Annotated in this window: 48 protein-coding genes, 1 tRNA gene and 8 pseudogenes (1 of these 57 only partly in view); 13 read left to right on the top strand and 44 right to left on the bottom strand. The window is 72.7% G+C overall.

Translation table 11 applies throughout. The annotated features are described in order from the left end of the window. Positions 1-58: 58 nt before the first annotated feature. The 4 genes from UK82_RS06600 to UK82_RS06590 all read right to left on the bottom strand — a co-directional run bounded on the left by UK82_RS06600 (position 59) and on the right by UK82_RS06590 (position 1,846). Positions 59-277 carry an IS3 family transposase gene (locus UK82_RS06600; RefSeq protein WP_052681600.1) on the bottom strand — a complete coding sequence of 73 codons (219 nt, stop codon included), beginning with the start codon at positions 275-277 and terminating at the stop codon, positions 59-61. After that, the gene (locus UK82_RS31040) at positions 267-518 is read right to left on the bottom strand and encodes an IS3 family transposase (RefSeq protein ID WP_255354250.1); all 252 of its coding nucleotides are present in this window, start codon (positions 516-518) and stop codon (positions 267-269) included. The genes UK82_RS06600 and UK82_RS31040 overlap by 11 nt, the downstream gene beginning before the upstream one ends. A gap of 173 nt (positions 519-691) precedes the next feature. Further along, positions 692-982 carry a transposase gene (locus tag UK82_RS31035; protein WP_082122338.1) on the bottom strand — a complete coding sequence of 97 codons (291 nt, stop codon included), beginning with the start codon at positions 980-982 and terminating at the stop codon, positions 692-694. Between the two features lie 144 nt (positions 983-1,126). Then, entirely contained in the window at positions 1,127-1,846 is a 720-nt protein-coding gene (locus tag UK82_RS06590) for a DUF222 domain-containing protein (protein ID WP_313949789.1), read from the bottom strand. Positions 1,847-2,799: 953 nt separating this feature from the next. Between UK82_RS06590 and UK82_RS06585 the strand changes: the two genes are divergently transcribed. Continuing rightward, the gene (locus tag UK82_RS06585) at positions 2,800-4,110 is read left to right on the top strand and encodes an MFS transporter (protein WP_044883663.1); all 1,311 of its coding nucleotides are present in this window, start codon (positions 2,800-2,802) and stop codon (positions 4,108-4,110) included. 102 nt (positions 4,111-4,212) lie between these two features. On the opposite strand, the gene UK82_RS06580 is transcribed toward UK82_RS06585, so the two are convergent. Continuing rightward, positions 4,213-5,457 (bottom strand): hypothetical protein, encoded by a 1,245-nt coding sequence (locus tag UK82_RS06580; protein ID WP_152989816.1) that lies wholly within the window; start codon positions 5,455-5,457, stop codon positions 4,213-4,215. Between the two features lie 607 nt (positions 5,458-6,064). Here UK82_RS06580 and UK82_RS06575 point away from each other — a divergent pair. Beyond that, positions 6,065-6,760 carry a response regulator transcription factor gene (locus UK82_RS06575; protein ID WP_082121665.1) on the top strand — a complete coding sequence of 232 codons (696 nt, stop codon included), beginning with the start codon at positions 6,065-6,067 and terminating at the stop codon, positions 6,758-6,760. A 19-nt stretch (positions 6,761-6,779) separates the two neighbouring features. Here UK82_RS06575 and UK82_RS06570 read toward each other — a convergent pair whose 3' ends face one another. Further along, entirely contained in the window at positions 6,780-8,546 is a 1,767-nt protein-coding gene (locus tag UK82_RS06570; RefSeq protein ID WP_044883660.1) for a GAF domain-containing sensor histidine kinase, read from the bottom strand. A 563-nt stretch (positions 8,547-9,109) separates the two neighbouring features. On the opposite strand from UK82_RS06570, the gene UK82_RS06565 reads away from it, so the two are divergent. From UK82_RS06565 to UK82_RS06550, 4 genes are all read left to right on the top strand, one after another. Beyond that, the gene (locus UK82_RS06565; protein WP_044883659.1) at positions 9,110-9,712 is read left to right on the top strand and encodes a cysteine dioxygenase family protein; all 603 of its coding nucleotides are present in this window, start codon (positions 9,110-9,112) and stop codon (positions 9,710-9,712) included. Between the two features lie 26 nt (positions 9,713-9,738). Continuing rightward, positions 9,739-10,110 (top strand): rhodanese-like domain-containing protein, encoded by a 372-nt coding sequence (locus tag UK82_RS06560; RefSeq protein WP_044883703.1) that lies wholly within the window; start codon positions 9,739-9,741, stop codon positions 10,108-10,110. 788 nt (positions 10,111-10,898) lie between these two features. Beyond that, a complete protein-coding gene (locus tag UK82_RS06555) occupies positions 10,899-11,267 on the top strand; it encodes a WhiB family transcriptional regulator (protein ID WP_011603451.1) in 369 nt (122 codons plus the stop codon). Positions 11,268-11,495: 228 nt separating this feature from the next. Then, positions 11,496-12,038 (top strand): histidine phosphatase family protein, encoded by a 543-nt coding sequence (locus tag UK82_RS06550; RefSeq protein ID WP_044883658.1) that lies wholly within the window; start codon positions 11,496-11,498, stop codon positions 12,036-12,038. A 28-nt stretch (positions 12,039-12,066) separates the two neighbouring features. On the opposite strand, the gene UK82_RS06545 is transcribed toward UK82_RS06550, so the two are convergent. The 6 genes and pseudogenes from UK82_RS06545 to UK82_RS06525 all read right to left on the bottom strand — a co-directional run bounded on the left by UK82_RS06545 (position 12,067) and on the right by UK82_RS06525 (position 18,939). Next, complete coding sequence (locus UK82_RS06545) at positions 12,067-12,261, bottom strand: hypothetical protein (protein WP_370657157.1); 195 nt, start codon at positions 12,259-12,261, stop codon at positions 12,067-12,069. Between the two features lie 250 nt (positions 12,262-12,511). Continuing rightward, positions 12,512-13,103 (bottom strand): annotated as a pseudogene (locus UK82_RS36190) (trehalose-6-phosphate synthase); the annotation flags it as partial. A 1-nt stretch (position 13,104) separates the two neighbouring features. Then, positions 13,105-14,032, bottom strand: a 928-nt coding sequence (locus UK82_RS36185; RefSeq protein WP_236705574.1) for a trehalose-6-phosphate synthase, incomplete at its 3' end; no start/stop codon positions are given. Between the two features lie 271 nt (positions 14,033-14,303). Beyond that, positions 14,304-14,567: a hypothetical protein gene (locus UK82_RS06535; RefSeq protein ID WP_009739496.1), complete on the bottom strand. Its 264-nt coding sequence runs from the start codon at positions 14,565-14,567 to the stop codon at positions 14,304-14,306. A 6-nt stretch (positions 14,568-14,573) separates the two neighbouring features. Next, complete coding sequence (locus UK82_RS06530) at positions 14,574-15,767, bottom strand: hypothetical protein (RefSeq protein ID WP_236705573.1); 1,194 nt, start codon at positions 15,765-15,767, stop codon at positions 14,574-14,576. Positions 15,768-15,873: 106 nt separating this feature from the next. After that, positions 15,874-18,939 carry an FtsK/SpoIIIE domain-containing protein gene (locus UK82_RS06525; RefSeq protein ID WP_044883655.1) on the bottom strand — a complete coding sequence of 1,022 codons (3,066 nt, stop codon included), beginning with the start codon at positions 18,937-18,939 and terminating at the stop codon, positions 15,874-15,876. Positions 18,940-19,744: 805 nt separating this feature from the next. Between UK82_RS06525 and UK82_RS06520 the strand changes: the two genes are divergently transcribed. Continuing rightward, positions 19,745-20,260, top strand: a complete 516-nt coding sequence (locus UK82_RS06520; RefSeq protein ID WP_082121672.1) for a hypothetical protein — start codon at positions 19,745-19,747, stop codon at positions 20,258-20,260. 314 nt (positions 20,261-20,574) lie between these two features. On the opposite strand, the pseudogene UK82_RS06515 reads toward UK82_RS06520, so the two are convergent. From UK82_RS06515 to UK82_RS06460, 15 genes and pseudogenes are all read right to left on the bottom strand, one after another. Next, positions 20,575-20,987: pseudogene (locus UK82_RS06515) on the bottom strand (MerR family transcriptional regulator); the annotation flags it as partial. Between the two features lies 1 nt (position 20,988). Next, positions 20,989-21,126 (bottom strand): annotated as a pseudogene (locus tag UK82_RS36180) (MerR family transcriptional regulator); the annotation flags it as partial. An 872-nt stretch (positions 21,127-21,998) separates the two neighbouring features. After that, entirely contained in the window at positions 21,999-22,484 is a 486-nt protein-coding gene (locus tag UK82_RS06510) for a bifunctional nuclease family protein (protein ID WP_009739504.1), read from the bottom strand. 158 nt (positions 22,485-22,642) lie between these two features. Next, complete coding sequence (locus UK82_RS06505; RefSeq protein ID WP_044883654.1) at positions 22,643-23,416, bottom strand: MerR family transcriptional regulator; 774 nt, start codon at positions 23,414-23,416, stop codon at positions 22,643-22,645. A gap of 16 nt (positions 23,417-23,432) precedes the next feature. Then, the gene (locus UK82_RS06500; RefSeq protein WP_009739506.1) at positions 23,433-23,978 is read right to left on the bottom strand and encodes an FHA domain-containing protein; all 546 of its coding nucleotides are present in this window, start codon (positions 23,976-23,978) and stop codon (positions 23,433-23,435) included. A gap of 294 nt (positions 23,979-24,272) precedes the next feature. Further along, positions 24,273-24,320 (bottom strand): annotated as a pseudogene (locus UK82_RS41355) (hypothetical protein); the annotation flags it as partial. Between the two features lies 1 nt (position 24,321). Next, a partial coding sequence (gcvH, locus tag UK82_RS06495; protein ID WP_236705572.1) for a glycine cleavage system protein GcvH occupies positions 24,322-24,653 on the bottom strand: 332 nt, incomplete at its 3' end. 96 nt (positions 24,654-24,749) lie between these two features. Further along, complete coding sequence (locus UK82_RS36175; protein ID WP_236705571.1) at positions 24,750-25,916, bottom strand: DUF881 domain-containing protein; 1,167 nt, start codon at positions 25,914-25,916, stop codon at positions 24,750-24,752. 2 nt (positions 25,917-25,918) lie between these two features. Beyond that, positions 25,919-26,251 (bottom strand): DUF1290 domain-containing protein, encoded by a 333-nt coding sequence (locus UK82_RS06485; protein WP_044883652.1) that lies wholly within the window; start codon positions 26,249-26,251, stop codon positions 25,919-25,921. After that, positions 26,248-26,648, bottom strand: a pseudogene (locus tag UK82_RS36170) (DUF881 domain-containing protein); the annotation flags it as partial. The pseudogene UK82_RS36170 and the gene UK82_RS06485, both read right to left, overlap by 4 nt. Before the next feature lies 1 nt (position 26,649). Beyond that, a pseudogene (locus UK82_RS36165) lies at positions 26,650-27,123 on the bottom strand (hypothetical protein); the annotation flags it as partial. A 555-nt stretch (positions 27,124-27,678) separates the two neighbouring features. Then, positions 27,679-30,165 carry a mannose-1-phosphate guanyltransferase gene (locus UK82_RS06475; protein ID WP_044883651.1) on the bottom strand — a complete coding sequence of 829 codons (2,487 nt, stop codon included), beginning with the start codon at positions 30,163-30,165 and terminating at the stop codon, positions 27,679-27,681. Positions 30,166-30,183: 18 nt separating this feature from the next. Then, positions 30,184-30,873, bottom strand: coding sequence for a CDP-alcohol phosphatidyltransferase family protein (locus UK82_RS06470; protein ID WP_044883650.1), 690 nt, complete (start codon positions 30,871-30,873; stop codon positions 30,184-30,186). A 231-nt stretch (positions 30,874-31,104) separates the two neighbouring features. Continuing rightward, positions 31,105-32,193 carry an NlpC/P60 family protein gene (locus UK82_RS06465; protein WP_044883649.1) on the bottom strand — a complete coding sequence of 363 codons (1,089 nt, stop codon included), beginning with the start codon at positions 32,191-32,193 and terminating at the stop codon, positions 31,105-31,107. Between the two features lie 766 nt (positions 32,194-32,959). Continuing rightward, positions 32,960-33,946, bottom strand: a complete 987-nt coding sequence (locus tag UK82_RS06460) for a class F sortase (RefSeq protein ID WP_052680942.1) — start codon at positions 33,944-33,946, stop codon at positions 32,960-32,962. Between the two features lie 581 nt (positions 33,947-34,527). Between UK82_RS06460 and UK82_RS36155 the strand changes: the two genes are divergently transcribed. Continuing rightward, positions 34,528-34,964 (top strand): hypothetical protein (locus UK82_RS36155; protein WP_236705570.1); only part of this gene is annotated, 437 nt, incomplete at its 5' end. Positions 34,965-35,133: 169 nt separating this feature from the next. Next, a tRNA-Pro gene (locus tag UK82_RS06450) sits at positions 35,134-35,207 on the top strand. Positions 35,208-35,553: 346 nt separating this feature from the next. On the opposite strand, the gene pyrF is transcribed toward UK82_RS06450, so the two are convergent. The 6 genes from pyrF to UK82_RS06420 all read right to left on the bottom strand — a co-directional run bounded on the left by pyrF (position 35,554) and on the right by UK82_RS06420 (position 42,835). Further along, on the bottom strand, positions 35,554-36,450 hold the full coding sequence (pyrF, locus tag UK82_RS06445; RefSeq protein WP_044883696.1) for an orotidine-5'-phosphate decarboxylase: 897 nt from the start codon (positions 36,448-36,450) through the stop codon (positions 35,554-35,556). A gap of 609 nt (positions 36,451-37,059) precedes the next feature. After that, positions 37,060-37,884, bottom strand: coding sequence for an ABC transporter ATP-binding protein (locus UK82_RS06440; RefSeq protein WP_110431416.1), 825 nt, complete (start codon positions 37,882-37,884; stop codon positions 37,060-37,062). An 84-nt stretch (positions 37,885-37,968) separates the two neighbouring features. After that, positions 37,969-38,789, bottom strand: an 821-nt coding sequence (locus tag UK82_RS42395; RefSeq protein WP_396230472.1) for a FecCD family ABC transporter permease, incomplete at its 3' end; no start/stop codon positions are given. A gap of 134 nt (positions 38,790-38,923) precedes the next feature. Next, entirely contained in the window at positions 38,924-39,871 is a 948-nt protein-coding gene (locus UK82_RS06430) for an iron ABC transporter permease (RefSeq protein ID WP_157871700.1), read from the bottom strand. Between the two features lie 118 nt (positions 39,872-39,989). Next, positions 39,990-41,321: a phytanoyl-CoA dioxygenase family protein gene (locus UK82_RS06425; RefSeq protein WP_044883645.1), complete on the bottom strand. Its 1,332-nt coding sequence runs from the start codon at positions 41,319-41,321 to the stop codon at positions 39,990-39,992. Continuing rightward, complete coding sequence (locus tag UK82_RS06420) at positions 41,318-42,835, bottom strand: ABC transporter substrate-binding protein (RefSeq protein WP_128423259.1); 1,518 nt, start codon at positions 42,833-42,835, stop codon at positions 41,318-41,320. Before UK82_RS06420 ends, UK82_RS06425 begins: the two co-directional genes overlap by 4 nt. Before the next feature lie 778 nt (positions 42,836-43,613). Here UK82_RS06420 and UK82_RS06415 point away from each other — a divergent pair. Further along, on the top strand, positions 43,614-44,546 hold the full coding sequence (locus UK82_RS06415; protein ID WP_052680939.1) for an alpha/beta hydrolase: 933 nt from the start codon (positions 43,614-43,616) through the stop codon (positions 44,544-44,546). 69 nt (positions 44,547-44,615) lie between these two features. Here UK82_RS06415 and der read toward each other — a convergent pair whose 3' ends face one another. The 9 genes from der to UK82_RS06370 form a co-directional block, all read right to left on the bottom strand. Beyond that, complete coding sequence (gene der, locus UK82_RS06410) at positions 44,616-46,061, bottom strand: ribosome biogenesis GTPase Der (RefSeq protein WP_052680938.1); 1,446 nt, start codon at positions 46,059-46,061, stop codon at positions 44,616-44,618. Positions 46,062-46,110: 49 nt separating this feature from the next. After that, positions 46,111-46,887: a 1-acyl-sn-glycerol-3-phosphate acyltransferase gene (locus UK82_RS06405; RefSeq protein WP_044883642.1), complete on the bottom strand. Its 777-nt coding sequence runs from the start codon at positions 46,885-46,887 to the stop codon at positions 46,111-46,113. After that, positions 46,884-47,687, bottom strand: coding sequence for a (d)CMP kinase (gene cmk / locus UK82_RS06400; protein ID WP_044883641.1), 804 nt, complete (start codon positions 47,685-47,687; stop codon positions 46,884-46,886). The genes UK82_RS06405 and cmk overlap by 4 nt, the downstream gene beginning before the upstream one ends. A gap of 255 nt (positions 47,688-47,942) precedes the next feature. Next, the gene (locus UK82_RS06395; protein ID WP_044883640.1) at positions 47,943-49,055 is read right to left on the bottom strand and encodes a prephenate dehydrogenase; all 1,113 of its coding nucleotides are present in this window, start codon (positions 49,053-49,055) and stop codon (positions 47,943-47,945) included. A 378-nt stretch (positions 49,056-49,433) separates the two neighbouring features. After that, positions 49,434-50,192, bottom strand: coding sequence for a pseudouridine synthase (locus UK82_RS06390; protein WP_044883639.1), 759 nt, complete (start codon positions 50,190-50,192; stop codon positions 49,434-49,436). A 642-nt stretch (positions 50,193-50,834) separates the two neighbouring features. Next, positions 50,835-51,440 carry an SMC-Scp complex subunit ScpB gene (gene scpB, locus UK82_RS06385; protein WP_044883638.1) on the bottom strand — a complete coding sequence of 202 codons (606 nt, stop codon included), beginning with the start codon at positions 51,438-51,440 and terminating at the stop codon, positions 50,835-50,837. Further along, complete coding sequence (locus tag UK82_RS06380; RefSeq protein WP_044883637.1) at positions 51,437-52,327, bottom strand: ScpA family protein; 891 nt, start codon at positions 52,325-52,327, stop codon at positions 51,437-51,439. The genes scpB and UK82_RS06380 overlap by 4 nt, the downstream gene beginning before the upstream one ends. A gap of 40 nt (positions 52,328-52,367) precedes the next feature. Beyond that, the gene (locus tag UK82_RS06375) at positions 52,368-53,057 is read right to left on the bottom strand and encodes a Zn-dependent membrane protease (RefSeq protein ID WP_044883636.1); all 690 of its coding nucleotides are present in this window, start codon (positions 53,055-53,057) and stop codon (positions 52,368-52,370) included. A 39-nt stretch (positions 53,058-53,096) separates the two neighbouring features. Next, entirely contained in the window at positions 53,097-54,086 is a 990-nt protein-coding gene (locus UK82_RS06370; RefSeq protein ID WP_055406615.1) for a ParA family protein, read from the bottom strand. A 309-nt stretch (positions 54,087-54,395) separates the two neighbouring features. On the opposite strand from UK82_RS06370, the pseudogene UK82_RS06365 reads away from it, so the two are divergent. The 3 genes and pseudogenes from UK82_RS06365 to UK82_RS06360 form a co-directional block, all read left to right on the top strand. Beyond that, positions 54,396-55,440 (top strand): annotated as a pseudogene (locus UK82_RS06365) (S-(hydroxymethyl)mycothiol dehydrogenase); the annotation flags it as partial. A 1-nt stretch (position 55,441) separates the two neighbouring features. Next, positions 55,442-55,484: pseudogene (locus UK82_RS41350) on the top strand (hypothetical protein); the annotation flags it as partial. Positions 55,485-55,748: 264 nt separating this feature from the next. After that, positions 55,749-56,399 carry an MBL fold metallo-hydrolase gene (locus tag UK82_RS06360; protein WP_044883633.1) on the top strand — a complete coding sequence of 217 codons (651 nt, stop codon included), beginning with the start codon at positions 55,749-55,751 and terminating at the stop codon, positions 56,397-56,399. A gap of 7 nt (positions 56,400-56,406) precedes the next feature. Here the strand turns inward: UK82_RS06360 and UK82_RS06355 are convergent, their stop codons facing one another. Both UK82_RS06355 and UK82_RS06350 read right to left on the bottom strand, forming a co-directional pair. Further along, positions 56,407-56,712, bottom strand: a complete 306-nt coding sequence (locus UK82_RS06355) for a GlsB/YeaQ/YmgE family stress response membrane protein (protein WP_044883632.1) — start codon at positions 56,710-56,712, stop codon at positions 56,407-56,409. A 127-nt stretch (positions 56,713-56,839) separates the two neighbouring features. Continuing rightward, on the bottom strand, positions 56,840-57,671 hold the end of the coding sequence (locus UK82_RS06350) for a serine/threonine-protein kinase (protein WP_161849096.1). Its footprint extends 2,513 nt past the window's final position; only the last 832 of its 3,345 coding nucleotides appear in the window; its start codon lies beyond the right edge, outside the window; the stop codon is at positions 56,840-56,842.

The raw sequence follows: 57,671 nt of genomic DNA, 5'->3' as shown, positions 1-57,671 counted from the left end.
CAAAAACAGCAACGAAACGATCAAGCGTTAGTTGATCTTGTCGGTGCCGGTCCTTATCTTAGTGGCATTGGTAGTTACTCCCTCGATCGGTGTGGAAGATCGCGCCTGGGGTGAGCGGGATGGTGCGGGCCGCATTGATGATCGCCGCGGAAATCAGCGGGGTTCTGTAGTGGTCATCCATGGCATAACCGATGATTGCTTTGGTGTGGCAGTCGATGACCGTGGCGAGGTACAGCCATCCTTCCCAGGTCGGAATGTAGCTGATGTCACCGACCATTTTCACGCCGGGGGGCGGAGGCGGTGAAGTCACGGTTGACCAGGTCCGGGATCGGGCCGGTGAGGCCGGCGTCGGTGAGGGACTGCCGCCAGGGCCGGGGCTGGTAGGCGACCAGGTCCGCCTGGCGCATCAGAGATCGCACGAGTTCGACGCCGCAGGTCTCGCCCTGGCGGGCGAGGTGGGCGTGGACACGGCGGTGTCCGTAGGTTCCGTCGGAGCCCTCGAACACAGCTATGATCATCCGGGTGAGGTGGGCCCGGCGCCGGCTGGTCGCCGACGCCGGTCTCCCTCGCCATTCGTAGTATCCCGACCTGGATACCTCGAGCCAGCGACACATCGCGTCGATCCGATATTTTCGGGCGCCCGCCGGTGTGCGGGTGTCCTTCTCCACGTCGATGAACTCGTATTTCGAGCTTACCGATATTCCTGGGCGAAGAAGGAAGCCGCTTTTCCCAAGAATTCCGCCTTGAGGCGTAGTTCCCGGTTTTCCTTCTCAAGTTCCCGCAGCCGTGCCCGTTCCGGAACCGTGAGCGGCGGCTCGTCTCCGGCATGCTCCTTCCGGTAGGCCGCTACCCAGACACCGAGAGTGCCTTCCAGTATTCCGAGTTCGCGGGCGACCGTGGCGATCGGACGTGACGTCTCGATCACCGATTTCACTGCCTCTTCGCGGAACTCCGGGGAGAATTTCCTGCGACGTTCAGCCATGTGGCACACACTCCATTCCGTGTACAGTCTATTAGATCGACTGCCCGGAATTCTCGGGGCGCCTCACCGCGGTGCTGGTGGCCGGGGTGGGGCTGGTGGCCGGGAGGGCGGCGGTGTCGAGGGTGAGGGTGTGGGTCGGGGTCATCAGGCCGGGTGCGGGCCGGTCGAGGAACCGTCGGCCAGAGCCATCAACGCGTCGGCGTCCCCCCGGCGGTCCCGCGGCGCGGCCACGGACTCCCCCTCCGCCGGCGGCCCCTCCCCCTCGGCCTCACCCGACCCGCTCACCTCGCCAGGCTGGCCGGGCTGGCCGGGCTGGGCGGGTGGGGTGGGGGGTGTGGTGCGGTGCAGGCTGGCATGGGCGGCGTCCAACGCCGCGAGCAGCCGGACCCCGTCCTCGGCAGGCAGAACCGCGGTGAGATGCAACATCCCCTCGTCGTCGTACCGCCACCCCACCTTCCGCGCCGCCCGCCGCGCGGACCGATCACCACTCACCCCCCGATAGGCACGGACCACCCGTTCCAACTGCCCCGCCGTGCAGTACCGGGCATGGGTCAACCACACCTGCTCGGTCGAGGCCTGCGCAACCCGGCTGACCGCACGCACCTTCGCATACGACAACGTTCCCGCCGCGAACGCCGCCCGGATCGCCGGAAGCCCCTCCAACGCATGCGCGACCGCCAGATACTGCCGGGCCGTCCGCGACCCGATCCCGCACCGCCACGACAACCAGTGCGCACACGACCGCATCCCCACCCCCGACCAGCCCTCCCGCCGATCAAACGCTGCCAGCAACATCAACCAGCCACACGTCGCCGCCGCGAGCCGCCCCGCCCACCGGCAGATCGACACCTCCAACTCCGCCACCGAACCCCCCTCCACATCCCCCCGAACAGATCCCCCTCCCAGCCCGCAACCGGCCCGCGCACCGGCACCTCCCCGACAACCGCCTCCCCCCCGGCACCCGAATCCGCTCCGGCACCCGAGTCCGCTCCGGGAACCGCCTCTTCCCCAGAAACCGGATCCTTCTCGGGGACCAGGTCCGCAACCAGCGCGGATACAGCCGTCGGAGTTGCTACAGAACCCACCATCATGATCACCAGTCCAGGGGTGTCGAGGACCATCGGACACCGACACACTCCCACCCACCACCGACACTTTTCCGACCCCACCCATGCACCACCCGACATCAACCACACCCAGACCTGGCCTCAGCCCCACACTGAGCCGCCCACCCTGCGCCGCCCACTCCGAGCCGACCCACCCCAACCCGACCCACCCCGACCCACCCGACCCGACCCGACCAGCCTCGACCCGGCCGACCCGACCCCAGCCGTCACGGCGTTCCGCAAAACCGGAAGCCACATCCACCCCTGTCCGACGATCAGGAGGTTCCGCGGAACCAGCCCCGCCCCGACCGCAGCCCCGACCCCGACCCACGCCCCGACTCCGACAAGACAGCGCGGTCATCTCGTCCCCGCCGCCATCCCATCGCCCTGATCCGTCACCGGGGCCGCCGTGCCGCCCGCTGCGACCCCAGTACTGCTTCGGTGAGAGCGACCAGTCACTGCCTGCATCCCGACCATGCACAACTGGCACGGCCAACCCCCGGGCCCCAGCCGCCCGTCCTCGGCAGCCAGAGGCCAGCCACCATCGACCCGCCCCACCCTGCGCGCTGAAGATTGGCTCAGCCCGGCGCGACGCAGGAGTGGACGACGTGACCCGGACCGCTCATGACACGCTCCTGACCAGGGAAAATTCCGTTGGCGTCCGGCGGTGCGGTGCGGCACTCTTGACCTGTTATGACCGACCCGCCCCCGATGTACCCCGTCCCCGCCAGCGGTTCCGAGGCCCCCGCGCCCGGCGCGGTCGGAAGCGTCTACCGGCGGACCCTCGCAACCCCCGGCGCGACCCGGTTCATCGGGCCGGCGTTCGTGGGACGGCTGCCGATCGCGATGCACGCGCTCGGCACGGTGCTGTTCGTGCAGGACCGGTCCGGCTCGTACGCCGTGGGCGGGGCGGTCGCCGCCGCCGGTGCGCTCAGCGAGGCGGTGTGCGTGCCGCGGGTAGGCCGCGCCCTGGACCGTTTCGGCCAGGCCAGGGTGCTGCTCGCCGGGCTCGCCGGGCATCTGCTCGGGGTGGCGGCGCTGCTGGCGACGGTGTGGGCCGGCACCCCCCGGCCGCTGTGGTTCCTCGCCGCGATGGTCGCCGGCGGCTGCCTGCCACCCGTCGGGACCTGTGTACGGGCCCGATGGAGCGCACTGCTGGGTGGTGGCGCGCTGCTGCCCGCCGCGCTCGCGCTGGAGGCGGCGATCGACGAGCTGGTGTTCATCCTGGGGCCCACCCTGGTGACGGCGCTGGTCGCCCTCGTCGACCCCGCCGCCGGCCTGCTGGCCTCGGCGGTACTGCTCGGCGTCGGCGCCATGGGGCTCGCGCTGCAGCACGGCACCGATCCGGGGCCCCGGCCGGCGTCGGCCGCGCCACCGGAACGGATCATGCGGCGGCCGGACACCCGCACCCTGGTCGCGATCGTGTTTGCGATCGGGATCGGCTTCGGCGGGATCGATGTGGCCATGGTCGCCTTCGCCCGCGAGCAGGGCCTGGCGGCCATCGGCGGGCTGCTGCTGGGCATGTTCGCGGCCGGCTCGGGAATCTCCGGCCTGATCACCGGCGCCCGCACGCACGACCGCCCGCTCCGGGCCCGGCTGCTGCGCTCAATCGCGCTGTTGACGGTCGGCCTCGCACTCCCCCTGGCTGGGGTCGGCGTGGCCGCGATGATCCCGCTATCCGTCCTCGCCGGCGCCACGGTGGCCCCCACGATGATCGACGCGAACGCGATGATGGAGCGGATCGTCCCGCCACACGCCCGCACCGAGGGTTTCGCCTGGCTCACGATGGCGGTGGTCGGCGGCCTCGCCGTGGGTTCCCCGCTGGCCGGCCGCCTGATCGACACCGGGGGCGCACGGCTGGGCTACCTCGTGCCGGCGGGCGCGGGTCTGCTCGCCGGCCTGACGGCCCTGCTCGGGCGCCGGTACCTGCCGGACGTCGACGCCCGTGGCCCCGCCCCGGCCGGCGTCCAGCGCCCCGCCTCCGCAGTCGATACCACCGGCGCGGCCGCCCCCGCCGACTGACCGGCCCGGTCCACGGCTTCCGGCCCCCGGCCCCCGAGACGGGGCGCGCAGCGACCCGCTCGCCCGACAACCTCTCGCCGGGCGGCGGTTCGCTGAGGACACTCAGGAGGCGGTGTCGTCGCCCGCCTTGCCTGCGGTCCCCTCCCCGGTCTCGGCGTCAGCGGGGCCGATCGTCTCGGCAGTGGGAGCCGGCGCTCCGGACGCGGCCGGCGCAGCAGTCACGGCCGGAGCAGCAGTCACGGCCGGAGCAGCAGTCGCGGCGGCCGTGGCGACAACCTCGGCGGGTCGACGACGGAGCAGTCCGCGCCGGGCCCCGCAACGGGCCGCCTCGGCGTCACCGCGCCGTTTGCGGCCCTTGCGACCCGCCGCGGCGACCACGGTCGCGTCGTCGCTCGTGCCCTCCGCTGCCTTCTCCGTGGGATCGGCGGCCTCGGCCTTCTCAGCAGGCTCGGCCTTCTCAGCAGCCCCGGCCGCATCGACAGGCTCGGCCCCGTCTGCGGCCGCAGTCCCATCGGCAGCCGCAGTCCCATCGGCAGCCTCCGCTGCGCCGGTGGCCTGCGCTGCGTCGGCCGCCACAGTCCCGTCATCAGGCTCCGCCGCACCGGCGGGCTCGGCGGCACCGGCGTCGGCGGCCGTCTCGGCGGTGGGCGTCGAGGGCAGCACCTCGGTGGCACCGGTTTCCGTCGAGGTTGCCGGGATGGATCCCTCGATGCCGGCGGATCCCTCTATGCCGGCGGATCCCTCGGTGCCGGCGGCGTTGACGACGCTCTCGCCGGCCGCGTCTCTGCTCGTCGCCGAGCCAGCCTCCGGCTGGGCCGTGGTCGGCTCGGGCGGGGCCTCGGCCGACGGCGCGGCGACCGGCTCGACCGGCTCGGCCGCGGGCGGCGTGGCGACGACCGGGTGGGGCGTGACCGGGTCGGCGGCGGCCTTGCGACCCCTGGAGGTGGGGGCTGCGGCCGCAGCGGCCGGCGTCACGTCGAGGGCGACCGTCCGCCACCCCTCGAAGACCTCGGTGACGGTGTAGCCGTCGGCGCTCAGCGCGTCGCGGAAGCGGACGAGCTGCTGGTAGGACAGCGTCAGATCCGCTGCGGCGACGGCGGTCTCCGCGCGCTGCGCACCGTCCGGGCCGTCGGCCGGATCCGCGTCCGGGAACGTCGCGACCGTCGCCGACACCCGATAGGTGGTCGAGGCGGCGGGGTTCACCGTCCCGGTCACGGTCCACGACCGACTGGCGACCCGGCCGACGGGCGGCTCGAGTGGCGCGCTCTCGGTCTGAGCGGCCAGCAGCGTGACAATCTTCGCCCCGGCCGTCATGGGCACCGTGTCGTCACTCTTACCCCATCGCACGCGCGCACGTCCTTTCCTCACGAAGTCGGCATCGTCCGCACGCCCGTTCGGCAGCGCCGGCGTCCCCCGGCCCCGGGAACGGCCCGGCCAACAGGCCGTCGGCGTGGGCGAGACCCGCATTCTGACGGACAGACCGGATGCGCTCCGCATCGGGGTGTGTTCCGACACAGCGGCGACATATCGGCGCAAACTAGCGGGAGGTCGGACATGATTGACGCACGCCAAGGAGCGAACGATCGGTGCGGCGCAGACATCGGCACGGATCACCGCGTGCGCGGGGCCCGCCGCCCCGCCCCAGAAAGCGCCGGAGGCGTGGCGCGGATTTCCGCCGCGACAACCAGGTCATGATCACATACGGAAACTACACATAGCAGTTAAATGATTACCTAGCTGTTCCACGTCGGTGGCGACCTCACGGGCCACCCCGTTCGGGATGGCTCCGCAGACGGCGTTCCCGGCCCCCACCGAGGCGCCCGCGGCGCGGCTCGCCGCCCCGTCCGTTCCGCCAAGCCAGCCCGGGCGTTGGACCATGAGCGTTATATTCTGCTTGCCGCACGTGACATACAGCGACGGTCTTCTACGACAGCGAGGTCGGGCGGAGTCAACGGTGTCAGACGAAGTGGCGGTCGGGTCCGGTGTCGGTGACGCCGCGTCCCCACCGTCGACCACCGGAATCATCAGGGTGTTCCTTCTTGACGACCACGAGGTAGTACGGCGCGGGCTGCGGGATCTCCTCACCGAGGAACCCGACGTGGAGGTGGTCGGCGAGGCCGGCCGGGCCGACGAGGCGCTCGGCCAGATCATCGCGCTGCGACCGCAGGTCGCGGTGCTCGACGCGCGGCTGGAGGATGGCAGCGGCATCGAGGTCTGCCGCCAGGTGCGCTCGGCGGACCCCGGAATCGCCTGCCTCATCCTCACCTCCTTCGACGACGAGGAGGCGCTCTTCACCGCGATCATGGCCGGCGCCGCCGGCTACGTCCTCAAACAGATCCGGGGCACGGCTCTGGTGGACGCGGTTCGCCAGGTGGCCGCGGGCAAGTCCCTGCTCGACCCGGCGGTCACGCCGCGGGTGCTGGTACGTCTGCGGGAGGGGCCGGCCGAGGATGAGCGGCTCGCCGGTCTGACCGACCAGGAACGGCGCATCCTGCGGCTGATCGCGGAGGGGCTCACGAACCGTCAGATCGCCAGCCGGATGTTCCTCGCCGAGAAGACGGTGAAGAACTACGTGTCCAGCATGCTGGCCAAGCTCGGCCTGGAGAGCCGAACCCAGGCCGCCGTCTTCGCCACCCGCCTGAACACCTGACGCGGCTGGCCGCCGGGCGCTAGCGGGCGGTCGAGTGGTCCGCCGGCGAGTACGCGTGCAGCGCTCCCGGCGGGGTGATGAGCGGGACCAGCCAGGTCACGGTCGTGCCGATGCCGTTCTCGCCGGGGCCGAACCCCATTCGGCCGCCCAGATCCAGCGCCCGGCGGCGCAGATTCGCCAGCCCGCTGCTGCGGGAGGCCCCGCCGGGACCGCAGCCGTCGTCGCGGACCTCGACGAGGACGTCCACACTGGTCACCCGCAGCAGCACGTCGATGCGGGTGGCCCGGGCATGCCGGGCGATGTTGGACAGCGCCTCCCGCAGCGCGGCGAGCATGTGCGGGCGGATCGCCGCGGGCACCCGGCGGTCGATCGGCCCGTCCACCCGGATCGTGGGGCTGATGCCGAGCGCGCGCTCGGTCTGGGCGACGATCGACCGGATCTCGGTGCCCAGGTCGGCACCGTCGAGGTCGGCGACCGTCAGCGAGAAGATGGTCTGGCGGATGTCGGCGATGGTCTGGTCGAGCTCGTCGGCGGCGACGTGCAGCCGCCCCGCCGCCGGGCCGTCCAGGACGCGGGCGAGGCTCTGCATCTGCAGGCCCGTCGCGAACAGCCGCTGGATCACGACGTCGTGCAGGTCGCGGGCGATCCGATCGCGTTCCTCGAACACCGCGAGGCGCTCCCGGTCGCGGTGGATGCGGGCGAGTTCGAGCGACAGGGCCGCCTGACCGGCGAAGGCGGCGGCCATCTCCAGGTCGAGGCCGCTGAAGGTCTCGAACGGACCGCTCGTGCCGAGGACGAGGATGCCCAGCGCTCGGCCGCCCGCCATGAGCGGCACCACCATCCCGACCATGGCCGTCGCGTCGGGGGTCTCCGGGCCGAGCAACGGGCCGCCGGGCGCGCCGGCGCCGACGAGCACGGCCCGCCCGGTGCGCATCGCCTCGGTCATCCGCTCGTTGCCGGTGAAGACCCGGCCGCGCAGGTGCTCCTGCCCCGGCCCGTCCACCACCCCGACGACCAGACCGGCGGCGTCGGGGACGAGGATCGCCGCGAGGCGCGCGGCGGTCGCCTGCCGGGCGCGGCGCGCCACCAGCTCGAGAGCCTCCTCGGGATCGGCCACCGACAGCAGCGCCGTGGTGATCTCCGCGCTGGCGGACAGCCAGGCCTGGCGGCGCCGCGTCGCCTCGTACAGGCGGGCGTTCTCGATCGCGAAGCCGACCGCGGCGGCCAGGGCGCAGGCCAGGCTCTCGTCCTCCCGGCTGAACTCGCCGCCGCCCCGCTTGGCCCCGAGGAACAGGGTGCCGAACGCCTCTCCGCGCACCATGATCGGGACGTTGAGGAAGGTGTCGAAGCGGGGATGACCCGGGGGGAAACCGACGGCGGCCGGATGGCCCGCCACGTCGGCGACGCGCAGCGGGCGGGGATAGCGCAGGCTCTCGCCGATCAGACCGCGGCCCAGCGGCAGCCGGCCGATCGTCCCGGGCACGCCCTCGGCGAAACCGACGTGGATGAGCTCGGTGATCTCGCCGGCCTCGCCGATGACCCCGAGGGCGCCGTATTCGGCGTCGACGAGCTGGCTGGCGGCCTGCGCGATGCGGCGCAGCGTGACCGGCAGGCTCAGTTCGCGGGCGACGTCGACCACCGCGTCGAGCAGGCCCTGCATCCGCGACTGCATCGAGGCCACCTCGTCGACCTGCGCGGACAGGCGGGTGCGCAGCTCGTCGAGAGGCGAGGGATCGCCCGCGGCCGGCACCGCCCACGGGCGTCCATCGGAGGGCACAACAGTCATCGCGGGTGATTCCTCCTCGCTCCGCGCGGCTCCCAGCCGGGCCCCTCGGCGAAGAGCGGCCGCCCGAAGGTGGGATCACTCTGGCGTGCAGGATATCCACCGGGGCGATTGCGGGGAATACCCTCGGCGGCGGCCCGGGTCCCTTCCGCCGCCGGCGCCCGGGTCCGCCGCCTCCGCGCCGCCCGACGCGGCGCAACGTGGAGTGCGGACCGCAAGCAGAAGTACAGTGTGCTGCATGGCAGTGCTGCGTCCTCTCCTGCACCGCGACCGCGTGACGGACCTGGGTCGGGCCGTCAGCGCGGCGTGTACCGGGCGGGTCTGAGGCGCCTCGTCGTCGCCGGCGGATCGGCGCGCGTCCAGCCCCGTCCGCCGCCTTCCGGTCCCGCACCGCGCCGGGCCCGACCGAACGCCCCCACGCGCTCCTGCGAGCGCGCCCCGCCGCCCGGCTCGCCGCGGCCCTGCGGGGTGGACGGTCGCCCGCGCCGATCCCCGCCCCCGCCGGCCGCCCTTCTCCCGGCCGACGCGGTGGCACTCGTTCGCCTCCACCGCCCTGGGAGTTCCCCGTGCCTCTTCTGCACCCGGCGCTCGGCGCCGACCCGGCCCGTCACGCCGCGCCCTTCCTGCCGGCCCCCTTTCTGCCGGCCGCGTGCCTCAGCGACGAGCCGGGCATCATCGACCTGGCGACACTGCGGGACCTGACTGCGGCCTTCGCCGGCGTGCCGGAGATCTGGCGCCCGGTGATCCACCACCGTCCCGACCGTCGCTGGTACACGCGGCTGCTGCTTTCCGCGACGGTCGAGGTGTGGTTGATCGGGTGGTATCCGGGGCAGCAGACCGAGGTGCACGACCACGGGGGCGCGCTGGGGGCGATGACGGTCGCCGAGGGCCGCGTCGAGGAGGACCGGTACGATCGGAACTGGACGATCACGCGGGTCCGCCAGCACCTGACCGGCTCGTCTGTCGGGTTCGGCGCGGAGCACGTGCACCGGGTCGCCAACCGCGGGCAGGAGGTCGCCACGACCATCCACGCGTACTCCCCGCCGGAGCTGCCGATGCGCTTCGCGCCGACGCAGGACGGCGCCGACGTGCGCGCGGCGGCGGTCCCGGCACCGGCGCTCGCGACCCCGGCCGGGCGGGACGTCGCGGCCGTGGGCGCCGCGCGGTGACCGCCGGCGGGAGCAGGATCGACGCGATGCTCGCCGCGGCCCGCTCCCGCCTGCGGCGCCTCGAGCCCGCCGAGGCGGCGCAGGCGTTGGCCGAGGGCTCGGGCAGCGTCCTCGTCGACATCCGGCCCGCCGCCCAACGGGCCGCGGAGGGGGAGATCCCCGACGCCGTGGTCGTCGAACGCAACGTGCTCGAATGGCGCTTTGACCCGACCAGCGACGCCCGGTTGCCGATCGCGACCGGCGACGACCTTCAGATCATCGTGATCTGCTCCGAGGGCTACACCTCCAGCCTCGCCGCCGACGCGCTGCGCCAGCTCGGCCTGCGGCGGGCCACCGACGTAATCGGCGGATACCACGCCTGGGCCGCCGCGGGCCTGCCGATCCGCGGCGGTGCGTGACCGGTCCGACGCCGATCGCCCCACTCGGCGGTACGCCACCGGAACTTTCCGCGTACCCCGAACCCCACCTGCGGCGCTTGCATCAGCAAAGGCGTCGAATGTGGTTCTGCGCACATTTCACGGCCGAATCCGGCCCGGTGACGCCCCCCGGACGGGGTTCCCCCGTTCGTCACCTGCTCGCAACGCGGCCGCGCGCGGCGCCGGGTGGGCGATCGTAGTCCTCTCCGTGAGGGCTTCGGTGTCCCGTGTCGGCCACTGGACAGCGATCTCCTGGGTGCCCGTTTCCGCTGCCCACCAGCAATTCTCCCCTGACGAGCAGCCTCGTCCCGCACCCGGCCGCCACTGCCATCAAGATCATCAAGGTTGGCTCGCGCCGTTGCGGATCACCCGCACAGCGTCCCGGCGCGCGCCCTGACGGCCCGCGGAAGCACTCCGGACGTCCGCGTTCCGGAACCCTTGCTATCCGGTCGAGAGGCGTCTACGTTCCTCGGTTAACGAGACGAGACGGGATCGTTTCCGAGTGGAGCCCACCCCCGGTATGCCAGGCGAATGGCACCGTCGGTGGATTCCTCCCGGAACCCCAGGGGGCCTCTCGCCGCAACAAGGTTGACCTGCCTGTCTGGGGTGTCGCGCTACGCCGGATTTGGCGGTCTGCAAAAGCATGTGTCCGCCTTTGCAACGTCAGCAGGAGACGGTATGCCCAGTCAGCTCAGCGTGCTATCTGCCAGAAGCTCCGCCGCACCCAGCTTCCTGTTCGCCGCGTGCCACTGCGTCTGCGGTGATGCCCGATGAGCGCCGGGGTACCTGTTCTTCCCGGTCGTGACCTGCCGCCGCAGCCGTTCGGCGCCGGCTGGCCCGCCTACTGGCGCCAGGACGCGGCCTGCCGCGACGGCGATCCGGACGCGTTCTTCCCGCCGGACGGCCGTAACACCAAGGCCCGCGCCGCCGCCGAGACCCGCGCCCGCAAGATCTGCTCGGACTGCCCGGTGCAGCGTCCCTGCCTGGCCACCGCGATCTTCCGGCAGGAGGAGCACGGCGTGTGGGGTGGGCTGACCTCGGACGAGCGCGCCACCGTCGTTCCCCGCGGCCGCCTGAGCGCTGACGACGCGCTGGTGTTCGCCGACCGCCTGCTGCTGTCGGCCTCGGTCGCGAGCTGACCTCCAGTACCTGCAGACCCCCCTGGTACTGCTGACCCCCTGGCACTACAACCGCCCCAGAGACGGTACGGCGAACGGCCCGACCCCCACGCGGGGCCGGGCCGTTCGCCGTCAAGTTCCCCGGCTGGTACATTTCCGCATTCCAGAACAGCTCGACACGGCCATGCACGGGAATGCGGGTGAAGTCATGTTCTCCACGCGCGGTATCAGATCACTCGGCGGTGTCGAGTGAGGCCGCCCCGCCGGCTGCTGCTGCTGCGTCACGCCAAGTCCGACTGGGCCGACGGTTCCATCCCGGACATCGACCGGCCGCTGTCCGACGCCGGGCGCCGCGGATGCCGGCTCATCGCCCGCCATCTCGCCGACAACGGGCTGGCCCCGGACCTCATCCTGTGCTCGGCCGCCCTGCGGACCAGACAGACCGTCGAGGGCATCGCCGAGGCGCTGCCGGCGAGCGTGCCGGTGCTGGTCGAGGACCGCCTCTACCTGGCGGAGGCGCAGGCCCTGCTGGAACGGCTGCACGAGGTCGACGACGGGGTGCCGAGCGTCCTGCTCGTGGCACACAACCCCGGCATCCACACGCTCGCCGTGGCCCTGCTCGCCCCCGACGAACGCTTCCGGATCCCCACCTTCCCGACCGCCGCGCTCGCGGTCGAGGACCTTGCCGTGTCGCGGTGGGCCGAGCTCGGCCAGGATTCGACCCGGCTCGTCTCCTACGTCACTCCCCGCGCGCTGCGTGCGGCAGCCGACCCCCCGGCCGCCTCGAGCTGAGCGCGGGGCGCCGCCCGACTCGCCAGGCTCAGTACGCCTGCTCCATGATCCGGGAGGCCAGGGCGACGATGCCGCCGCCGACCAGCAGCACGGCGGTGACGATCCACAGCGGCACCGAGGCGAAGATGAGCGCGAAACTCCCGATCACGAAGCCCGCGATCAGCAGTAGCACCGCCAGCCACGAACCCGTGTTGGCCTTGTGGTGACCGGTCTCACTCGCCACGTCCACTCCTGTCCCTCTCATCCCACCGCCTGCCGGCAGCGGGATGCGCCTCGTTCCCGCTGCGAGACTACCTGCGAACACCGATGGCGGATGCCCGGGGCCGATGTGCGTTCGCCCCTTCTTCCGACCCGTCCGCGCAGGCAGGTCGGCAGGGTGGTACCCGGACCGCACCGGGCCCTTCGGCCCGCCGTCCGGGGTCCGGTCGGCTCCGTCCGGGCTCCGTCCGGGCTCCATCCGGGTTCCTCCGGGCTCAGATGAATCCGGCGATCCGGCGCAGATCGACGAGCTGGTCGTCGAGCCAGCGCCGGACGTCATGGGTGCGGACCTGTTCGGCGGCGGCGGCGAGCCGGCGGTGGCGCTCCTCCATCGGCATCGTCAGCGCCGTGTACAGGGCGTCGGCCATCTGCTGGACGTCGAACGGCTGGAGGGTCACCGCGAACTCGCCGAGCTCCTCATGGGCGCCGGCCATCTCGGACAGGGCCAGCACACCGCCGCGACGGTTGACGACCGCCACCTCCTTCGCGACGAGGTTCATCCCGTCGGCGATCGCGTTGACGATCAGCACATCGCAGATCGAGTAGGCCGCCACGGCCAGCGGGAAGTCCTCCACCATCCGCAGGTCGATCGGCTGGCGGCCCTCCTTGGTGTGCCGGGCGTTGATCTCGGCGACGACGGCGCCGATGAGCGCGATGTAGTCGGCGTACTCCGGGACGTCGGTGCGGCTGGGCTGCAGCAGGGCGAGGAAGCTGACCTTGCCGACCAGCTCGGGATGCTGGTCGAGCAGCGTGCCGAAGGCGAGGAAGCCCCGCACGACGTTCTTGCTCGGGTCGGTGCGGTCGACANGCAGGATGAGCTGACGATCGTCGTCGAGGAAGATGTAGCGCAGCATCGCGATGTGCGCCGCGACCTCCTCCGACGCCTGGGTGGCGTCGAGCGCGGCCGCGTCGACCGAGATCGGGTAGTAGCGGGCGCGGACCACCCGGTCCCCGACCGTGACGGTGAGCTGCTCCAGGTCGACGGGCAGGCCGAGGAGTTCCTGGGCGCACAGGACGAAGTTGCGGGCGTAGCGGCGGGTGTGGAAGCCGACGACATCGCTGCCGAGCAGCCCGCGCAGCAGCCGCTCGCGGATGTCGCCGGGCAGAATGCGCCACTCGTCCGGGCCCGGCCAGGGGATGTGCACGAAGTGGGTGAGCACGACGTCGGGGCACTGCTCGCGCACCCAGTCGGCGACCAGGTAGAAGTGGTAGTCCTGCAGCAGGACGAGGGCCTTGCCCCCGCGGGCACGCACCTCGTCGACGACCGCGTCGGCGTAGGCGCGGTTGACCGCCGCGTAGCCGTTCTCGAAGGCGTCGTGCTCGGCCCGGGTCAGCACCGGCGCGAGCGACCGGCCGTAGAGGCCGTGCTGGATGAACCAGAGGATCGGGTTGGACCACACGCTGTAGAAGTCGGCGTAGGCGGTCGGGTCGGTGACGACGAGGCGGACCCGGATCGCCGGGCCGTCCGGCTCGCCGTCCACCACGTGGGGCTGGGGAGCGGTCTGGACGAGGATGGAGCTGCCCGCGCTCTCCGCCGCGACGGCGGCGTCCTCCTCGCCGGCGGCGCCACAGACCCAGACGGCGTCGTCGAGGTGTTCGGCGAGTCCGGACAGGGCCGACACGAGGCCCCCCGCGCCCCGGTTCACGGTGCGACCGGAGGCATCCCGGTCGAAGCTGACAGGACCGCGGTTGGACAGGAGTACGAGAGGCAGGTCGAGGGGGATGAAGTCCGACACGGCGGATGCAGCCTCCTGGTCACGGGCGGTACTCGGCGTCCGGTGCCGCTGATCGCTCGGGCGCCCGGGCGCACGGGGACAATCCGGACTGTAGTGAGCCCCGCTTTCGGATGCACCGCGTTGCAGGGCGCCTGAAGCGTTGTTACCCAGACCTTCATCTGGTCACTGTTGCCACCGGCGCGATATCCGTCCGTGACCCGCACTCCCCCCTATTGTGGGGATTCGGCCGCCCCCCGCGACATCGGGTGTGCCGACGATCACGGCAGGTGGGCTACAGGCCGTCCCGGTAGTCCCGGACCTCCTGCACGGCCGAGCCCAGGGAGGCAAGCGACATCTGCAATGTGTCACGCGTCTCGACGAGCGCGCTCGTGAGCTGCTCGACGGCACGATGCTCGCTGCCGTCGGTCGCCGCGATCACCATCGCCTGCGCCTCTTCGATCATGCTCAGCGCGCCCTCGAGCTGGCCGGCCACCTCCTCGGTGCGCCGGAACGCCTCGTCGAGCTGCGCCTTGACGTCGGCGATCGTGCCTGACACCCGTCCTCATCCCTTCCTGGAACCGCCGGCCCGCGAGCCGGACGGCGGCGCCTGCTCGGTGCCCGAGCCGAGCCCGAGGCCGAACCGGGCCGCGGCCGCGAGCGCGAGCAGCGCGGCGGCCACGTCGACCGGCGCCATCGGTGCGAGCCGGAACGTGGCGAGCACCGCCACCGCGGCGGCGCCCGCTCCCAGCATGCCTGCCCGGAACACGGCCATCACCCCACCATCGGAGCCGGCCGCCACGGCCACCAACGCCGCCGCGAGCACCGCCGCACCGATGATGCAGGGCAGCCCGGGCGCCTCGGTGAACGCCCGCAACACCCCCACGACCACGAGGCTGAGCAGGCAGGCGAGCGCGGTCATCAGCCCGGCGGAGGCCGAACCGGCCGCCTTGGAGACCGCCCGCAGCTCCGCGGCCTTGCTCATCGCCTCCAGGCAGAGGTCGTAGGCCTGGCGGGGGGCGGTGCGCGGATCGACCGGGGCAGCCGCCGTCGGCTGCCCGACGACGCCGAGCTCCCCGCGTCCCGACCGGCCCGCACGCCCCGACCCGCCCTGGCGGCCGGCAGCATGGCCGGCGTCCGACCCACCGCGCAGGTCCCGCCCGGAACTCGCCAGCGGCCGACCGGGCCGCCGCTGGGCCGGCGCGTCGGCGCCGCGGCGCGGGGCGGACTTCTTCGTGAGCGCGACCGCGGCGGCGGGCTCGGCGGCGGCCGGCCTGAGCTGATCGAGCTCGGTGAGCCCGTACTGGGCCAGCGGCTCGGCGACCTGCGCCCACACGCTCTCGACCCGGGCCCGGATGTCGGCGGCGGCCTCACGGTGCCGCCGCGCCTGCGCGCGGCCACCCTGGCGCCGCTGGTAGGCGTCCCGATCCGCGCGGGCGCGGGCGGCGTCGGAGGCGCCGAGCAGCCTCCGGTACTGCATCGCCGCCTTCAGCGGATCGTCGGGGCCGGGATCGGGATCGGCGCCCGCCGGACCGCCCGCCGGACCGCCCGGCTGACGTCCCAGCGCACCGGCGTAGGCGGCGGCCGCGCCACCGCCTGGTTCGCCCGGCACGACGACGCGATCCCCGGCGGGCGGCCCACCCGGAGCGGGGACGGCCGTGATCGCAGCCGCGTCCGGCGTCGCCGTCGCGCCCCGCTGCCACGACCCGGCGATAGACCAGGCCTCGGGGGTGTCCAACGACTCAGCTCCCGCCATCATCCCGCTCCGTCCTCCCCCGGGGCCGGCCGGCCGGGCGGGCCCCGCCTCGCGGCGGGTACCCACCCATCCGGCGCCGTCTGGATCTTCCTGCCCGATCGCCACCGCCCTACCCCCGCACCATCGGCGCGAACGGCACCACCGTGCGCGGCTCGGACTGGATGTGCCGGTCGAACAGCACCGCCCGGTTCGGCATCGTCCCGCCGGCCACCGGGCGATGGCCGGCCAGGGCGAACAGGTCGCTGCCGGGCACGCCCGCGGCCGCCCACGCCGCGATGTCGTCCCTGTTCACCGGCCCGAGGTCCTCCGCCATCCGGGACACCCCGCGCCACCAGCCGACCAGGTGGACACGGGTCGCCGGGCCGCGGCGGGTGACCGTGCGCAGATCGTCGAGGCCGGTCCGGCGCGACGCCGGATCACGCACCTCCAGGGCGGCCCGCCCGGCGTCCATCGCGAACACCACCACCAGCCGCAGGGGCGGTTCCGGGCCGCCGGCGCCGGCGAGCGCCGCCTCCTCCCGCGCCCGGGTCTCGTCCGCGGCGGCGGCGAGCACCGCGCGCAGCCCGGTGACGTCGGCGACCCGGACGGGGTGACCGGAGCGCCGCATCCGCTGGGCGAGGATCTCCGCCGCGCCGAGCGCGGTCGGCTCCGCGGCGACGATCTCCGCCACGAGGCCGCCGGCCGGTAGCTGGGCGGCGACGCTGGCCGCCGCCGCCTGCACCATGCCGACCGCCTCCCGGCGCAGCGGGCCGAGCACGGCGAGATGGCGCCCGGGCGAGGCGGCGAGGCGAATCCCGACCGCCGCCGGGGCGAGGTCGACGGGCACCCCGACCAGCGCGAGCGGGTCGCCGCCGGGCATCGCGACGGCAGGCATCGCGACGGCAGGCATCGCGGACCGGTCGGGAGCCACGGCGAGGGGCTCCGACTCGGCGGGTGCGTCCGCGCCGATCGGGGCCGGCGGTTCGTCCCCGATCGGCGCTGCGGCGGACTCGATCGCCGGCGGCGCCGGACGCCCGTCCAACGCGCGGTAGACCGGGTTGTCGTCGAGGATCGCCGGGGCGTGCCCGACGAAGACTCGCGGTCGGGGCGCCGACGGCAGGCTGCGCGCCGTGGCGGTCGCCAGCCGGTCCCGCAACTGGGCGATCACGACCGGGTCGGGGAAGGCGACCCGGACGAGCTCGTTGCCGGCCGGATGGCCGTTGCGCCGGTTCACGATCGCCTCGCCGACGCCGGACAGCGCGCCCGCGGCCTCGTTCGACGTGGACAGCAGGACCCGCGACTCCGAGATCGAGGTGCGCAGCGCCACCCTCAGCGCGAACTGGCCGAAGATCGACCCGCGCTTGCCGGCGGTGGAGTCGAGGGCGTCGATGCCGGACAGCGTCTGGCTGGCCAGCAGCAGGTGAACGCCGTAGGCGCGGCCCTGGCGGGCCAGGACCTCCAGGTGGGCGACGCCCTCGCGGGCGATGGCGTCCATCGGGGTGAGCATCACCTGGAACTCGTCCACGACGACGATGACCCGCGGCCAGGCGGAGCTGCGGTCGGCGGCCCGCAGACCGCGCAGGTCCCGCGCGCCGACGGCCCGCATCGCCACCGAGCGGCGGCGCATGTCCTCGCGGACCGCGCGCAGGACGGCGACGCCGAACTCACGGTCGCTCTCGATGCCGACGGTGTCGGCGTGCGGCAGGAAGAACGGGTCGGCGACCCCGGCGGCGAACTGGGCGAACTCCAGGCCCTCCTTGAAGTCCAGCAGGTGGAAGCGGACCTGGTCGGGGGCGTAGCGGGCGGCGATGCCGTAGACCATGTCGAGTAGCAGGGTCGACTTGCCGGCGCCGGCCTGACCGCCGACGAGGGCGTGGACGGTGTCGTCGTCGAAGGTGAGCCGCACCGGCCCGTCGGGGCCCTGAGCGACGGGCACGGTGATCCCGGCGGCGCTGTCGGACTCCCACAGGGCGCCGGGCAGCAGCTCGGCGATGCCGGGGGGGCGGGACGCCTCGCGGGCGGCCGCGTCGGCGACCTGTTTCGTGACGGCGGTGACGAGATCCGGCGGCGGCGGCGGGTCGAGCTGGACGGCCAGCAGGCCGGTCAGCGAGGTGCGCCAAAGGCCGGGCTGCGCGCCGCGCCAGTCCGGGCGATCGGCGAGCAGCTCGACGGCGGTGAACACCACCGAGTTCGGCAGCGCCTCGGCGACCGAGTCGGCCGCCTCGTCCAGACGGAGATCGTCGGAGTCGGGGTCGGGCGGGGTCACGTCGTCGAGCTCGTCTCCCCCGTCCAGGCCGCCCTGGTGGGGCTGCGGGACGAGCTGGACGATGGAGAGGACATGGACGCCGCAGGCGGGCCCCTGCGCGGCGACGGCCGCCAGCGACCGGGCACCCTCCTCGTACAGGCGCGGATCGCCGAGCAGCACCAGCAGCAGCCACGGTTCCGGCCGGCCGTGGCCGGCGTCCTCGCGTTCCCGTAGCGAGTCGAACCGGCCGGCGAGCCGCTCGACGGTGATCCGGCCCACCTCGGCGGACAGCTCGGCGAGGCGCTCCTCCAGCCGGGCCCGGGTGGTGATGGTGGCCGACGCGACGCCGGCGGCCCGCAGCGGCGCGAAGCCCGCGAGGCCGGCGCCGAGCTCGTGCGGGTCGTAGACGACGAGGTGGACCCGGCCGGCGGGCACCGCGGCCAGGATCCGGGTGAGCAGCCCGCGGACGAGATCGACCGCGGCGGCACGCCGCGCCGGGGTGGTCTCGATCCGCAGGTTGCGGCCATCGAGCAGCGGCACCGCCAGCGGCACCGTGCTGTGCGGCGTGCCTGGCTCATCCGGCGGGATGACGACCTGCCCGACCTGCCACAGGCCCGGGCGGAAGCGGCTGCGCACGCCACCCCCCGCGGCGGGGACGGCACCGAACGGGCCGTGCCGCCAGTCGGGGGCGGCCCAGGAGGCACCAGCGAAGCCACGGGCCCCGCTACGAGCGATCATCCGGGCCTGCGCCAGCTCGGCGTCGACGCCGTGCGACCCGGGCGCCGCGCCCGGCCGGCCCGGGGCGCTCGGCGCCGCCGTGGACGCGGTCGACGCTCCGCCACGTTCGAGCTCGGCCGCCTGCTCCTCCAGCCGGTCGGCGAGGGCCAGCGCCGCTCCCAGCGAGGACTGAATACCGGCCACGAGCGTGCGCGCCCGCCGGGTACCCGACATCGTCGACCTCCCCACACCATCTCCGCACCACACCGGGACCTCGGCACCACACCGAAGACCTCGGCACCACACCGGCACCTCGGCACCACACCGGCACCTCGGCACCGCACCGGGCGACCGCCGCCGCGTCGGGCACCCGGCGACGAAATTCCCCCGACGACCATGACACGTCCGAGGGAGCAAACATCCCAGAACCCGCCGACCGACCGAACCGGTGTACCCACCGGAGGGCCGCACGGGCGACGCCGTCACCGAGTGACATCGGATGCTGACCTTGGCCACGCTAACGACGGCCCGGCGCCGACGTGGCCGTTCGGACCCGGATCACACCCGCCGCCACCGCACGGACGACGCCGGGACCACCCCCGACAGCCTGCGCGGATCCGGCCGGCCGGCGGTCCACGCGCCGCGGCATGTGGGCCACCCGACACCGCGTCGAGGCGTCGAACCGGTTTCGGCGATCCATGACCATGACAGGGCCGCCGGGGCCCATGACGNGTGGGGCCCATGAGGGGATGACGCCCACGACGGGGTGAAAGGTGCGATGTTCGAGGCGATCCGGCAGGCAGTGCACGACCGGGACCGATATGCGGCACCGAGCGCGTGTTCAATGGCCGGGCGAGGGCAGCGTTCCCGGCGCGTCGTCGATGAGCCGGCCGGTGGGGGCGCGCAGCGTCGATGGCCACGCGGGAAGGGGATCCAGGTGACGGACGCGGCTGAAGCGGCGGGTATCGCCGGCACGGCCGACCGGACCGGCGGCACGGTGGGCGGCTCGCCGCCCGGCAGCCCGGCCGATCCCGCCGCGATGAGCGCCGGGGGTCGGGGGGGGCCGATGGTGCCGGAACAGCGGCCGCTCGCTGTCATCGACGTGGACGGGGTGGTGGCCGACGTCCGTCACCGGCTGCGGTTCCTGCGGGCCAGACCGGGCGACTGGGAGGCGTTCTTCGCCGCAGCGCCGGCGGACCCGCCGTTGGCCGAGGGGGTGGAGCTGGTCCACCGGCTCGCCCGCGACCACGAGGTGGTGTGGCTGACCGGCCGGCCCGAACGGTCGCGGGCGGCGACCTGGCGCTGGTTGGGCGAGCAGGGCCTGCCCCTGGGGGAGCTGCGGATGCGCCCCGACGACGACCGCCGCCCGGCCCGGGTGTTCAAGCGCGCCGAGCTGCGCCAGCTCGGCGCGCGACGGCAGGTCGCCGTCGTGGTCGACGACGACCCCGCCGTGGTGGACCTGCTGCGCGCCGACGGCTGGCCGGTGCTGCGGGCCGAGTGGCTCGCCTACGAGGCCACCCTGGGCAACGCCCAGGAGTCCGAGGGTCGCACCTGAACCTCGCGCCTGAACCTCAGGCCGCGGGCTCGCGCCCGACGTCGACCCTGAGCACCCGGGCTCGGCCCCTGCCAGACTCCGGCCAAGAAGCGGCGCCCCGGCCGGCCCTCGATGGCAATCCGCTAAGAACCCGCCGAAATACCGACAGAATCGGCGGCCCGGAAATCCCGGAAGCCATTCATCCAGGAAAACACGAATTCGGGCAGTGATCCGGGCCCGGAATCCTGCGGAGAACCGAGTCGCGGCGTTCCGGGGCGCTCTGCGGACCTGCGCGGCTCAGGCAGACCTGCGCGGCTCAGGCAGACCTGCGCGGCTCAGGCGCTGCTGCGCCGGGTGCGGCGGCTGGCGAGCTCGTCGCCCGGGTGGGTGGCGGGCGGCTGGCCGGGGCGCTCGCAGGGCAGCTCGGCGAGCTGGCCGCGCATGTCGCGCAGGGCCCGGCCGACCGCGATCGCGAACACCCCCTGGCCGCCGCGGACCAGATCGATCACCTGGTCGTCCGAGGTGCACTCATAGACGGTCGAGCCGTCGCTGATCAGGGTGAGCTGGGCCAGGTCGTCCACTCCCCGAGTGCGCAGGTGCTCCACGGCGACCCGGATGTTCTGCAGCGAGACGCCCGCTTCCAGCAGCTTGCGGACGACCCGTAGGACGAGGACGTCCCGGAAGGAGTACAGCCGCTGGCTGCCCGAACCGGACGCGCCGCGGACGCTGGGGACGACCAGGCCGGTCCNCGCCCAGTAATCGAGCTGGCGGTAGGTGATGCCCGCCGCGGCACATGCTGTCGGCCCGCGGTATCCGACGTCGTCCCCAGGAGCTTCGGGGATCTCGTCCGGAAAGAGCTGGCCCTGTTCGATCATCGTCGTACGCACTTCGCCGCCATGCCAGCCCCATCCTCCGGATCGATCCGGGTCGGTCCCGGCGGCCGGTCACCCGGTCCCGCCATCCCGGACACCCAGCCCGGTCGAGTCACTTCCACGGCCACGTCCGGATCGTCCCGACCGGACGCCACCGGACGCCACCGGCCTTCGCCCGCACACCGCCGGCCCGCGACCGCCGGCCCGTGGCTGCCGGCCGGCAGGGTCACGCCGACACCGGCAGGTCCACCGGTCGGTGCTGTCCGACCGGCACGAGACGCGCGCAGCCTACGCGCCCTGACCACCCGCGACGCGGGTCCACAGGTCCGGGCACGGCCCGCCGCCACCACCTCCCCGGCAAGGGTCAGAGCCGGAGCACGTTCGTCCGCTGACGCGTCCGCCACGGGCACGGGCGGCCACGAGCTCCGGGATCGGGTTCCTCCGACCGTAGGAGTGACGCGCGGTTCCTTCAATGATCTAAGCCGGCGTGTCTGTAGTCCAGCGGACATGGCCGGCCAGATCGGACAAAAAGGAATCGCATCGGAGCGGTCATGGCGGGACTCGTCCCACGGCGGGCCCGTCCGCCCTGAGAAGAGAGCCGCCGAAGCCCGCCAGGCCAGGGAAAGGGGCCCGCCGGCCGGGCCGGGCCGGACCACACCCGCTCCTGGGCGTGTGGGCCCGCGAACGGGGTGCGATGGGCCCGCGAACGGGGTGCGGCGCGCGCCCCCATCCCCACGACGGGGCACCCGGTTCGGGCCACGCGGGCCGCCGTGAACTCGCCGAAAGAGCAGGTAAAGGGCGTGCGGCCGAGCGGGCACCGCCGAGGACGACCGGTCGCGCGCCGACGCCGCCCCGCGACGGCTGGTCGCCGCGGGGCGGAGGCAGGCTCAGGAGCCGGGAGTGTTGAAGTCCTCGGGAGAGATCGTGTCCAGGAACTCCCGGAACTTCTCCAGCTCGCTCTCCTGTTCCTGCTCCTGCTCCTCGGGGACCGTGATCCCGGCCTCCGCCAGGACGGCCTCGACGCCGTAGACCGGCGCCCCCATCCGCATCGCCAGTGCGATCGCATCGGACGGACGGGCGGAGACCTCCACCCCGTTGCCGAACACGAGGGTGGCGAAGAAGACGCCGTCCTGCAGGTCCGTGATCGTCACCCGGGTCAGGTCCGTCTGCAGCGCCCGCAGCACGTCCCGCATCAGGTCATGGGTCATGGGTCGAGCCGTCGTGATGCCCTCCTGGGCGAAGGCGATCGCGGTCGCCTCGACGGCGCCGATCCAGATGGGCAGATACCGCTCACCGCCCACCTCCTTGAGCAGGACGATCGGCTGCTTCGACGGAAGCTCGACTCGCACGCCGACGATGTCCAGCCGATGCACCGATCTACCTCCTCGCGCAGGTGGGGCAGGGCGGGATGTTGTGACCGGAGCCAGAAAACCCCACAGGGGAGACAGTATCCCCGCATCCGCCCGGCGTCAGCGCGCCCACCGGTTCCGCTGCCCGGCAGGGCACTTCCGCCTCGGCCTCGACCACCCGGTCAGCTCGACCGACCGGCCGCCAGCCGGGACCGCAGCAGGGCCGCATGCAGCCGGACCAGCAAGGCCGCCAGCTCATCGGCGGTCTCCGCCTGCCGCCCGGCGTTGTCCGAGCCGCGCTGGCCCCGCAACGGGGCGGTGGCGGCCTCGATGAGACCAGCCTCACGATCGGCGACCGTTCGGGCGGCCCGCAGATGCCTGGCCTGGACGCCGTGCCCGGCGAGCAGCGCGACCGTGCGCGCGACGAGCAGGGCGTCGGAGTCGTAGTACCCGCCGCCCGCGATCGGGGCGACCAGGCCGTGCCGCTCCAGGTCCGCCAGTTCCTCCTCGTCGAGCCCCACGGCCGCCAGGAGCTCCCGGCGGGACATCCTGACCCTTTCCACCCCCAGGATGGCGTCCAGGCCGGTAGGAGCCGGATGCGGGGGCACCGCGCGGGGACCGGGTCGGTGTACCGGCGTCTCCTCGCGGTCGAGGGAGGCCAGCTCCTCCTTGATCACGCGAAGCGGGAGGAACCGCTCCCGCTGCGCGTGCAGGACGTAACGGAGCCGGGCCACGTCGTCGGCCGAGTACTTGCGGTAGTTCGCGCTCGTGCGAGCCGGCTCGACGAGTCCCTCCGCCTCCAGATAGCGGATCTTCGACAGCGTGATGTCGGCGAAGTCGGCCCGCAGCCGCTCCAGGACCTGGCCGATGTTGAGCACCTTCGCGCCCGAACCGGCCCGGTCCCGACCGGGCCCGTTCGGGCGCGGGGCCGGCGACGCCGCAGCGAAGCCGCTCACCGTGGGTCCCTCCCGCTCACCGCGCCGCTGACCCCCCGTAGCTCGCCCCGGTCAGGAACACCAGTCGGAACTTCCCGATCTGCACCTCGTCGCCGCTGGTCAGCTCGGCGGAGTCGATGCGCTCCCGGTTGAGGTACGTGCCGTTGAGGCTGCCGACGTCACGCACCGAGAAGCCCTTGGTGTAAGGCGAGCGGTGGAACTCCGCGTGCCGGCGCGAGACGGTGACGTCGTCGAGGAAGATGTCGCTTTCGGGATGGCGCCCGACGGTGGTCATGTCGGCGTCCAGCAGGAACCGGCTGCCGGCGTTCGGCCCGCGCTTGACGACCAGCAGCGCCGAACCCGGCGGCAGCGCGTCGACGGCGGCGACGGCGTCGCGCTCCGTCGACTCGTCGACGTGATCGCCCTCGATTCCGGAGAGCGCGGCGGCCAGATTCAACGTCGATGTCTGTTCGGCGGGCCGCTCCGGCGCCACGGGCTCACCCGGACGTACCAGAGGGGACCCGCACCGCGCGCAATACAGCGCGTCGGACGGGTTCTGCTGTCCGCACCTCGTGCAGAACACAGTCGCGTCCGCTTCCTGCCGGGACCCCGCGCGAGCGAGGTTCGCCAGCCGCCTCGGCCGCCGCCGGACAGGCGGCGGGAACGTCTCTACCAGCACTTGCGATGGTGGTAGCCAGACGTCCTCAGCCCACCCCCACCACCGGGATGATCACATGCCGACGGCTGGGCCGTCCACGACCGTGCCCCGGTGCACCCCGAGGCTAGTGCATCGGGGGCACGCTCGTGAAAAGGGTGCGACCCGTGTTGTTCGGCGTGGCGTCACCCACCGCCCGCCATCGGGACACAGCCAGTACCGTCAGTACTCCTTCACGTGCTCTGCGTACTCGCCGGCGTCCAGTAGGCCNTCGATGGAGTCCGTGTCCGTGAACGTGAACTCGACCAGCCAGCCATCCCCGTACGGATCAGAGTTGATCAGCTCGGGTGCGCTCACCAACGCCTCATTACAGGCGGTGATCTCACCGGCGGCCGGGGCGTAGATCTCCGAGACGCTCTTGGTCGACTCGACCTCGCCGAAGGGCTCCCCCGCCGCGGTGGTGGTGCCGACCTCGGGCAGCGTCACGAACACGATGTCGCCCAGCGCCTCCTGCGCGTAGGACGTGATGCCCACCCGGGCCGTGCTCCCGGTGAGCCGGATCCACTCGTGCTCACGGGTGTACTTCAGGTCGTCCGGGTACACCGGAGATCGCCTCCCCTTGATCCGCATCGCTCCGACCAGCGCCGGCGGGAGCCGTCGTTCCAACCCCGTCGCCAGGCAACCCGCGCGGCGGCGGAGCTATCCGGCCGGGCGAGCGTAGCGGGGGCTGGGAGCGGGTCGCAGCGCACGGATCTCGAGATGCCCGAGGGTCCGGACGCTGGCCTGCGCCCCGTCCCGCGCCGCTACCGTATCGAGCACCCCACCCGGGATCCGCAGCGCCTGGTCGAGGGTGTGGGCATCACCGACCACCCGAAGGACGTAGGGCGCAGCGACCGACCTCCCGTCCACGATCAGCCCGTGCCCCGGCTCGTCGGCGACGTAGGTCGACACGACCGCCCGCACGCCGGCGATCTCGATGGCCTCCGCGCCCGCGTCGCGCAGTTCCTGCAGCGCGTCGACGAGCACCGAGGCGTCGACCGCCCGGTGCGGGTCCCGGATGGTCAGCTCCAGCCCGGGCCCGTCGACCGGCACCGTCCCGGCGAGGATCGCCAGCTCGTCGGCCCGGGCGCGCTCGGCGTCCGCCCCGCCGCCCGACTCGGCGCCCCGCCCGCCGGCCGGCCCCGACGCCCCGCCCGGTGCCGGCGACGCCCCCGGCGATCCCGCCCCGGCTGTCCCGGCCGCCTCTCGGCGCAGGCGCCCCTCCTGCGACGCGAGCGCCCGGTTCTCGGCACCGATCGCGCCGAGGCTGGCAGCGAGCTCGTCCGGGCGGGCCGTGGCCAGGGAGAACGACGGGTCCGCCGAACGCGCCGCGACGACCCCGCCGAATCCGAGCGCGGCCAGCAGGACGAGGGTCACCGCCCGGCTCAGCCGCATCCTCGGCGGCCCCGATCCCGCCCCGGGCTGCGCGGGAGTCGTCGCCCCGGCCACGTCGCCGGTGCCTGGCTCACCCGCAACGGCCTGCGCGGCTCGGGCGACCGCACCGCCGACGGCTGGCTCCCCGTCACCCTCGACCTGCTGGACGCCATCCCCCCCGTCCTCAGCGGATTGCGGATGAGCGGGCTCCGGAACAGCGGGCTCCGCTACGGCGGCCTCCGGGACAGCGGGCTCCGCTACGGCGGCCTCCGGGACGGCGGGCTCCGGGACGGCGGGCTCCGGGGGGACGAGGGGCTCCGGGACGGCGGGTTGTGGGACGTCCGGCTCGCCAGCCGTCGACGGCGCCGGGTCCGTGCCAGCGCCGGCAACCGGCTCGGCCGGGGATTCGCCGGCGGGCTCGGGCCGGGAGGGCCGCGCCGCGCTCGCCGTCATCGTCAGAGCCTGATCAGCGCGCGGCGCAGGACCGTCGCGGTCGTGAAGATCCGGATGCCCAGCACGACGACGACCGCCGTCGACAGCGCACCGCCGAGGCCGATCAGGTCGCCGAGCAGCACGAGCAGGACGGCGATCACCACGTTGGAGGCGAACGAGACGATGAACTCACGGTCGTCGAACGTCCGCTCGACGAGCGACCGCGCGGCGCCGAGGGCAGCGTCGACCGCCGCCACGACCGCGACCGGCAGGTAGGGGTCCAACCAGTCCGGAGCGCTCGGTCCCAGCAGCAGTCCGGCCACCACACCCAGCACGAGGGCCAGCAGGGGAATCATGATCCGCTCCGTCGGGCATGACGCAGCACCGGTGACGGCGCCGCGGGCAGGGTCAGGGACGCGGCGATGGACGCCGTCAGTGAGGTCACGGGGGAACCGGGACGGTGGCGCAGCCGGTCGACCACCGCCGACTGTTCCACCCGCCGCACCAGCCGAAGCGGATCACCGACAGCCTCGACCGAGTACGGCGCAAGCACGGGAACGAAATTGATCAGCACGATGTCCCCCGCCGCCCGGATCGCACTGAGCGCCGTCAGCCGCACCCCGTTGATCGCGATCGCCTCGGCCCCGGAGATCCACAGCACGTTCACCAGGTCGGCGAGGTCGTGATCCTGGATGCGCCCCGGGGCGGGTGCGCCCGAGGCGGCCGTCGGCCCGGTCTGGTGCGGGCGGGGGGNACCGGACGCCGACACCCGGGGATCCGCGGCGCCGGAGCCGCCGGCCAGCCGGTCGTTGACGATGATCCGCACGCCGGGGCCCGTCACCGCGGCCGAACCCGTCATGGGACCGAGCGCCGCGACGTCCGCGACGGCGCGAGCCTGGTCGCGCTGGGCGCGGCGGCGCTGTTCGCGGGTCACCGCGAGCTGCGACCGCAGCCGCCCGACCCGGTCCTCGGTGCCCGTCAGGGCCGTGGAGCGCTCGCCGACCTGCGCGCGCAGGATCACCGCGAGCCGGTCTCGGGCGTCGGCGGTCACTGCGGCACGCCGCGCCCCGAGCGCGATCACACCACCGAGCACGGCCAACACCAGGGCCAGGGCCAGGGCTCGCCGCCACCCCCAGCACCCCGCCACCCGGCGCACGCGAGCCGACACGTCGCGAGCCGACACGTCGCGAGCCGGCACGTCGCGAGCCGGCACGTCGCGAGCCGGCACGTCGGTGGATCGCGGGAGTGGGCGATCGAGGAGTGCGGCGAGCTCGGCGGGCAGGGGCTCCAGTGCTCCGGGCAGGCCTCGGGCTGCGGACGTCCCGGGTCGGCCGGCGGGGCAATTCGCCCCTCGCCATGGCCATCCGGTCCGATCCCGCACATTCGGCATTCTGACCGACCGGGAGCTCACCGCCGCCGACCGCGGTGCCACCGCGCGCGCCGTGGCCGGCCGAGAAACCCGTCGACTCGCCGAGTCAGCCTCCAGTAACGGATCGATTACGCAGACGTGCCGAGGGCTGTGTACGATTTTCCAGCCGAAAACCGCGCACAGCCCTCGGCACCATTGCGTCGAATTACCCTGGGCAAGGGTACAGCAGCGCACCGTGCATGGCGGACGGGTGGGATGAGGCGCCGCCGGCACGCAGACGCGGACGGCCCGCGTGGGACGGCCGCGGGAGGCGGCCGCGTGGGAGTCGCGGGGATGGCGGGCACGGGACGACCCGCGGGAGGCGGCCGGTGTGGGAGCCGCGGGAGGCGGCCGGTGTGGAGCCGCGGGGCGGTTCTACGGTGCCTCGACCACTTCGGCCCAGTGGCGCAGGAGCTGGTGGGCCTCGTTCAGGTCGGCCCCCTCGGCCCACAGGTGCGTGACGGCCTCGCTGGGATCGGGCAGCACCAGCACCCAGGAGCCGTCGGGGGAGACGATGCGCACCCCGTCGGTGGTGTCGAGGGTCTGGTCGGCGTCCGGATCGACGGACTCCACGATGCGGCGCATGACCGTGCCCTTCGCCGCCCACGGGGTGGGCACGGAGCGGCGCAGGATGGCGATGGACGGGATCCGGGCGTCGATGGCGGACAGCGTCAGCCGGGTCCGCGCGACGAGGGTCAGCAGCTTCACGAACGCCGCGAGCCCGTCAATGGCGGGGGCGAACTCGCCGACGACGAAGCCGCCCCGGCCGTCGGCGGCAAAGACGACGCCCTCCTCGCGGGCGACGCGGGTCAGCGCCGCCGCCGACAGGGAGGTCCGGCGCACGGTCAGCCCGTGGAAGTGGGTCACCTGGTCGGCCACCCGGGTGGTGGTGACCGGCAGGGCGACCTCGGCGCCCCGGTTCTCGGCGGCCACGAGGTCGAGGAAGACCAGCAGCGCCCGGTCGTCGTCGATGAGGTCGCCGCGCTCGTCGACGATGGCGATGCGCTCGCCGACGTGGTCGAAGCGCACCCCGAAGGCCGCGCCGGAGCTGGCGACCAGGGCGCCGAGCCGGTCGGTCGCCCGCAGGTCGTCGGCGGCGCTGTGGGCCGGGATGATCTCGTCGACCCGCCCGTTGACGGTCAGCACGTCGACGCCGAGCCGGCCGAGCAGGGTGGGCAGCACGAGCGAGGCGGAGCCGCCGGAGGGATCAACGACGATCTTCAGGTCCGCCTCGGCGAGGCCGGCGGTGTCGACCCGGTCGAGCAGGTCCTGGATGTAGAGGTCCAGGGTGCGGGCGGGGAAGCGCAGGTCGCCGATCTCGCCGGGGAAGGCGCGGCGGAAGTCCTGCCGGGAGAAGACCCGGTCGAGCTTGCGCTGGGCGGCCGGGGACAGGTCGTCGCCGTCGGCGTCGAGGAAGAGGATGTCGATGCGTTCCGGGTCGCCGGGGGCGGTGCGCACCATGATCCCGCCGGCCGCGTTGGAGGAACGGACGTCGAACCGGGTGACCGGCATCGGCGACACCTCGAGGTCGCGGATGTTGATGGCCCCGGCGGTCAGCGCGCTGATGACGGCCCGCTTGAGGGCGCGGGCGGCCCGGGAACCGTCGCGCGCCGTGGTGACGGTGGCACCCTTCTTCAGGGTGGTGGCGTAGGCGCCGGCGATGCGGACGACGAGCTCGGGGGTGATCTCGGCGTTGATCAGCCCGGACACGCCGCGCGGGCCGAACAGGGAGCGCTGGCCGCGGGACTCCCAGATGACCGAGGTGTTGACGACCGCGCCGGCCTCGATCGTCTTGAACGGGTAGATCTTCACGTCGTGGGAGACGAACGCCTCCTCCCGCACGACGCACTCGTCGCCGATGACGGCGCCCTCCTCGATCCGGGCCGCCCGCAGCACGTCGGTGCTCTTGCCGATGACGCAGCCGCGCAGGTTGGTCTGCGGGCCGATCAGCGCGTTGTCCTGGACGATCGCCCGGTGCAGGAAGGCACCGCTCTTGACCAGGACGTTGCTGCCGAGCACGGTGAACTCCCGCAGCTCGGCGCCGGCCTCCACCTTGCTGTAGTCGCCGACGACGAGCGGGCCCTTGAGGATGGCGTCGGGATGGACCTCGGCGTCCTCGCCGACCCACACGCCGGGCGAGACCTCGAACCCGTCGATCTCCACGTCGACCTGCCGGTTGAGCACGTCGGCCTGGGCGCGCAGAAAGCTCGCGATGGTGCCGACGTCCTCCCAGTAGCCGGCCGCGACGTAGCCGAACACCGGCGCGCCGGCCTCGACGAGGCGGGGGAAGACGTCGCCGGACCAGTCGACCGCCTCGCCGGGCGGCACGTGCGCGAGGACCTCGGGTTCCATCACGTAGATCCCGGTGTTGACCGTGTCGGAGAAGACCTGCCCCCAGGTCGGCTTCTCCAGGAAACGCTGGATGCGCCCGTCCTCGCCGGTGATGACGATGCCGAACTCCAGCGGGTCGGGCACCGACTTGAGCGCCACGGTGACCAGGGCGCCCTGGCGACGGTGGAAGGCGACGAGGTCGGTGAGGTCGATGTCGGTCAGCGCGTCCCCGCTGATGACGAGGAACGCCTCGTCACGCAGGGCGTCCTCGGCGTTCTTCACGCTGCCGGCGGTGCCCAGCGGGGTCGTCTCCGTCGCGTACGACAGGTGCATGCCGAGCTCGTCGCCGGCGCCGAAGTAGGTGCGGATCATCGAGGCCAGGAACTGGACCGTCACGACCGTCTCATCGAAGCCGTGCCGCTTGAGCAGCCGCAGCACATGCTCCATGATCGGCCGGTTGACGACGGGCAGCAGCGGCTTGGGCAGGTTGGCGGTCAGGGGACGCAGCCGGGTGCCCTCGCCACCCGCCATGACGACGGCTCTCACCGCTTACCTCCCGCTCTCGCCGGCCCCGGGGTGGGCGCCGGTCGGGTCGTGGGCGCCGGTCGGGGGCTGGCCGCCGGTCCGGGTGTGGGCCCGGTAGCGCCGGGCGAGCTGGCCGGCCTGCACGAAGTAGAGCAGGCCGGACCACCAGTACAGGGCAGTACCCCAGATCGCGAACGCCCAGCCGAGCGGGCGGGCCGCGGTCGCCAGCCACGAGTCCCCGGCGGAGAGCAGCAACAACGGGAAGGCGTAGAGCAGGTTGAACGTCGCCGCCTTACCGAGGTAGTGCACGGGCAGGGCGACACCCACGCCGATGCGGCGCAGCAGCGGTGGCAGGGCGAGCAGCGCCACGTCCCGGGCCAGCAGCAGGACGGCGAGCCAGATCGGCACGATGTCGCGCACGGTCAGCGCGATGATCGTGGAGAGGATGTAGAGGCGGTCGGCGAGCGGGTCGAGCAGCACCCCGAGGCGGCTGGTCTGGTTGAGCGCGCGGGCGAGCTTGCCGTCGAGGTAGTCGCTGACCCCGGCGAACGCGAGGATCCCCAGCGCCGCGCCGTCCGCCTCCGGCCCGAGCACCAGCCAGAGAAACACCGGCACTCCGAGCAGCCGCAGCGCCGACAGCGCGTTGGGGATCGTCCACACCCGGTCCGGCGGCGCCGGCTCGGACGCCGTGGGCTGCGGGGTGGGCGCGGTCATGCGACGTCCCTCCTCCACCGGCGCTTCGACCGGCTCGGCGGCAGGTGCCGCGAGGTGCGGTGAGCGGCCGCCCACCGCGCCCGGTGCGCCCGCGGGTCCCGCCGCGGGCACGGCGCCGCCCGGGGCCGCCCGGTCGCGCGCGGGCGCCCGATCGGCAGTCCGGACAGGGCTGACGCTAGCGGATGGCCGTCGCCACCGGACCGTCGGACCCGGCGGCGCCGCCCGGCGCCGTCAGTGGATGCGGCCGACCTTGTAGGTGGAGCTGTAGATGGGACGCAGCGAGACGACGCCGCCGGTCTGCGGCGCGGCCCACATGTAGCCGTTCCCGGCGTAGATGCCGACATGGTAGATGTTGCCCGGGGTGCCGTAGAAGATCAGATCGCCGGGCTGCTTGCCGGACTGCGGCACCTTGGTCGAGACGTTGTACTGCCCCTGCGCGGTGCGCGGCAGGGACCGGCCGAGCTGCTTGAACACGTACTGGACCAGGCCCGAGCAGTCGAAGGAGTAGGGCCCCTCGGCGCCCCACACGTACGGCTTGCCCTTGTTCAGCGAGGCCAGGTAGACGGCCTTCTCGCCGATCGAGCTGCCCGGGATGACCGTGGGGATGGCCTGGTCGATGACCGACCCGGAGCCGGATCCACCGAGGCCGGCCGCGCCGCGCAACGGGCTGGTGATCGTCACGGTGGCGGCGCCGGCGAGAGAGGGCCGCAGCGCGTTCGATCCGTCGAAGACGGCGGTGATGGTCGTGGTGGACAGCAGCCGGGCGGTGATCTGGGCGGTCCCGTTGGCGTCGGTGTGCAGGCGCGTCGAAGTCTGCCACTGCGGCCCGTTCACGACCACGATGCGAACGTCCTGACCCGACAGGGGGGCGCCGCTGTCGGCCTCGGTGGCGCGCACCGTCAGCACGACGGGGGTGTTCGGCGCGACGGCCGACTTGTCCGCGGTGATGGAGACGTTGGTGAAGACCGGGTCGTGGTCGGCGATCGCGGTGGCCAGCGGCGCGAGGGTGCGCGCCCTGGTCAGGTCGCCGACGGCCCCGTGCCCGCCGACCATCGCGGCCTCGTGGATCGGCGTCGCGCCCGCGTCCAGGGAGGCCGCACCGTCGGTCCCGCCGGGCACGGTCGCGGCGAAGGCGGCCGTCGACGCGGCGAGCGTCCCGGTCGTGAACGCGGCGATGGTGGCGGCCCGCCGGGGCGGGGGGGTGGTACGGCGGCGGACCGCGCCGGAGCCTGAGGAGGTATGGGGCGCCGGCGGCCGCTGGCGGCTGCGGACGAACTGTTCCCAGTCCTCCGGCAGCCAGGCCATACCACGACGGGGCAAGGCGTGTCCTTCCCGTGCGCCTACGAGGTGAGCTGCCGGGATTCGGGCCGGGGAGCCCGGTGCCGGCCGCGCGGACCTATCGGCTCCACCCCTGGGAGCGGCGCCGCCTGCGGCAACCGCCTCCAGGACCATGGGTCCCCCGCGCCTGCCCCGACATACTCGGAGGGGTCGCCGAACCGGGGGCAGGACTAGGCGCATCGGTCCGACGGGTATCGCTGTTCGCATGGCACGTAACCAGCACCGCCTATTCCAGGCATCGATGAACGGCCGGAACAGAAGTGCTGTCGATGACCATAATGGACATACCAGCAGGGTCGGCAACCACCCCGAACCCAACGCTCGGACACGCCATCGGAAAGCGCCCGCCCCTCAGCAAGTCGTGCCCCCACGCTCACTTCTCGTGACGACGACCGGGTGGCGGCACCCCTCGACCCGCGCCTTCGTGACAGTCGGCTCGCCACACACAACCCTCCGCCTACCGTTCCGCGCCTCGAGTGACGCTGCGCAGGTGATCCAGCGAGCCACCCCGGGGCAGCCGGAATCGGGGTCCCCACCGGTTCCGCGAACCGCGGGAAAGGCGTCGTTCCGGGACCGGACGGGCGGCACGCCACCCCCTTGCCGGACGCCGTGCGCACAACGAAGGACGGACGTCGCCGCGCGCCGCGCGGCGCGCGGTGAAAAGCGGAACGGTCAGCCGCCGGATCGACCCGGGGGAATTCCCTGACCTACCCGCACAGCCACCACGGGGACGGCCGGCGCCGCCGGATCAGGGAATTCCCTGACCCACGCCCACACCCGCCGCGGGGACGGCCGGCGCCGCCGGGACCGCACCGCGGGTACCCGTCGGGACGGGTACCCCCGCCGCCGGCGGGGCGGCACCCGAACTCGCGCCCGGCGGCACCAACGTGCCAGCGCGCACCGTCGACGGGGGAACGGTCGAAGGGGGAACCGCGGCGGCGCGGGCGGGTGGAACGGCAGCCTGAGCAGGCGGGACGGCGGGCGCACCGGGAGCGGGACCGGCGAAGGTGTCCGCGTGCGCGTAGACCACGACGTTGTTGAGGTAGTGCTTGGTCTTGTGGTCGAAGGCGCCGCCGCAGGTGATCAGGCGCAGCTCCGGACGGGTTACCGGCCCGTAGACCCGCTGGCTCGGGAACGCCGCTTTCGACACGTCCTCCTTGCGGTCGACGATGAACGCCTGGGCGGCTCCGGTCCGCCCGGCGACCTCGATTCGGTCGCCGGGGACGAGCTGGGGCAGGCGGTAGAAGACCGCCGGCCCCGTGGTGGAGTCGTAGTGGCCGACGAGGACAGCCGGCCCGATGCCACCCGGCGCGGGACCGCGGTCGAACCAGCCGACGTCGCCCCACGCCTTCGGCACCGCGATCGAGCCGTCCGGGCTCAGACCGAGATGGGTGATCGGCGCGTCGATCCCGATCCGCCGGATACGCAGCCGGGCGGGATCGTTGATGACAATCACCGGCTGCTCGACCAGCACGGGCGGCAGGCCCGTCGTGGGGCCCGCGGGAGCCGGTGGGGGCGGCGGCGGGACGTCTGGCAGGTCGGCCACCACATCCGTCCCGGAACCGCCGCGGACGGCGTCGAGTGCCGGTTCCGCCAGGCGGAATCCGCTGCCGACAATGAGCACCAGGCCCACGAGGAGCAGCCCGCGCCACAGCAGGGGACGCCGCGCGGCGGCGGCGACGGGGACCGGTCCGATGGCAGGCTTCCGGTGGCCGTCGTTGGTCTCGCCTTCCACAGTCCCTCCCGCCCGGTCCGCGCGCCGCTGGCCGTCTACCGCTCGCGCCGCCGGTTCCGCCTGCACCCCGGCCACAACCCCTTCACTGACCGTTACTGTAGCGAGCAAGCCGACCACAATCGGTGATCCTGCATCGACAACCCGGAGGCCGGCCGCCGGCAGCGCCCGCCATCCCGGTCGAGGGCGGGACAGACCGTGAAATCCAGCCGGCCAGGCGGTTCTCGCGCCGGCCGGACCGGTCGCACCACGCCCGGCCCGCTTGACGCGCATCTCCACACGCAGTCGCTATGGTGTCACTCGCAGTGACATTTTGATCACCGTAAGTGAGAGAGGGGACCAGATGAAGAAGGGTATGGGCCGGAGCGCCGCCGTTCTCGCGATGTCGAGTACAGCGAGCGTCGCCCTCACCTTCGGGCCCGGCCTGGCCGCCGCCCACGCCGTCGACGACAGGAACAACAACAACCGTTGCGACGACAAGAAGGACGACGGTTGGGACATCTTCGGCGACAAGGGCGGCAAGGACGGCAAGGACGGCCGCGACCACAAAGACGGCATCGACAACAAGGACGGCATCGACAACNAGGACGGCGGTAACAGGCTCGACGGCGACAGGCTGGGCCGCGCCGACAACCTCGACGGCAACCGGGACAACGGCAACCGGGACGGCCTGGACGACGGCAAGGACGGCCGGGACCAGGACAAGGACGGCCGGGACCAGGGCAAGGACGGCCGGGACGGCGACTGGTTCAACTGGGATGACAAGGACAAGGACAAGAACCGCGACTGCCCGGTCGGCGTCGGCGCCGGCGTCGTCGCCGGCGTGGGTGTCGGCGGTGTCGGCGGTGTCGGCGGCGCGGGTGTCGGCGGCGTCGGCGGCGGCCCGGGCGGTGTGGCCGCCGGTGGCGGCGGCATGGCCGACCGCGGATCCTCGCCCCTGCTCCCGCTGGCCGGTGCCACCGTCGGCGCCCTGCTGATCGGCGCGGGGGTGGCTCGGCGGCGCGCCCAGGGCGCGGCCTGACCCTTCCCTGTCGCGGCCGACAGCCGCACGGACACCCTCGTGGGTGACGGCCTCGGCCTGGTCCCACGCGGGGCCCGCACACGAGGGTCGGGGGTCGGGGGTCGGGTCGACGCTGACGCGGCCCCCGGTCACCACACCGGGTCGCCGATACGGTAATGTTGCCGTTGTACGGGACGTGGCGCAGCTTGGTAGCGCACCAGACTGGGGGTCTGGGGGTCNCAGGTTCAAATCCTGTCGTCCCGACACGGGTGAGGGGTGAGGTGTGTCTGCGGAGAGCGCAGACCGGGGCCTCACCCTTTATTCATTGCTCGGCTTCGCCTCGCGGGGCTAGGGGGAGCTTCGCTCCACCCTCGCGCTCCCCCTCCCCTGGCGGGATCGGCCGCAGACGATGGTCGGTGGCTTTGGGGGGCGCTCTGCTTCGGCTGATTCTCGGGCCGGCATGTGCGGCAGCCTCGGGGCCGCTCCGTCCCACGGCGACACAAGGCCGCTGAACATCGCCGAAAACGACAGCCCGACCCCCAGCCTGCCAGGCGTGGCACCCTCCTGTAGTCGTCCTGCGTACGACAGGTTTGCGATCAAAGTGGCTGTTTCAGGTGCGGAGTGCGTCGCGAAGGTGCGCCGCGAGGGTCTGGGCGCTGTGTCGCAGACGCGATGGGTCCGGCCCGACGGCGAGCAGCGACCGGGACGCGGAGGCGAGAACGCGATCGGGACAATCGGCGAAGCACGCCGCGACTGTCGCGGGTGTGGCGCCCTGGGCGCCGACTCCCGGTGCGAGGAACAACCCGTTCATCGCGCGGAGATCGAAGTCCGTCGGAGGTCCGTGCGTGGGGCCGAACACCGATCCGATCGGGCCGACGCGGCCAGGCGCGAGGCGGTTGTTCTCGGCGGCGATGTTGGCGACCAGGTGCTGTTCGACCGTCACGGTGTCCGCGTGGCGGGCGCTCTGGAGGGCGCGGCCCTCAGCGTTGGATGACCGGGTGACGACGAACACGCCGGCATCACTGGCCACGGCTCGATCCAGGATCGGTTGCATCGCCGCGAAACCGAGATATGGGGTGACGGTGATCGCATCCACCGGAATCCCCGCGTCAGGTCCAAGGTAGGCCTCGGCGTAGGCCTGACTGGTCGAACCGATATCTCCCCGTTTCGCGTCGAGGAGAACCAGCAGACCCGCGCCGCGGCACGACTCGACGAGGCGGGCCAGGCTACGAATTCCTCGCCAGCCATGCCGTTCGTAGAAGGCGGCCTGGGGCTTCACGACGCCCACCGCCCCCACCGAGGCATCGAGGACGATGTCGACGAAACGCTCCAGACCATCCGGAGTGTCCGGCAGACTCCACCCGGTCAACAGATCACCCGACGGGTCAAGCCCGAAGACGAGCGGTCCATACCTACCCACTGCCGTACGGACCCGATCAGCGAAAGGCGCACTGGACGACCCCGGCAGCCCGAACCCGACCGATCCCGCCTTGGACACCAACGACATGGGCACGATCGTGACCCATTCCGTCCGCACGCGCCAGAGCCGGTCCGCCGCCGTTGGGAGAAGCCCAAGCGGGTAGCCAAGCCGGCGGACAAGTGCGGGCGCCAGCGGAGCCCACGTCCAGGCCGGGCCGACGGGGCGGATGGGGCTGGACATGGGCGGACGGACCGGGCCGACCTTGCAAGGCGTTCACGGACGGCGGCGGACGAACGGTCCGGCTTTGGAGGAGAAGGCGGCCCCAGGACGGACTCTCGGCCTGCCGAGCTGGGACCAGACTGGGACCAGACTGGGACCGCACGCTCTACGCATCGGCTCACGAGGGGCTACATCACGCACGCCTGAGGGTGCACGTGCCCGCGCATATCGTGCAATACATCCGCAGACCGGGGCCTCACCCTTTATTCATTGCTCGGCTTCGCCTCGCGGGGCGAGGGGGAGCTTCGCTCCATCCTCGCGCTCCCCCTTCCCCGGGCGAGATCGGTGGGGACCCGTGGTCGGGGGCCTTCTGGTGGTCCTCGCTTCATCCCCACGGTCTCCCTCCCTGGCGGGATCGGTGGGGATAAGGACGGATGTGATCGAGTAGGTTCGGGGCTTTTGGGATCTCTGCATCTGTTACTTGCGGGCCGCTGGGACTGGCGTGTGTCCGGGGTTGGGTTTCGGGACACACAGGGGGGTTCCCGTGACCGGGTCGTCGATGATCACCGACTGGATTCCGAAGACTTTCTGGACCACGTCGACTGTCACGATCTCCTGTGGCGGGCCGGCGGCGACGATCTGGCCTTCTCGCATGGCGATGAGGTGATGGGAGTAGCGGGCTGCTTGGTTCAGGTCGTGGAGGACCAGGATGACCGTCCGGTTCTGCCGGTCGTTGAGCTCGCGGAGCAGGCCGAGGACCTCGAGCTGGTGCGCGATGTCCAGGAATGTGGTCGGCTCGTCGAGCAGCAGGATCGAGGTGTCCTGCGCGAGCACGAGTGCGATCCATACCCGTTGGCGTTGGCCGCCGGAGAGCTCGTCCACCGGTCGGTCGCGTAGATCGGAGGTGCGGGTGAGTCTCAGCGCCTCCTCGACCGCCTGCTCGTCGGTGACGCTCCATTGCCGACGGAACGTCTGGTGGGGATACCGGCCTCGCGAGACGAGTTCTTCGACGGTGAGGCCTTCGGGAACCGTCGGGCCCTGCGGGAGCAGTCCGAGTCGCTTGGCGATCTCTTTGGAGCGCTGCGCGTGGATCGACTTCCCGTCGAGGAGAACGGTGCCGCTCAGGGGCATCAGCAGCCTGGCGAGTCCGCGGAGCAACGTCGACTTACCGCAACCGTTGGCGCCGACGATCGAGGTGATGAGTCCCGGGGGAAACGTGGTCTGGAGGTCCGTCACGACAGGTGAGCGGCCATACCCCAACGACACATGGTCGACGCCCAGTGCGTGCTCGTTCATCATCATCCCATCCTGGATTCGCCCCTGACCAGCAGGTACAGCAGGTACGGAGCTCCCAGGACGATCGTCACGTAGCCCACGGGAAGCTGNGAGGGCTCGAGGACGCGCTGGGCTGCGTAGTCGGCGAGCAGGAGCAGTAGACCTCCGACACCCATCGCGGTCGGGATGGACGCGACGCTCGCGGTGCCGGTTATCCGACGGGCGATGTGCGGGCTCACGAAGGCCACGAAACCGATCGGACCGGTGACCGACACAGCCACCGCGGCGAGTAACGCGGCGAGGCTGACAGTGGTCAGCTGCAGCCGGCGGATCGGGACACCGAGCGCGGCACCGAGGTCCTCTCCGAGCTGGAGGGTGTTCAACTGGCGGCCGCAGGCGAGGATCGCCGGGGTCAGTAGGGCGAGTGTGCCCGCGGCGATGGCGACTTTGGGCCAGGTGGTCGCGCTCGTGCTTCCAACGAGCCACTGCTCGGCCAGGGCGAGCCGGTCCCGCTCGACCGCGTTCGCCGTCGTGATCAGGTAAGTCACGACCGCGTCGATGAGCGTGTTCAGGCCGATGCCGATGAGGATGAGCCGATACATCGAAAGATCACGCCGCACGCCGAGCACGGCGATGACGAGCAGCGCAGCCATGGCCCCTGCGAACGCCCCGACGGGCAGCATTGCCGTCGGAAGCCCGCGCAGGATCATCCACACGGCGACCACCGCCGACCCCTGGGTGACGCCGATGATGTCGGGTGCGGCCAGGGGATTGCGCGTCAGGGTCTGGAACACCGCGCCGGACAGGGCCAACGCGGCTCCGACGAGCACGCACATCAGCACGCGCGGCAGGCGATGGTCGCGGATGACCAGGATGTCGATGGAGTCGCCGCGGCCGGCAATCGCCTCCACCGTGCGGTTCAGCGGCACCATGTACTCCCCGTACGCGGTGGTGAGAATGACTGCCGCCGTGGTGGCTGCCAGCACCACGAGAAAAAGGATCACCGCACGGGTGCCGACCTGCCGGGAGAACTCCGGCCGGGTGATGCGGACCGGGACCCGCCGCATCACAGGGTCCGTATTCTGCGCCGGCTGACAAGGTAGAGAAACAGGGGGGCGCCGATGGCCGAGATCACCAGTCCGGTCTGGAACTCGGTCGGGCGCTCGATGACCCGTCCGATCACGTCGGTTCCCAGGACGAAGGCCGCTCCGGTGAGCGCGGACAGCGGCAGCAGCCATCGATAGTCGTCGCCGACGATGGTCCGCAGCGCGTTCGGCACCGCAAGGCCCACGAAGGCGATCGGCCCCGCTGCGGCCACCGACGCACCGGCCAGCAGGACAACCGCCACGATGGCCGCCACCTTCGTCACGCCGACCCGTTGTCCCAGGGTTCGCGCGACATCCTCCCCGAGCGACAGGGCATTCAGGGACCGCCCGAGCGTCAGGGCGACGGCCAACCCCAGCGCGACCATGGGCGCGGTTGCGGCGACGACCTTGATACCGCGGCCACCGACGTTCCCGATCACCCAGAACTGAAAGCCTTCCGCCACCTCGGGATTCAGGAACGTGATGATGCCCGTCACCGCGCTGCAGAGCATCGCGGTGATGACGCCGGCCAGCGTGAGGGTGACCGGAGTCGGCCGGCCGCGGGCCAGGACAGATATCACGAACGCCGTGACCGACGCGGCCAGCGCACCGGGAAACGCGAACCACACATACTCCCCGGGCCGCACCGCCCCGAACACACTGATACCGATCACGACGCTCAGCGCGGCACCGGCGTTGATGCCGAAGATACCCGGGTCGGCGAGCGGGTTGCGGGTGAGTCCCTGCACGAGGGTGCCGGCGACCGCGAAGCCGATCCCCACTTCCATGGCCACAAGTACCCGCGGCCCACGGAGGTCGCGGACGATCATGTCCTGTTGCGTGCCCGTGTAGTGAAAGAGGGCGTGGACGAACTGGTCCCAGCCGACCGGAGCGGCGCCCACCCGCAGGCTCACCACGACGGTGAACACGAGCAACACGACGCTTACGACCGCCGTGAGACGACGTCGTAGAGCGAGGTGCGTCGTCGTCACGCCGCTGCCGGTCGACCGAGGTCCAGCGACTGTCGTCATTGTGCAGCGGCTATCGTCATCGATCGATGGTGGCGGAGCCCGCGGTGGCGAGGACGTCCCGGCAGCCCCGCACCGTCGCTCGCCGCCAGCTCCGCCGAATCCCGTCCTCGCCCGGCGGCCGCTGGTGCGCGGACTCCTCGAGATGGTCCAGGCAGGCGAGCTGGGATCGGATCATGCCGGCCAGATCGGCCGAGCCGCCACGCGCGAGGGCGAGGCGCAACGGGACGACCGTCATCAGCTCGGCGACGAGCCGGGTCGGGGTGGCGAGCCATTCCTCGGCGGCCTGCCGGCCTGCTTCGGTGAGGAAGTAGCTGTGCAGGCCCGCGCCGTCGTACCGGGCGGCCCGGTCGGTCCTGGTGATCGCGCCCCGGGCCATCAGGATGTCGACCGCCTGACTGAGGACGTCGGACCGGCTCAGCTGCCCGGGGGACGGCAGCGGAAGATACCGTCCGACCATTCCGGCCGGTGCGAACGCGAACATCAGTTCCCGATACGTCCAGCCGTCGTCCGGTCTGGTCGCCAGCAGGGCCAGAACGCACGACTCGGTGGTGCTCATCGCCTGCGTCCGGTCCCAGGACATTCCCGCTGCCGGCGGCAGCGGGAGGTCCGCGGCCTGCCCCCGGAAGACCACCGCGATCCGCAGATCCGGACCGGTGTTCACCGCGGAGGAATGAACAATGTCCGGTCGGAACAGGACGGCGTCGCCCACCGCGTAGCCCGCCACGTCCCAGCCCTCGTCCGCCACCTGAACGGGTCCGACACCGTGACTGGTCCGGGGATACCGATCCGCGCGTTCCCGGTGTGAACCGGTGTGGAAGGCGAGTGATCCCTCACAGGGCCCGATGTCCGTCAGCGGCACCCAGAGATCGAAGTGATCGCCCGGCCCCCCGATTCCGGCGTCCTGCCAGCCGTCCGCATGACCGATCCATTCCGACCGGTCGGGCGAACTGGCGTCCGGGACCTTCAGGAACGCCGCGGTGTTGGCCCAGAGCAGGCTGGGGCGACCCCACAGGTCCTCGACCACCCGCCGGATATGACCGTCCTGGACCAGGGGCAGGAACACCAGCTCGTCCCGGTACCAGGTGGTCACCCCGGAACCGTTGCGATGGCGCCGGGCGTCCTCGACCCCGCCGGTCCAGCGGACCCGGTCGGCCCCCGCCGGCGACGGCTCGACCAGGCCTTCCGCCTGCAGCGCGGCCACCAGCGGCTGGCGGACCCGCCGGACCAGCTCCGCCGGGAGCACCTGCCGGCCGATCAGCCAGCCGTCGCGCTCCAGCGAACCGTCGCGATCCGGCGAGCCCATCCGCGCCGAGAAGCCGGCCTCGACGCCCGGCGCCTCGATGTTCATCCCACGACCACGGACGCCGCACCCGGTACCAGGGAGCCGGAACCGCCGACCGCGGTCAGCTTCGCGTCGGCGGGCGAGGCCATCAGCGCCTGCGCCAGCTTGGGCGCGACAGGGGCGCAGCCCGTGCTGAAGACCGTGGGCGGAGTCGTCTGGTACTCGGTCTCGGCGGGCGCGAACGTCGCCTTGTCCGCGAGCTTCACGGTGGTTCCGCCCGCGGCTATCTTGATCGTCCCGTCCGGCTTGCTGGTTCCAGGGGTCGGGGACACCGACCAGCAGAGCTTGTTCGCCGCCGGATCCACCGCGAGATGGGCGCGACCGCCGCTCCCCAGCGCGGCGTGGAACTCCTTGACGTGGAACGCGTCGGCGATCTCGTCCAGGAGGAACGAGACGCCGATGGGCCCGGTGTCCGTGAACGACTTCGCGACTGACACATGCCCGCTCTTGACGGCGGGGAGGTTCGCGAACAGCGGATTCGCCTTGAACACATCCAGATCCGAGGAGCTCATGCCCGCCGACTGGACCAGCACACCGTCGACGCCGCTAAGCGCCGGCAGCGTCTCCATGCTCAGATCCGTGCTGTAGCACGGCTTCGGCTTCTTGTCGTCGAGACAGCCCGCGTCATAGTCCGCCGCGGTCGCCTGGTAGTTCTCGATGCCGAGGTCCCGGACGTAGGTCCAGGCCAACGGCAGGTACTTGTTGACCACCTCGTAGGCGCTGGTCGATTCCGTTTCCACCACCGCGAGCGACTTGCCGCGCAGCAGGCCTTTCAGGGCACCTTCCTGCAGGTCGACGGTCGCGGTGATGGCGTGCGCCTTCTCCGTCGCCCCGACCGGACTCGCGGCCGCGTGCAGCCAGTTGCGCCAGGTCGATCCCGCCGATCCGTCCGCACTGATCGGTGGATTCGGCTGAACGAACTCCACCACCTTGCCGACCTTCCCGATCGTCGTCATGACGTCGGGGTCCTCCGCGCCCATGAGGATCACGTCAGGTCGACACTTGGCCAGCGCGTCGATGTTGAAGACCGTGCCGTCGACGCGCTGTCCCAGGTCGATGATCCCGTCCAGGTACTTGGCAAGGAGCGGAACGTATTTCGGACTCGCCCACAGCGAGCAGGCCGGCTTCTCACCGACGGCGATCAGGGTTTCCATGGCGATGGGATTGTCGGTGGCGACACGCTGCTTCGGCGCGGCGGGACTGGCCGAGGCGGAGGTTGCCGGAGACCCGCCGGAACCGGAACTGCCGCACGCGGCCAGGCCGACCGCCATGCCAACGGCGAGAATCGACCATCCACGTCTCCTGAAACTGCCCACTACACGACCCTTCCTGGTGTCGACAGACATCACCTCGGCAGCGCGATGACACGGCCGGCTGTCTGCGGCCGCCGTTGAAAGCGCCACCCGCCCGGGATCCTGAACCTCACGGAAATGCTCCGGCGGCGCGCACTCCCTCCAGAGTGGCCTGATCTTTGATTTCGGGCACGGCGGTAGCCCGCGCGAACTTTGCGACGTGCCCACGGGACGAGGCGAGGCTGAACCCACCAGGATCTCCCGTGATCCTGGGTCGCCACCTGTCCGGGCAACGGAACTGTACTCCCAGCAGAGACGCGGATGCGACGGTTATCAGCAGAATTTTCCGTATCTGCGGCAGCAGTCGACAGATACGACCGTATGGAGTAGGTCTCTCACTTCAGGTCGCCGGGCAGCCAGCCATGCGTCGGACGCCGCGATCCACTACTGGGAATCGCGTCGTTACTCCACGCTCCCGGCAACCGCACTACGCACACTGGCCAGTTACCAGTCCGGCACAGAACTCGGATATGAACTCCGGTGTCCGCCGGAGGCGGAGATTCCCAGCTACACGTGGTGGACGCCCGGCCCACCGCGGTCTCTCTACGACTTTCCGTAATGCCTCGTTCACGTCCGACGCGGTGGTGTCCCGTCGCACCGGTACCGTCCGCACGAGCACGAGGTGGACGACGGGTCGACGCACGGGAGGCCGGCATGCGGTACGGGTGCCCACGGCGCGCAACCAGCCGAGGCGCGGACTCGTGGCGCGGGAACGGCTGGACGGCCAGCTCGGCGACGGCGCCCGGGCCGACAGCCAGGACATCGTGGCCAGTGGCTACGCGGCATACGCGATCGTCCAGCCCTCCTGAACCATCGGCAGCAATGGGCAGCAATGGCAGCGATGGCCGAGACGCCTGTAGAAGAGACAGGTAGCGCCGCTGCCCCGCACGCTCGGCACCGGACCCGGACCCGCTACAGGAGCCGTACCCGCCACAGGAGACAGACCTTGACCACCGGCCCCACCATCGGACTCGGGACCCGCCTCGCCGCCCGCGTCATGCGCGCGGGTTTCACCCTCGTCGGCAGCCCGTCGAAGTCCCTGCGGTTCGCCACCCAGGCGGTCGCCGACCCCGAGACCGTCACGGTGCCGACCCGGCACGGCCCCGTCCGCTGCCTGCTCTACCGGCCGCCCACGGGCACCGGGCCTCGCCCACCCGTGCACGTGCAGCTACACGGCGGCGCGTTCATCGTCCGCAGCCCCGAGCAGGACGACCATGTCTGCCGCTACCTCGCCTCCGACGTCGGCGCCGCGGTCCTCGTCCCCGACTACGACACCGCCCCCAAGGTCGCCTACCCCGTCGCCGAGCACCAGGCGTACGACGTCGCCGCCTGGGCCCACGCCCACGGTGCCGAGCAGGGCTGGGACGGCGGACGGCTGTCCGTCGGTGGCTACAGCGCCGGCGCGAAGCTCGCGATCAACGTCGTCCAGCAGGCCCGCGACGCCGGGGCGTTCCTGCCGGTCGCCCTGGCCGTCGGCTACGGCGTCACCGACGTCGGCCTCGACCCGCACGCCCGCACCTCGCCGAAGAGGCGCCCCGCCATCGGCCCGCGGCTGCTGCGGCTCGTGCAGCACGTCTACTTCCCCGACCCGGCCACCCGCGCCGAACCCCTCGCCTCGCCCGCGCTCGCCCCGGACCTCGCCGGTTTCCCGCCAACCCTGGTCACCACCGGCGGGCTCGACTCCCTCGAAGCTGACGGCCGGATCTTCGCCGAGAAGCTTCGCGCCACCGGGGCCGACGTCACCTATCACTGCTTCCCCGACGTCGACCACGGCTATACCCACAAGCGGCCGGTCGAGACGGCCCGCGAGGCGATCACCGGACTCGGCGACCACCTCGCCCGCGCCTACGCCGCAGCCAACCCGGAAAAGCCTGGCTGAGGCGCCCCGCCGAGCGGCCGACGCGTGCACCGGGCGCCTGTGCCCGCCGGATCAGCCGGATCAGCCGGATCAGCCGGCGGTGGGGCTGCGGCGGTCGCCGCGTTCGCGGACGCGGACGGAGATGGCGATGGGCGAGCCGGCGAAGCCGAAGTCCTCGCGCAGGCGGCGTTCCAGGAAACGGCGGTAGGCCGGCTCCAGGAAGCCGGTGGTGAACACCACGAAGCGCGGGGGACGCACGCCTGCCTGGGTGGCGAACAGGATCTTCGGCACCCGCCCACCGCGCGGGGGCGGCGGGGTGGCGCCGACGACCTCGCCGAGCCAGGCGTTGAGCCGGCCGGTCGGGATCCGGGTGCCCCAGGATTCCAGCGCGGTGCGCAGCGCCGGGGCCAGCCGGTCGGTGGCCCGCCCCGTGCGGGCCGAGACGTTCACCCGCGGGGCCCAGGCGATCCGGCCGAGGTCGCGGTCGATCTCCCGTTCGAGGGTGAGCCGGCGGTCCTCGTCGACGAGGTCCCACTTGTTGAAGGCGAGGACGAGCGCCCGGCCGGCCTCGATCACCATGGTGATGATCCGCTGGTCCTGCTCGGTGAGCGGCTCGTCCGCGGCGAGCAGGACGATGGCGACCTCCGCGGCCTCCAGCGCCCCCGCGGTGCGCAGCGACGAGTAGTACTCGGCGCCGGACGCCTCGCGGATCCGCCGGCGCAGCCCGGCGGTGTCGATGAACATCCACTCCTCGCCGCCGACGGTGACCAGCTCGTCCACCGGATCGCGGGTGGTGCCGGCCACGTCGTGCACGAGCGAGCGGCGGCTGCCGGCGATCTTGTTGAGCAGGCTGGACTTGCCGACGTTGGGCCGGCCGATCAGCGCGACCCGGCGTGGGCCGTCGGTCTCGGTGAAGACCTCGCGCGGTGCCTCGGGCAGCACGGCGAGCACGGCGTCGAGCAGGTCGCCGCTGCCGCGGCCGTGCAGCGCCGAGACGGGGTGGGGCTCGCCGAGCCCGAGCCCCCACAGGGCGGCGGCGTCGGCCTCGAACCGGTTGTCGTCGACCTTGTTCGCGACGAGGATCACCGGCAGGCCGCTGCGGTGCAGCACCCGGGCGACGGCCTCGTCGGCGTCGGTGGCCCCGGTGACCACGTCGACAATGAACAGCACGGCGTCGGCGGTGTCGAGCGCCGCGGCCGCCTGCTCGGAAACCTGCGCGGCGAGCCCGGAGGCGTCGGGCTCCCAACCGCCGGTGTCGACGAGGGTGAACCGGCGCCCGTTCCACACCGCGTCGTAGGCGATGCGGTCGCGGGTCACCCCGGGCACGTCCTCGACCACGGCGGCGCGGCGGCCCAGGATCCGGTTGACCAGCGTCGACTTGCCCACGTTGGGCCGCCCGACGACGGCCACGACCGGCTGGCCGGCGACCGGGCCCAGCTCGCCGGCTCCAAGATCGTCGATTCCAAGGTCGTCGGCTCGAAGGTCGTCGCCGGATGCCGCCTCGGCGCCGTCCATCGCTGCGTCCTGTCTGCTCATCACTGCCATCACTGCCACACCTGTCGTCGGGACCGGTGATCTACGATGATCACGCGGCGGATTCGCCCGGGGAGGCACGGGCGGTCTCGAGATGATCGAGCAGCCGCACCCGGATGTCCTCGGCGACGGCGGCGAGCGCCCGCCGCGAGCGCGGGTTGGCCGGCACGTCGACCTCGAACGGCTTGCCGAAGACCACCCTGACCTGCACCGAGCGACGCGGCCAGCGCGCGCCCTTGGGCAGGGCGTCGCCGGTGTTGATACAGGCTACGGGGAGCACCCGGCAGCGGCCGTGGACGGCGAGGTAGGCGATGCCGTGCTGGACCGCGGCCATCTCCCCGCTGCCCCGGGTGCCCTCCGGGAAGACGCCGATCGCGCCGCCGCGGGACAGCTCGTCGAGCGCGGTGTGCAGCGCCTCGCGGTCGGGGCGCCCCCGGTCGATCGGGATCTGCCCGCTGATCAGCAGCAGGCGGCCGACGATCCGGGTGTACATCTCCGACTTGACCAGGCAGCGCACGGTGCGCGGCGACTCGATCACCACCAGCGGGCCGTCCAGCCAGCTACTGTGGTTGCCCGCGAAGATCAGCGGCTCGTCCACGGGGACGTGCTCGAGCCCCTCCAGGGTCACCCGCATGATCAGTCGGTTGATGATCTGCCGCACCCCGGGCTTGAGCACGCGGTGCGGCAGGTCGTTGTAGACCGGCGAGGCGGCGCCCCGGTGCAGCAGCCCCGTCCCGGAGGCCGGCCGGATGGTCTCCGGCGCCGGCCGGGTGATCTCCGGGGCCGACCGGGTGGTCATCTCGTCCGCGGCCTGTTCGGGGCCCGTCACGTCGTCACGTTCGACGACTGCCCGCAGCGCCGCAGGACCTCGTCGACCACCTCGGGGACGGACAGGGCCGTCGAGTCCAGCACGATCGCCCCCTCGGGGACGGCCAGCGGGTCGGCGGCGCGGCTCGAGTCGAGCGCGTCACGCCGGTCCAGCTCGGCCAGCGTCCGCGCGACGTCGTCGACGCCCTTCTCGCCGAGCTGGCGCGACCGGCGCAGCGCCCGCACCTCCGTCGACGCGGTGAGGAACACCTTGATCTGGGCGTCCGGCGCGACGACGGAACCGATGTCGCGGCCCTCGACGACGATGCCGCCGGGCCGGGTGGCGGCGATCACCTGGCGCTGCTGGGCGACGAGGCGCGCCCGCACCGCGGGCACCGCGGCGATGGCGCTGACCGCGTTGGTGACCGCCCTGGTGCGGATCTCGGCGTCCACGCCGACCCCGTCGACGGCGATCGACGGCTCGTCCGGGTCGGTGCCGACGGAGAGCACGGCCCGCTCGGCGAGTTCCGCGACCGCCTGCGGATCCTCGATGTCGATGCGCCGCTCCAGCGCGAGCTGGGTGACGGCGCGGTACATCGCCCCGGTGTCGAGATAGCGAAGCCCGAGGCGCCGCGCGAGCTCGCGGGCCACCGTGCTCTTTCCCGATCCACCGGGGCCGTCGACCGCCACGATCAGCCCCTCGACCGGGCCGTCGGCAAGCGCGGACGCGCTCCCCTCGGACCCGAGCGGCGCGGACGTTACCTTCACCCCGTCGGCGGCACTCCCGCCCACCGACAGCGCAGACCCGTGCTCGGGCTTCACCCGATTCCTCCGTCCCGGACACCTGAGAATCGTCGGGTCGCGCCCCGCGGACCCCTTCCCGCGCCGCGTCCGCCCCGACCCTCGCCCACCGCGAGGGCGGTAGCCGGCCCGCCGGCCGCGGTCACCGGACGATGAACGTCAGACGACTCCCGGCACGCGAACCGGGCCGAAGGGCGGGCCGGTGGCGTCAACCCGTCGGTCGCACCGCGGCGGGAACCGTCGCGGGCAACCCGGATCAGGCTACTCGGTACCGCATCAGGATCGTCGGTATGCCGTCCATCCGGTGCTTGTGAGCCGGTCGACGAGACTGTCCGCGACCGCCGGATCGACGGCCAGTTCGACGATGCCGGCCGGCGCATCCAGACTGTGCTCGAACGGACCGACATCCTCGATGTTGACGTCCCACGCGCTGATGAGGCCGACGATCGCGGCGAGCTGCCCGGGCCGGTCGTCGAGCACGACGCCGACCCAGCCCCAGGACCGCGCCGTGGCGCCGGCCTTACGCGGCAGCAGCGCGCGGCCCGTGTGCCCGTCCCGCATGAGCCGGGTGACCGCCGCGGTGACCTCGTCGGCGCCGGCCGCGTCGAGGACGTCGGCCAGCGCGGTCAGCCGGGAGCCGAGGTCGCGCACCCGCCGGGCGATCGGCCCCCGGTTGCCCTCGACGATCCCCGCCCACAGCTCGGCGTCGCTGTCGGCGAGCCGGGTGGTGTCCCGGAACCCCTGACCGGCGAGCGGCACCTCCCCCGGCGAGAGCCCCACCAGCACCCCGGCGAGCGCGCTGGCGACGAGCTGGGGCACGTGCGAGACGGTCGCCATCGCCTCGTCGTGACGCTGCGGCGTGGTCCGCACGGGGGTGGCGCCGCAGGCCAGGGCCAGCGCCACGGTGGCATGCAGGGCGGCGGCGCCGGTGTGCGGGACCGGGCAGATGGCCCACACCCGCTCGGCGAACAGGTCGGCGCGCGCCGAGACCGCGCCGTGCCGCTCCCGCCCGGCGATGGGATGCGCCGGGCACCACGTCGACAGGTCGCAGCCGAGCTGGACGCCCTCGACCAGCGGGCGGACCTTGACGCTGCCGGCGTCGCTGACCGTGTCGGCGAGCCCGGCGCGGGCCAGCGCCCGGACCTCGCCCGGGATCGTCGGCAGCGGGGTGGCGACGATGGCGTGCTCGACCCGCTCCCCCGCCCAGGGGTGCCCCGCGCCCATCTTCGCGGCGATGGCGACCTGAGCCTCGTCGGCGTCGCGGAGCAGGACCTCCACGCCCTGCGCGGACAGCGCCAGCCCGATGCTGGTGCCGATGAGACCCGTGCCGACCACACCGACCCGGCGCAGCCGCGGCAACTGGGCATCGTCCCAGCCCGATCCGACCATGACCGACAGCCTATGGCGACATCTTTCGACACACTCGCCGTGCTCGGGCCTGTGGCGCTCCTTGTCGACAGCCGGCGCCGAGGTGTGTCGCTGCGAGCAGGCCCTCGGTCGGTGGCCGTGGAGATCTGGTCAGACGACCGGGGTCGCCTCGGCTCCCGGCGTGGTGCCCACTGGCCGCCCTACACGTCTGTGGCTTTCCGTAACTATCCATGCACACAATCATGCCGAGGCTTGGGTACGGTTTTTCGGAAAAACGTACCCAAGCCTCGGCACGATCTGGCCGCAATCTGGCCGGAGCCGGGCAGCCGGTAACTCTGCGGCGCCACAGGGTTGATAGAGGAGCGACCCGAGGTGACTGAGGCGGATTCCGTTACTCGGCTACAGGCCGACGTTGCGGTAGAGGGCGCCGATCTCGCCGCGGGTGAGATGGCGGGCTCGGCCGGAGCGCAGGGTGCCGAGGTAGACCGCGCCGAGCCGGGTGCGGACGAGCCGGTGCACCGGGTAACCGACGGTCTCCATCATCCGGCGGACGATGCGATTGCGACCCTCGTGCACGACGATCTCCAGCATCACCCGACCGTTCGCCTGATCGACGATCTGCACCGAGTCCGCCCGCGCCAGCCCGTCGTCGAGCTCGACGCCGGCGCGCAGCGTGCGCGGTACCTCGCGGCGCAGCGGCCCGGAGACCTCGACCAGGTAGGACTTGGGCACCTCGTAGGAGGGATGGGTCAGGCGGTGGGCGAGCTCGCCGTCGTTGGTGACCAGCAGCAGCCCCTCGCTGTCGCCGTCGAGGCGGCCGACGTGGAACAGCCCGCCGCCGAACTCGGTGAGCAGGTCGGCGATGGTGGGCCGGCCGCGGTCGTCGGACATGGCCGACAGCACCCCGCGCGGCTTGTTCAGCGCCAGGTGGACCAGGCCGGTGCGCGTGACGATCCGGTCGCCGTCGACCTCGATGATCGCGGTCTCCGGGTTGACGCGGCGGCCCTGCTCGCGCACGACGACACCGTCCACGCTGACCCGGCCGTCGGCGATGAGCTCCTCGCCACGCCGGCGGGAACCGATGCCGGCCGCAGCGAGCACCTTCTGCAGCCGAATGCCCTCGTCCGCGGCGGAAGCCGGGTCCCGCGGCGCCCGCACGGGACGCTCCTCTCGAGCCGGCCCCGCTTCCCGGGCCGGCCGAGCCTCCCCGCGGGCAGGACGCGCCTCCCAGGTGGGCCGAGCCTCCCCACGAACGGGACGAGCCTCCCCACGGACAGGCCGAGCGTCTCCCCGGACAGGCCGAACGTCCCCACGAGCCGGACGGCCCTCCCCACGAACGGGACGGCCCTCCCCACGGACCGGCCGAGCCTCCCCACGGACGGGGCGAGCATCCCCACGANTCCCCACGGGCCGCCGGACGGCCCTCCCCGCGAACGGGCCGAGCGTCTCCCCGGACAGGCCGAGCGTCCCCACGAGCCGGACGGCCCTCCCCACGTGCGGGACGGCCCTCCCCACGAGCCGGCCGAGCCTCCCATGTTGGCCGAGCCTCCCCACGAACGGGACGGCCCTCTCCGCGGGCGGGTCGAGCCTCCCCGCTGCTGGGCCGAACCTCCCCACGGGCAGGACGCGCCTCCCCACGGGCAGGGCGAACCTCCCCACGGGCAGGCCGAGCCTCTCGGGAGGGGCGGGCTTCCCCTCGGGCGAGGCGGGGCTCCCGGGTGGGGCGGCCGTCCGCGGGTGGGCGGCCGTCCCGGCGGGCGCGGGCGTCGCGCGGCGCGCGGGGGCGGTCAGCAGCAGCGTTCATGGGGCAACGATGTCATCCAGATCGTCGAGTCCGGGCAGCAGGGGGGCCAGAGGCGGCAGCTCGTCGAGCCCGCGCAGGCCCATCCGTTCCAGGAAGTAGTCGGTCGTTCCATACAGGATGGCACCGGTTTCGGGATCGTGCCCGATCTCCTCGACGAGCCGCCGTGCGGTCAGGGTGCGGATGACGCCGTCGGCAGAGACGCCGCGCACCGCGGCGATCCGTCCGCGGCTGACGGGCTGCTGGTAGGCGACGACGGCGAGGGTCTCCAGCGCCGCCTGGGACAGCCGGGCGGACTGGCCGGCGAGCACGAAGCCCTCCACCCAGGGGGCACACTCGTCGGCGGTGTAGAACCGCCAGCCGGCGCCGACGTGACGCAGCCGGAAACCGCGGCCGTCGCGGACGTATCCCTCGGCGAGCTCGGGAAGCAGCCGTTCGATCTCACGGGCCGGGGCGCCGAGCCCGGTGGCGAGCTCCGCGACGCCGACCGGCCGCTCCGCAACCATGAGCACCGCCTCCAGCAGCGCCGCCAGCGGCGGCCGGTCCGCACCGGGCGACGCGACCGCCGCCTCACCGCCTACGCCGGCGTCCGGCTGTTCGCTCACGATGCCGCCTCCCGCGGTTCGTCGGCCGGATCCTCGTCGTACAGCCCCCGGCCGATGGACAGCAGGTCGCCGTCCGCGGCCGGGTCGACGGCGATCCAGCGCACCGTCAGCTCCCCGAGGGGAATCTCCTGGTCGAAGGAGATCCGGCCCTCGCGGAACAGCTCCAGCAGGGCCAGGAAGCGGGCGACCACCTCGATCGTCTGCTGGCAGCCCGCGCACAGCGTGCGGAAGTCCGCGGCGCCGAGCTCCCGCAGCAGCAAGATGATCGCGAGCATGTGCTCCCGGACGCTGATCCGGGGCAGGTGCACGTGGTCGGTGGCGACCAGCGGCGGCAGCGGCGGCTCACGCAGCTTCGCGGCCAGCGCCGCGAGCTCCGTAGGGCCGATGCCGATCTGCACCTCGGGCAGGGCGGCGGCGTAGCGGGGCTCCAGCGGCACGGCGCGGGGCACATGGCGGGCCTCCAGCGCCATCAGCCCGGCGAACAGCGCCGACGCCTCCTTGTACGCCCGGTACTGCAGCAGTCGGGCGAACAGCAGGTCGCGGGCCTCAAGCAGGGCGAGGTCCTCGGACTCGTCGTCGGACAGCGCGCCGGGCAGCAGCCGGGCGGCCTTGAGGTCGAGCAGGGTCGCGGCGATCACCAGGAACTCGGTCGCCTGGCCGAGGTCGAACCGGTCCCCCAGCCGACGGATGTGCGCGACGAACTCGTCGGTGACCTGGGACAGCGCGACCTCGGTCACGTCGAGGCGGTGCTTGGCGATGAGCGAGAGCAGCAGGTCGAACGGACCGGTGAAGTTGGCCAGCTCGACGACGAAGGGCTCGGTCCGCCCCCCTCGGGCGGTCGGTGTCGCCGGCTCGGCCCCGGCGGCATCGGCTCTGGCCCGGGTCATGACGCCACGCTACGCCCCAGGCCAGCGGTCATGATCGTGCTCAAGCCAGGTGGAGACCGATCAGGGCGGCGAGCCCGCGCAGCAGCGGGCCGATGAGCTGGCCGACGACCGACGGGAACCCGACGAACAGCACCGGCAGCAACAGCAGCGCCAGCAGGATGACCAGGCCGATGTTGCCGTCGGTGAGCCGGTGGTAGGTGCTGCGCCAGCCCGACGACGTCCCGCCGAGCAGGAACACCAGCCGCCCGGCGTCCGTCGGCGGGACCGGGATGAGGCTGACGATGAACATCGAACCGAAGGTGATCGCCAGCCACAGGGTGAACTCGGCGGCGAAGCTGTCCGGCACGGTCACCTCGGTCACCCGGTCACCGAGGAAGATCCTGGCCGGGTCGCCGACCACCTGGAACAGCGCGAGCGAGCCGAGAGCCAGCAGCAGGTAGGCCAGCGGGCCCGCGAGCACCGCGGCCGCGACGTGGAAGCGCCGCCGCCGCCACACGTCGTTCATCGGCACCGACTCGGCCCAGCCGTGGCCGACGATGAACACGGCGAGCCCGCTGAAGGGGCTGAGCCGGTCCTTGACGCCGGTGGTGAGCCGACCGCTGCGCAGCGGGGTGGGGTCCCGGACCACCCGCGCGGTGAGGACCTGGGCGGCGTCGTGCGCGAACACCCCGATCAGGAACGCGACGACGATCCCGAGCAGCGCCGCCGGCTCGGCGAGATGGAAAAGCACGTTGCTACCTTTTCGCCCCGATCATGCAAAAGCCCGGATTCAGCCGACGAGCGGGGGCGTGTTGTGCCGGACCATCAGCTCGCGGGCCAGCCGCCGGTAGCCGGCGGCGCCGACCGAGGTGGGCGCGTACGTCGTGATCGGCTCACCGGCCACGGTCGTCTCCGGGAAACGGACCGTGCGGTTGATCACCGTGTGGAACACCTCGTCGGGGAAGCGCTCCACGACCCGGGCCAGCACCTCGCGGGCATGCAGCGTGCGGGCGTCGTACATGGTGGCGAGGATGCCGGCGAGCTCGAGGCGCGAGTTGAGCCGCTCGCGCACCTTGTCGATCGTCTGCAGCAGCAGCGCGACGCCGCGCAACGCGAAGTACTCGCATTCCAGCGGGACGATGACGGCGTCCGCCGCGGTCAGCGCGTTCACGGTCAGCAGACCGAGCGAGGGCTGGCAGTCGACGAGGATGACGTCGTAGTCGTCGAGGATGGGGGCAAGCGCGCGGGCGAGGCTGTGCTCGCGGCCGACCTCGGTGACCAGCAGCACCTCGGCGGCGGACAGGTCGATGTTGCTCGGCAGCAGGTCCAGATTGTCGACCTGGGTCTCGACGATGACGTCGCGGACGTGGGCGTCCCCGCCGAGCAGCAGGTCATGCACGGTCAGGTCGAACTGCATCGGGTTGATGCCGAGGCCGACCGACAGCGCGCCCTGCGGGTCGAAGTCGACCAGCAGCACGCGGCGGCCGTACTCGGCGAGGGCGGCGCCGAGGTTGATCGTGCTGGTGGTCTTGCCGACGCCGCCCTTCTGGTTGCACATGGCCACGATCCAGGCGGGACCGTGGGAGGTCAGCGAGGCGGGGACGGGGAACGACGGCAGCGGCCGGCCGGTGGGGCCGGGCTGGCCCACCCCTTCGTCGACGCTCTCGCCGCCGGCTTCGAGCCGCCCATCCTCGGACAACCGAGGGTCACCGACGGTCACCTCACCGTAGGTGCGGCGTTTCGGGGAATCGACGGAGGGAGCGTCGGCAAATCGGACCACGGAGGGGTTGCTCCTTCTACAAAGAGCAGAAACGGACCGGTAGGAGCGTACCGACACTCACCCGTTCCCGGCGGCGCTGGGTGGCCGTAAAGCGGCGTGTCGNGCCATCGGGGGCGGTGTGCGTTGGACGGGTCACGCCCACAGGGGTACGAAATCATGCACCAGGGGTCACCGATGCGGTTCGGTCAGGCTTGCACCGCAACGGATACGGTCCGCGAGCGTGCTCGGCGGGGTGGCCGGTGATACGGGCCGAGCCGTGCGGCGGGCCGGGCGACGACGAGGCGTTTTCCGAGTGAAGGGAGCTCTCCTATGGGCGCACAGACGGTGGAAGCGGTGGTGGCCCGACACAAGGGCGCGCCGGTCGGTCTGGAGCGGATCATCGTCCCGGACCCGGGGCCGGGCGAGGCCCGCGTGCGCGTGCGCGCCTGCGGCGTGTGCCACACCGATCTGCATTACCGCGAGGGCGCGATCAACGACGACTACCCGTTCCTGCTCGGCCACGAGGCCGCCGGCACGGTCGAGTCGGTCGGCGAGGGCGTGACGGGCCTGGCCCCCGGCGACTACGTGGTGCTGGCCTGGCGGGCGCCGTGCGGGACGTGTCGGGCCTGTCGGCGCGGGATGGCCTGGTACTGCTTCGACTCCCGCAACGCCGCCCAGCCGATGACGCTCGAGGACGGCACGCCGCTGGCGCCGGCGCTGGGCATCGGGGCGTTCACGCCGCTCACCCTGGTCGCCGCCGGCCAGTGCGTGCCCGTGGACCCGGCGGCGCGACCGGAGGCGGCCGGCCTGATCGGCTGCGGGGTGATGGCCGGCTTCGGCGCGGCGGTGAACACCGGGCGGGTCACCCGCGGGGAGACGGTGGCGGTCATCGGCTGCGGGGGCGTCGGGAACGCGGCGATCGCCGGCGCCGCCATCGCCGGCGCCCGGAAGATCATCGCGGTGGATGTCGACGAGCGCAAGCTGACCTGGGCCCGCCACTTCGGGGCCACCGACACCGTGGACGCCCGCTCGGCCGACCCCGTGCAGGCGGTCCGCGACCTCACCGACGGCTTCGGCGCCGACGTCGTCATCGAGGCGGTGGGCCGCCCCGAGACGTACCGGCAGGCGTTCGACGCCCGCGACCTGGCCGGGCGGCTGGTCCTGGTGGGGGTGCCGGACCCGACGATGACCGTCGAGCTGCCACTCGCGGAGGTCTTCGGCCGCGGCGGCCACCTGTCGTCGTCCTGGTACGGGGACTGCCTGCCCAGCCGCGACTTCCCGATCCTCATCGACCTGTACCGCCGGGGCCGCCTCGACCTCGACGCCTTCGTCACCGAGACGGTCGGGATCAGCGACGTGGAGGAGGCGTTCGCCCNGATGCGCCGCGGCGACGTGCTGCGCAGCGTCGTCGTCCTCTAAGCCCGTCGAGATCCAGGGCCCGTCAAGATCCAGGGCCCGTCGAGTGTCCCCGCGGGCGGGGACGCCGNCACCCGGACGGGGTGCCGGCGAGGGCCGCGTGCGTCGGCGGTGTCGCGCGGGCGGTGGGTCGATCCGAACCCGCGAAGCGCCCGATACGGTCGACGTGTCGGGGACCGCCGCCACCGGCGGCGCCCCGGTGCACGGCGGGCGGATCCTCCGGGTCTCCGACCCGATCGGGAATTCGGGAACAGAGGAGCGGGCGCCATGACCGGCAATGCGGGGCTTCGGGTGGACCGCGTGATCACCCGCGGCGACTTCACCCTGGACGGCCAGACGTTCACCGTCGACAACAACGTCTGGCTCGTCGGCAACGACCAGGAGGTCCTGGTCATTGATGCCGCGCACGACCCGTCGGTGATCGCGGCGGCGGTCGGCACCCGCGTCGTGACCTCGATCATCGCCACCCACGGGCACAACGACCACATCAACGCGGCGGCGGAGCTCGCCGACCTGGTGCGGGCGCCGATCGCGCTGCACCCGGCCGACGTGATGCTGTGGCGGACGATCTACCCGCACCGCGCGCCCGACCGATCGCTCGCCGACGGTCAGCTCGTCGGCCTGCCCGGCGGCGGATCGCTGCGGGTGCTGCACACCCCGGGCCACTCCCCCGGCGGGATCTGCCTGTTCGGCGAGCTGACCGGCGAACCGGTGCTGTTCAGCGGGGACACGCTGTTCCGCGGCGGGCCGGGGGCCACCGGGCGGTCCTACTCGGACTTCCCGACGATCCTCGCCTCGATCCGCACGCAACTGCTCACCCTGCCGGCGAACACCGTTGTGCACACCGGGCACGGCGACGACACGACCATCGGCGAGGAGGGCGTCGACTACGACGACTGGGTCCGCCGGGGCCGCTGACGGCCGGTCACAGCCGGCCCGCCGTATGCCGCTGATGGCGGTCGCTGCCATGGGTGTGCCGCGTCGCCCACAACGGCGCGACGACGGCGACCAGCCCGACCGCGACACCGACCTGCAGGATGTGCCGAATCCAGTCGACGCCGCCGGTATGGCGCACCCCGATTGCGCTGGCGATCACGTTGCCGACCAGCGCGCCCACGATGCCGAGAGCGACCGTCAGCCAGATCGGAATGTCCTGCCTACCCCGGAGGATCAGTCGGGCCAGCAGGCCGATCACCAGGCCGGCGAGAATAATCCAGATGATTTGAAACACCGCACACCCCCAAGAGAGAGCCTGCCCTGGTTTTCTCCGTCACCGGCCGGCCACAAACCCGTCCGACACGGCCGGACAATAGAGATAAAAAGCCCAGCTCGCCGCCGAGGCCGGGTCGCAAATACGGTCAGCGCGGCAGAATCCGGGCGTCGACCGCGTGCAGATTGACGGTCTGCAGGCCCTGCTGCATCCCGGGGACCACATCGACGAGGAAGTATCCGTGCAGCCGGTAGAAGCCCTGCGCGAAGTCGAAACTGGCCCCGCCGCCGGTCAACCCGGCCAGCCGATAGGTGGTGCCGGTGCAGCCCCGGTCGGGACCGAAGCCCGGCGTCTGCCCACCGCCCGGGGCGTCGCACGACGCGACCAGGGTGAAGTTCGGCAGCGGGTCGCCTCCGAGGTCCGGGCCGGGGAAGAAGGCCCGGGCGTTGTCCTGGCCCGGCGCGAGGACCTCCAGGAAGACGACGCCGGTGTTGTGGGCGGTGACGAAGTCGCCGAACTGCCGGCCCTGCGAGAGCTGCCCGATCACCCCACGGAACGCGGGGACCGCCGACAGGGGCACCATCTGCGCCGCGCTCAGGACGGTGACGACCGGGGACTGCTCGGCCCGGGACTGAGCACCCGGGGACTGAGCACCCGGGGACGGCGGGCCGCCGGGCACGTTGGCAGGTCGGCCCACGCCCGAGCGGGGTCGCAGGCCCAGTCCGGAGCCGGGGCCGGGAACACCGGAGGGAACAACCTGGATCACGCGCGGCGCCGCGGGTTGCCGGGACGGGGAGTGGTCGGACTCGTCCGCGGCGTGGGCGGCGCCCAGTGCGGCCAGGCCGGCGACCGCCGCAGCCAGCGCGGCCAGGGCCGCCGTCCGCCTGGGGTACCGGGCTGCCTGGCCGGCCCGGCCGCGCGACTCGCCGGTCCCGCCCGGCCCCTCGACGACATCCGGCCCCCCGACGTCCGCCCGCCCC

The sequence above is a fragment of the Frankia sp. ACN1ag genome, assembly GCF_001414035.1.
In the GTDB taxonomy this organism is placed as follows: domain Bacteria; phylum Actinomycetota; class Actinomycetes; order Frankiales; family Frankiaceae; genus Frankia; species Frankia torreyi.
Note: the sequence above shows the minus strand (reverse complement) of the source record. Positions and strands in the feature narration are given on the sequence as shown.

What these genes read in the sequence shown, in the direction of transcription:
- UK82_RS06600 (WP_052681600.1), bottom strand. Translation starts at nt 277, where the DNA reads ATGGTCGGTGACATCAGCTACATTCCGACCTGGGAAGGATGGCTGTAC.
- UK82_RS31040 (WP_255354250.1), bottom strand. Translation starts at nt 518, where the DNA reads ATGATCATAGCTGTGTTCGAGGGCTCCGACGGAACCTACGGACACCGC.
- UK82_RS31035 (WP_082122338.1), bottom strand. Translation starts at nt 982, where the DNA reads ATGGCTGAACGTCGCAGGAAATTCTCCCCGGAGTTCCGCGAAGAGGCA.
- UK82_RS06585 (WP_044883663.1), top strand. Translation starts at nt 2,800, where the DNA reads ATGTACCCCGTCCCCGCCAGCGGTTCCGAGGCCCCCGCGCCCGGCGCG.
- UK82_RS06570 (WP_044883660.1), bottom strand. Translation starts at nt 8,546, where the DNA reads ATGACTGTTGTGCCCTCCGATGGACGCCCGTGGGCGGTGCCGGCCGCG.
- UK82_RS06560 (WP_044883703.1), top strand. Translation starts at nt 9,739, where the DNA reads ATGCTCGCCGCGGCCCGCTCCCGCCTGCGGCGCCTCGAGCCCGCCGAG.
- UK82_RS06555 (WP_011603451.1), top strand. Translation starts at nt 10,899, where the DNA reads ATGAGCGCCGGGGTACCTGTTCTTCCCGGTCGTGACCTGCCGCCGCAG.
- UK82_RS06530 (WP_236705573.1), bottom strand. Translation starts at nt 15,767, where the DNA reads ATGATGGCGGGAGCTGAGTCGTTGGACACCCCCGAGGCCTGGTCTATC.
- UK82_RS06525 (WP_044883655.1), bottom strand. Translation starts at nt 18,939, where the DNA reads ATGTCGGGTACCCGGCGGGCGCGCACGCTCGTGGCCGGTATTCAGTCC.
- UK82_RS06520 (WP_082121672.1), top strand. Translation starts at nt 19,745, where the DNA reads ATGAGCGCCGGGGGTCGGGGGGGGCCGATGGTGCCGGAACAGCGGCCG.
- UK82_RS36175 (WP_236705571.1), bottom strand. Translation starts at nt 25,916, where the DNA reads ATGACGGCGAGCGCGGCGCGGCCCTCCCGGCCCGAGCCCGCCGGCGAA.
- UK82_RS06485 (WP_044883652.1), bottom strand. Translation starts at nt 26,251, where the DNA reads ATGATTCCCCTGCTGGCCCTCGTGCTGGGTGTGGTGGCCGGACTGCTG.
- UK82_RS06475 (WP_044883651.1), bottom strand. Translation starts at nt 30,165, where the DNA reads ATGGCGGGTGGCGAGGGCACCCGGCTGCGTCCCCTGACCGCCAACCTG.
- UK82_RS06470 (WP_044883650.1), bottom strand. Translation starts at nt 30,873, where the DNA reads ATGACCGCGCCCACCCCGCAGCCCACGGCGTCCGAGCCGGCGCCGCCG.
- pyrF (WP_044883696.1), bottom strand. Translation starts at nt 36,450, where the DNA reads ATGTCGTTGGTGTCCAAGGCGGGATCGGTCGGGTTCGGGCTGCCGGGG.
- UK82_RS06440 (WP_110431416.1), bottom strand. Translation starts at nt 37,884, where the DNA reads ATGATGATGAACGAGCACGCACTGGGCGTCGACCATGTGTCGTTGGGG.
- UK82_RS06425 (WP_044883645.1), bottom strand. Translation starts at nt 41,321, where the DNA reads ATGAACATCGAGGCGCCGGGCGTCGAGGCCGGCTTCTCGGCGCGGATG.
- der (WP_052680938.1), bottom strand. Translation starts at nt 46,061, where the DNA reads ATGAGCAGACAGGACGCAGCGATGGACGGCGCCGAGGCGGCATCCGGC.
- UK82_RS06395 (WP_044883640.1), bottom strand. Translation starts at nt 49,055, where the DNA reads ATGGTCGGATCGGGCTGGGACGATGCCCAGTTGCCGCGGCTGCGCCGG.
- UK82_RS06380 (WP_044883637.1), bottom strand. Translation starts at nt 52,327, where the DNA reads ATGACCCGGGCCAGAGCCGATGCCGCCGGGGCCGAGCCGGCGACACCG.
- UK82_RS06360 (WP_044883633.1), top strand. Translation starts at nt 55,749, where the DNA reads ATGACCGGCAATGCGGGGCTTCGGGTGGACCGCGTGATCACCCGCGGC.